This window comes from Chitinolyticbacter albus (assembly GCF_024437655.1).
In the GTDB taxonomy this organism is placed as follows: domain Bacteria; phylum Pseudomonadota; class Gammaproteobacteria; order Burkholderiales; family Chitinibacteraceae; genus Chitinolyticbacter; species Chitinolyticbacter albus.
In genome coordinates, this window is record NZ_JANBVF010000022.1 from 1 (window position 1) to 57,671 (window position 57,671).

At 64.0% G+C, this 57,671-nt stretch carries 45 protein-coding genes (1 of these 45 running past the window's edge); 20 read left to right on the forward strand and 25 right to left on the reverse strand.

The features are described 5' to 3' along the window. Nucleotides 1-1,986, reverse strand: a 1,986-nt coding sequence (locus NLI84_RS13520; protein WP_255991011.1) for a DNA translocase FtsK, incomplete at its 3' end; no start/stop codon positions are given. A 221-nt stretch (nt 1,987-2,207) separates the two neighbouring features. Here NLI84_RS13520 and fumC point away from each other — a divergent pair. Further along, a complete protein-coding gene (fumC, locus tag NLI84_RS13525) occupies nt 2,208-3,605 on the forward strand; it encodes a class II fumarate hydratase (protein WP_255991012.1) in 1,398 nt (465 codons plus the stop codon). 124 nt (nt 3,606-3,729) lie between these two features. Then, on the forward strand, nt 3,730-4,767 hold the full coding sequence (gene mltB, locus NLI84_RS13530; protein WP_255991014.1) for a lytic murein transglycosylase B: 1,038 nt from the start codon (nt 3,730-3,732) through the stop codon (nt 4,765-4,767). A 25-nt stretch (nt 4,768-4,792) separates the two neighbouring features. Here mltB and NLI84_RS13535 read toward each other — a convergent pair whose 3' ends face one another. The 11 genes from NLI84_RS13535 to NLI84_RS13585 form a co-directional block, all read right to left on the reverse strand. Continuing rightward, nucleotides 4,793-7,882: an error-prone DNA polymerase gene (locus NLI84_RS13535; protein WP_255991015.1), complete on the reverse strand. Its 3,090-nt coding sequence runs from the start codon at nt 7,880-7,882 to the stop codon at nt 4,793-4,795. Further along, nucleotides 7,879-9,309, reverse strand: coding sequence for a Y-family DNA polymerase (locus NLI84_RS13540; RefSeq protein ID WP_255991016.1), 1,431 nt, complete (start codon nt 9,307-9,309; stop codon nt 7,879-7,881). Before NLI84_RS13540 ends, NLI84_RS13535 begins: the two co-directional genes overlap by 4 nt. Next, on the reverse strand, nt 9,242-9,934 hold the full coding sequence (gene imuA / locus NLI84_RS13545) for a translesion DNA synthesis-associated protein ImuA (protein ID WP_255991017.1): 693 nt from the start codon (nt 9,932-9,934) through the stop codon (nt 9,242-9,244). The genes NLI84_RS13540 and imuA overlap by 68 nt, the downstream gene beginning before the upstream one ends. 99 nt (nt 9,935-10,033) lie before the next feature. Further along, on the reverse strand, nt 10,034-10,540 hold the full coding sequence (locus tag NLI84_RS13550) for a FixH family protein (protein ID WP_255991018.1): 507 nt from the start codon (nt 10,538-10,540) through the stop codon (nt 10,034-10,036). A 57-nt stretch (nt 10,541-10,597) separates the two neighbouring features. Next, nucleotides 10,598-12,040: a cytochrome c oxidase accessory protein CcoG gene (gene ccoG / locus NLI84_RS13555; protein ID WP_255991019.1), complete on the reverse strand. Its 1,443-nt coding sequence runs from the start codon at nt 12,038-12,040 to the stop codon at nt 10,598-10,600. Nucleotides 12,041-12,197: 157 nt separating this feature from the next. Beyond that, nucleotides 12,198-13,118, reverse strand: a complete 921-nt coding sequence (ccoP, locus tag NLI84_RS13560; protein ID WP_255991020.1) for a cytochrome-c oxidase, cbb3-type subunit III — start codon at nt 13,116-13,118, stop codon at nt 12,198-12,200. Nucleotides 13,119-13,139: 21 nt separating this feature from the next. Next, on the reverse strand, nt 13,140-13,319 hold the full coding sequence (locus NLI84_RS13565; protein WP_255991021.1) for a cbb3-type cytochrome oxidase subunit 3: 180 nt from the start codon (nt 13,317-13,319) through the stop codon (nt 13,140-13,142). A 6-nt stretch (nt 13,320-13,325) separates the two neighbouring features. Further along, nucleotides 13,326-13,940: a cytochrome-c oxidase, cbb3-type subunit II gene (ccoO, locus tag NLI84_RS13570; protein WP_255991022.1), complete on the reverse strand. Its 615-nt coding sequence runs from the start codon at nt 13,938-13,940 to the stop codon at nt 13,326-13,328. Nucleotides 13,941-13,961: 21 nt separating this feature from the next. Further along, complete coding sequence (gene ccoN / locus NLI84_RS13575) at nt 13,962-15,383, reverse strand: cytochrome-c oxidase, cbb3-type subunit I (protein WP_255991023.1); 1,422 nt, start codon at nt 15,381-15,383, stop codon at nt 13,962-13,964. 213 nt (nt 15,384-15,596) lie between these two features. Then, nucleotides 15,597-15,788: a cbb3-type cytochrome oxidase assembly protein CcoS gene (gene ccoS / locus NLI84_RS13580; RefSeq protein ID WP_255991024.1), complete on the reverse strand. Its 192-nt coding sequence runs from the start codon at nt 15,786-15,788 to the stop codon at nt 15,597-15,599. Beyond that, nucleotides 15,788-18,199 carry a heavy metal translocating P-type ATPase gene (locus NLI84_RS13585; RefSeq protein WP_255991025.1) on the reverse strand — a complete coding sequence of 804 codons (2,412 nt, stop codon included), beginning with the start codon at nt 18,197-18,199 and terminating at the stop codon, nt 15,788-15,790. Before NLI84_RS13585 ends, ccoS begins: the two co-directional genes overlap by 1 nt. Before the next feature lie 269 nt (nt 18,200-18,468). Between NLI84_RS13585 and NLI84_RS13590 the strand changes: the two genes are divergently transcribed. Next, nucleotides 18,469-19,743, forward strand: coding sequence for an HD-GYP domain-containing protein (locus NLI84_RS13590; RefSeq protein WP_255991026.1), 1,275 nt, complete (start codon nt 18,469-18,471; stop codon nt 19,741-19,743). Between the two features lie 16 nt (nt 19,744-19,759). Here the strand turns inward: NLI84_RS13590 and NLI84_RS13595 are convergent, their stop codons facing one another. From NLI84_RS13595 to NLI84_RS13615, 5 genes are all read right to left on the reverse strand, one after another. Continuing rightward, complete coding sequence (locus tag NLI84_RS13595; RefSeq protein ID WP_255991027.1) at nt 19,760-19,930, reverse strand: SUMF1/EgtB/PvdO family nonheme iron enzyme; 171 nt, start codon at nt 19,928-19,930, stop codon at nt 19,760-19,762. A gap of 142 nt (nt 19,931-20,072) precedes the next feature. Next, entirely contained in the window at nt 20,073-20,993 is a 921-nt protein-coding gene (ispH, locus tag NLI84_RS13600) for a 4-hydroxy-3-methylbut-2-enyl diphosphate reductase (RefSeq protein ID WP_255991028.1), read from the reverse strand. Nucleotides 20,994-21,001: 8 nt separating this feature from the next. Then, nucleotides 21,002-21,508 carry a signal peptidase II gene (gene lspA / locus NLI84_RS13605; protein WP_255991029.1) on the reverse strand — a complete coding sequence of 169 codons (507 nt, stop codon included), beginning with the start codon at nt 21,506-21,508 and terminating at the stop codon, nt 21,002-21,004. Then, the gene (gene ileS, locus NLI84_RS13610; protein ID WP_255991030.1) at nt 21,501-24,368 is read right to left on the reverse strand and encodes an isoleucine--tRNA ligase; all 2,868 of its coding nucleotides are present in this window, start codon (nt 24,366-24,368) and stop codon (nt 21,501-21,503) included. The genes lspA and ileS overlap by 8 nt, the downstream gene beginning before the upstream one ends. 71 nt (nt 24,369-24,439) lie before the next feature. Beyond that, nucleotides 24,440-25,408: a bifunctional riboflavin kinase/FAD synthetase gene (locus NLI84_RS13615; protein WP_308445827.1), complete on the reverse strand. Its 969-nt coding sequence runs from the start codon at nt 25,406-25,408 to the stop codon at nt 24,440-24,442. Nucleotides 25,409-25,543: 135 nt separating this feature from the next. Here NLI84_RS13615 and NLI84_RS13620 point away from each other — a divergent pair, with 135 nt between their 5' ends. Further along, nucleotides 25,544-26,629, forward strand: a complete 1,086-nt coding sequence (locus NLI84_RS13620; RefSeq protein WP_255991031.1) for a hypothetical protein — start codon at nt 25,544-25,546, stop codon at nt 26,627-26,629. 29 nt (nt 26,630-26,658) lie between these two features. Here NLI84_RS13620 and flgA read toward each other — a convergent pair whose 3' ends face one another. Then, nucleotides 26,659-27,345, reverse strand: a complete 687-nt coding sequence (gene flgA / locus NLI84_RS13625; RefSeq protein WP_255991032.1) for a flagellar basal body P-ring formation chaperone FlgA — start codon at nt 27,343-27,345, stop codon at nt 26,659-26,661. 68 nt (nt 27,346-27,413) lie between these two features. Here flgA and NLI84_RS13630 point away from each other — a divergent pair, with 68 nt between their 5' ends. The 8 genes from NLI84_RS13630 to NLI84_RS13665 all read left to right on the forward strand — a co-directional run bounded on the left by NLI84_RS13630 (nt 27,414) and on the right by NLI84_RS13665 (nt 37,433). Further along, nucleotides 27,414-28,892, forward strand: coding sequence for a DNA recombination protein RmuC (locus tag NLI84_RS13630; protein WP_255991033.1), 1,479 nt, complete (start codon nt 27,414-27,416; stop codon nt 28,890-28,892). Nucleotides 28,893-29,165: 273 nt separating this feature from the next. After that, on the forward strand, nt 29,166-29,375 hold the full coding sequence (locus tag NLI84_RS13635; RefSeq protein WP_255991034.1) for an acyl carrier protein: 210 nt from the start codon (nt 29,166-29,168) through the stop codon (nt 29,373-29,375). Between the two features lie 5 nt (nt 29,376-29,380). Then, nucleotides 29,381-30,652: a beta-ketoacyl-[acyl-carrier-protein] synthase family protein gene (locus tag NLI84_RS13640; RefSeq protein ID WP_255991035.1), complete on the forward strand. Its 1,272-nt coding sequence runs from the start codon at nt 29,381-29,383 to the stop codon at nt 30,650-30,652. Beyond that, entirely contained in the window at nt 30,649-31,806 is a 1,158-nt protein-coding gene (locus tag NLI84_RS13645) for a beta-ketoacyl synthase N-terminal-like domain-containing protein (protein ID WP_255991036.1), read from the forward strand. Before NLI84_RS13640 ends, NLI84_RS13645 begins: the two co-directional genes overlap by 4 nt. After that, nucleotides 31,803-33,074, forward strand: a complete 1,272-nt coding sequence (locus NLI84_RS13650; protein ID WP_255991037.1) for a beta-ketoacyl-[acyl-carrier-protein] synthase family protein — start codon at nt 31,803-31,805, stop codon at nt 33,072-33,074. Before NLI84_RS13645 ends, NLI84_RS13650 begins: the two co-directional genes overlap by 4 nt. Continuing rightward, the gene (locus NLI84_RS13655; RefSeq protein WP_255991038.1) at nt 33,067-34,359 is read left to right on the forward strand and encodes a beta-ketoacyl synthase N-terminal-like domain-containing protein; all 1,293 of its coding nucleotides are present in this window, start codon (nt 33,067-33,069) and stop codon (nt 34,357-34,359) included. Before NLI84_RS13650 ends, NLI84_RS13655 begins: the two co-directional genes overlap by 8 nt. 15 nt (nt 34,360-34,374) lie before the next feature. Further along, nucleotides 34,375-37,248, forward strand: a complete 2,874-nt coding sequence (locus NLI84_RS13660; protein WP_255991039.1) for an aminotransferase class III-fold pyridoxal phosphate-dependent enzyme — start codon at nt 34,375-34,377, stop codon at nt 37,246-37,248. An 11-nt stretch (nt 37,249-37,259) separates the two neighbouring features. Then, on the forward strand, nt 37,260-37,433 hold the full coding sequence (locus NLI84_RS13665; RefSeq protein WP_255991040.1) for a hypothetical protein: 174 nt from the start codon (nt 37,260-37,262) through the stop codon (nt 37,431-37,433). 72 nt (nt 37,434-37,505) lie between these two features. Here NLI84_RS13665 and NLI84_RS13670 read toward each other — a convergent pair whose 3' ends face one another. From NLI84_RS13670 to NLI84_RS13680, 3 genes are all read right to left on the reverse strand, one after another. Continuing rightward, complete coding sequence (locus NLI84_RS13670) at nt 37,506-37,910, reverse strand: ArsR/SmtB family transcription factor (protein WP_255991041.1); 405 nt, start codon at nt 37,908-37,910, stop codon at nt 37,506-37,508. 372 nt (nt 37,911-38,282) lie between these two features. Next, nucleotides 38,283-39,455: an AGE family epimerase/isomerase gene (locus NLI84_RS13675; protein ID WP_255991043.1), complete on the reverse strand. Its 1,173-nt coding sequence runs from the start codon at nt 39,453-39,455 to the stop codon at nt 38,283-38,285. A 19-nt stretch (nt 39,456-39,474) separates the two neighbouring features. Next, a complete protein-coding gene (locus NLI84_RS13680; RefSeq protein ID WP_255991044.1) occupies nt 39,475-42,522 on the reverse strand; it encodes a beta-galactosidase in 3,048 nt (1,015 codons plus the stop codon). A gap of 192 nt (nt 42,523-42,714) precedes the next feature. On the opposite strand from NLI84_RS13680, the gene NLI84_RS13685 reads away from it, so the two are divergent. After that, nucleotides 42,715-43,149, forward strand: coding sequence for a DUF4124 domain-containing protein (locus NLI84_RS13685; protein ID WP_255991045.1), 435 nt, complete (start codon nt 42,715-42,717; stop codon nt 43,147-43,149). Nucleotides 43,150-43,212: 63 nt separating this feature from the next. On the opposite strand, the gene NLI84_RS13690 is transcribed toward NLI84_RS13685, so the two are convergent. The 3 genes from NLI84_RS13690 to NLI84_RS13700 all read right to left on the reverse strand — a co-directional run bounded on the left by NLI84_RS13690 (nt 43,213) and on the right by NLI84_RS13700 (nt 48,210). Further along, a complete protein-coding gene (locus tag NLI84_RS13690) occupies nt 43,213-44,331 on the reverse strand; it encodes a PQQ-dependent sugar dehydrogenase (RefSeq protein ID WP_255991046.1) in 1,119 nt (372 codons plus the stop codon). Nucleotides 44,332-44,390: 59 nt separating this feature from the next. Continuing rightward, complete coding sequence (gene acnA / locus NLI84_RS13695) at nt 44,391-47,204, reverse strand: aconitate hydratase AcnA (RefSeq protein ID WP_255991047.1); 2,814 nt, start codon at nt 47,202-47,204, stop codon at nt 44,391-44,393. A 118-nt stretch (nt 47,205-47,322) separates the two neighbouring features. Then, nucleotides 47,323-48,210 carry a transcriptional regulator GcvA gene (locus NLI84_RS13700; RefSeq protein ID WP_255991048.1) on the reverse strand — a complete coding sequence of 296 codons (888 nt, stop codon included), beginning with the start codon at nt 48,208-48,210 and terminating at the stop codon, nt 47,323-47,325. A 336-nt stretch (nt 48,211-48,546) separates the two neighbouring features. Here NLI84_RS13700 and acnB point away from each other — a divergent pair, with 336 nt between their 5' ends. Then, the gene (gene acnB / locus NLI84_RS13705; RefSeq protein WP_255991049.1) at nt 48,547-51,132 is read left to right on the forward strand and encodes a bifunctional aconitate hydratase 2/2-methylisocitrate dehydratase; all 2,586 of its coding nucleotides are present in this window, start codon (nt 48,547-48,549) and stop codon (nt 51,130-51,132) included. Nucleotides 51,133-51,691: 559 nt separating this feature from the next. Here acnB and NLI84_RS13715 read toward each other — a convergent pair. Next, nucleotides 51,692-52,684 carry a LysR family transcriptional regulator gene (locus tag NLI84_RS13715; RefSeq protein ID WP_308445828.1) on the reverse strand — a complete coding sequence of 331 codons (993 nt, stop codon included), beginning with the start codon at nt 52,682-52,684 and terminating at the stop codon, nt 51,692-51,694. 56 nt (nt 52,685-52,740) lie between these two features. Here NLI84_RS13715 and NLI84_RS13720 point away from each other — a divergent pair, with 56 nt between their 5' ends. The 6 genes from NLI84_RS13720 to NLI84_RS13745 form a co-directional block, all read left to right on the forward strand. Then, nucleotides 52,741-53,613: a pirin family protein gene (locus NLI84_RS13720; RefSeq protein ID WP_255991050.1), complete on the forward strand. Its 873-nt coding sequence runs from the start codon at nt 52,741-52,743 to the stop codon at nt 53,611-53,613. A gap of 53 nt (nt 53,614-53,666) precedes the next feature. Beyond that, nucleotides 53,667-54,320, forward strand: coding sequence for a hydrolase (locus tag NLI84_RS13725; RefSeq protein ID WP_255991052.1), 654 nt, complete (start codon nt 53,667-53,669; stop codon nt 54,318-54,320). A gap of 2 nt (nt 54,321-54,322) precedes the next feature. Continuing rightward, nucleotides 54,323-54,700, forward strand: coding sequence for a nuclear transport factor 2 family protein (locus tag NLI84_RS13730; RefSeq protein WP_255991053.1), 378 nt, complete (start codon nt 54,323-54,325; stop codon nt 54,698-54,700). A 1-nt stretch (nt 54,701) separates the two neighbouring features. Beyond that, nucleotides 54,702-55,877 (forward strand): amino acid ABC transporter substrate-binding protein, encoded by a 1,176-nt coding sequence (locus NLI84_RS13735; protein ID WP_255991054.1) that lies wholly within the window; start codon nt 54,702-54,704, stop codon nt 55,875-55,877. A gap of 911 nt (nt 55,878-56,788) precedes the next feature. Beyond that, the gene (locus tag NLI84_RS13740; protein WP_255991055.1) at nt 56,789-57,373 is read left to right on the forward strand and encodes an ANTAR domain-containing response regulator; all 585 of its coding nucleotides are present in this window, start codon (nt 56,789-56,791) and stop codon (nt 57,371-57,373) included. Between the two features lie 4 nt (nt 57,374-57,377). Continuing rightward, on the forward strand, nt 57,378-57,671 hold the 5' end (the start) of the coding sequence (locus tag NLI84_RS13745; protein WP_255991056.1) for a CmpA/NrtA family ABC transporter substrate-binding protein. The gene runs 813 nt beyond the window's last position; only the first 294 of its 1,107 coding nucleotides appear in the window; the start codon lies at nt 57,378-57,380; its stop codon lies off the right edge, out of view.

Sequence of the window (57,671 nt, forward strand, 5' to 3'; positions counted from 1 at the left end):
CAGCAGCGACAGGATCATCGCGTTGACCCCGACCGACTTGCCCGAACCGGTGGTGCCGGCCACCAGCATGTGCGGCGCCTTGGCCAGATCAGTGACGATGGGCTTGCCGGTGATGTCCTTGCCCAGCGCCATGGTGAGCTTGGAGGCGCTGTGCGCGAACTCCTCGGCGGCGAGGATTTCGGAGAGCCGGATCATCTGGCGGGTGGGATTGGGCAGCTCCATGCCCATGCAGGTCTTGCCGGGGATGGTTTCGACGACGCGGATCGACACGAGGCCCAGCGCGCGCGCCAGGTCCTTCATCAGGTTGACCACCTGGGCGCCACGCACGCCGACGGCGGGCTCGATCTCGTAGCGGGTAATCACCGGGCCGGCGTAGGCATCGAGCACGCGCACCTTGACCTTGAATTCGGCGAGCCGCTCCTCGATCAGGATGCCGCGCTCGATCAGCTCTTCGTCGGACAGTGAAACACCGCCCACGGTGGCCGGTTGCAGCAGGGAAACCGGCGGCAGCATGCTGTCGTCGTAGTGGCGCGGTGCCGGGCGCGGCGCGGCGGGCACGGGTGGCGCAGCGCGGCGTGCGATCAGCTCGGCAGCCCATGGCGCCACGTCGTCGACCGCGGCGTCGGGCAGGGCCGGCGCGATGATTTCTTCATCGAATTCCGTGAGCCATGGGGCAGGCATGACTGGAGCAGGCTGGGCAGGAGCGGGCGTTGTGGCCGTTTCCGCAGTCTCGAGGCCACGCTCCAGGATGCCGGTAAATACGGGCACGTGTTGCAGCTGGCCGGCGTCGAGTTGCGGCCAACTCAGCGAGGGGGGCGCTTGCGGGATCGGCGCGGTGCTGGGGGCATGCTCGGGCAGCTCGATCAGCAAGTCGTCGGCGAGCACGCCGGGGTCCGGTTCGATGCCTAGCGTGATGGGCGCGTGCATGACCACGGCTGCGGCAGCCGGCATCACCGGCAGGGGGGCTACCGGCGGCGTGGAATTTGCAGTGGACGTTTCTGAGGCCGGCGCACTCGCGACGGGCTTGCTGGCGGCGGCTGCAGCCTTGGCAGTATGCCGGATCACGGTTTTCGCAACCGGTTGCGCTGGCTTGGGCTGTGCTGGCGCGATAGGGCGCGGCGCAGGGGCGAGCCGCTCGCCATGGATTTCGCGTAGCCGGGCACGGATCTCGGCCGAGTCGATCACGGGCAGCGCCGTGGACTGCACCTGTGCCGGCGCGGCAGGCCGCGTGCGTGCCACACGTTGCAGGTTCTCCATCAACTGCGGCAGTTCGATCTTGGGCAAGGTGCGGCGCGGCGAAAGCTGCCACGCGTGCTCGGCAGGCGCGACCACGGCGGTATCCGTTTCCACGCTTGCAGGCCGGGCGATTTCCAGCGCCGGTGGGATTGTGGCTGGAAGATCATCGGTGTCTATGTCTCGGAGAGCGAATCCACCATCGATGGCGAAGTCGCTCAGCGTGGGCTGCTGGCGGCTGTCTACGCTGTCGATATCGGCCGCTGCGGGGGCATCGGTTTGGCGCAAGCGCTCACGCCAGCCATGGCGTGCTTCCCAGCCGTGCTCCAGCAATTCGCCCGCGCATTCGAACACGGCACCCCAGCCGCGGCGAGCCCAAAGCGGTAACCCCACGGCTATGCCCACAGCCAGGGCCAGCAGGCCGGCAGCAGCATTTGGCAAGGCGTTGAAGGTGAGCCAGGCCCCGAGCAAGGGGCGGCTGCCTTGCAACAGGTATTCGCCGATGGCCAGGCCAGCGCCGAGCAGCACGATGCCGCCCCATTGACTTGCCGCGATACGTGGCACCCGGCTGGCGCGCCAGGCATGCCAGCCACGCTGCAGCAGCGCGGCGATCAGCAGCCAGGCGGGCAAGCCCAACAGTGCGCGCAATGGTGCATGGCGGCCGGGGGCAGTCATCACGATGGCAATGACGGCCAGCGCCCCCCAGAACAGGGCTCGGTGGAAGGAATTGCGGGGCTGGGCGGGTTGGAGCATGGCAGATGTACGTCGTGGGCTGAGCGGGAAACACGGCCCGATTTGTATTGCATATCAAGCGCTTGACCCTGAATCGGGCTGCGCAGGAACCGGCCCGCAGCTTACCACAGCGCACCTTGTGGTGCGCGTACGCCGGCGGCGGAAAACGTGGTTTCACGGCTTGACTTGATCACCGCGACGCGCATTACTGGGAGTCGGACCCAACCGGATGGGAGCGAGCGATGGCAACGAGGCAGGAAACCGATTCAATGGGGGCGATCGCCGTACCCGCCGACCGTTATTGGGGCGCTCAAACGCAGCGCTCGATCCAGAATTTCCCCATTGGCGTGGCACGCTTTCGCTGGCAGCGACCGATGATACGCGCGCTGGGCATCCTCAAGCGGGCCGCCGCCGAGGCCAATGCCGAAGTGGGCGAGCTGTTACCGGATGTGGCGACCCTGATCGTGCGCGCGGCCGACGAGGTGATCAGCGGGGCGCTCGATGAGCATTTTCCGCTGGTGGTGTTCCAGACCGGATCGGGTACGCAATCCAATATGAATGCCAACGAGGTGATCTCCAACCGTGCCATCGCGCTCGTCGGCGGCATTCCCGGCAGCAAGCAGCCGGTGCACCCGAACGATCATGTGAACCGGGGCCAGAGCTCGAACGATACTTTTCCCACCGCCATGCATATCGCCGTGGTCGAACAGGTGCATGCGCGGCTCCTGCCTGCGGTGACCCAGCTGCGCGATACGCTGGCGGCCAAGGCAGCCCAACATGCCGAAGTGGTGAAGACCGGGCGCACCCATCTGCAGGACGCCACGCCGGTAACGGTAGGCCAGGAGATCGGGGCCTGGGTGGCGCAGATCGATTTCGGCCTCGACGCCGTGCGCCATGCGTTGCGGGGCGTGTTGCAGCTGGCGATCGGCGGCACAGCGGTCGGCACCGGGCTCAATGCGCATCCCGAGTTTGGCGCACGCTGCGCCGCGCGTATCGCTGCGCTGACCGGGCACGATTTTGTCGATGCGCCGGACAAGTTCTTTGCGCTGTCGGCACACGATGCGCTGGTGCAGACGTCGGCGGCACTGCGCACGCTGGCCGGTGGTTTGTTCAAGATGGCCAACGATGTGCGCTGGCTGGCCAGTGGCCCGCGCTGCGGCATCGGCGAGTACACCATCCCCGAGAATGAACCGGGCTCGTCCATCATGCCCGGTAAGGTGAACCCCACGCAGTGCGAGGCAATGACCATGGTTTGCGCCCAGGTGTTCGGCAACGATGCCACAGTGGCTTTTGCTGGCAGCCAGGGCAATTTCCAGCTCAATGTGTACAAGCCGGTGATGGTGCATAACGTGCTCGAAAGCATCGAACTGCTGGCCGATGCCTGCCTCGCGTTCGACGAGCATTGCGCGCAGGGCCTCGCGCCCAACCTGCCGCGCATCGAAGCCAATCTCGCGCAGAACCTGATGCTGGTGACGGCGCTCAACCGGCACATCGGCTACGACAAGGCGGCCAGCATCGCCAAGAAGGCGCACCAGGAAGGGCTGACGCTGAAAGCGGCGGCGCTGGCGCTGGGCTATCTCACCGAGGACGACTACGCACGCTGGATCGTGCCGATCGACATGACGCGGCCCAGCGCGTGAATGCGTTGTGTCGCAGGGTGTCGGCCCCACGCCGGGATAGCGGCCGGCTTTCCCTGTGGCCGTGGCCATCGTTACAATCGACCTACCACCTACTTGCAGCGATTGCTGCTCCCTTGGAAGCCTGATGCCCGCTCTGCGCACCGCTTTGTTGTCGCTTGCCCTGATCTGCCCGTTTTCCCATGCCGACGAAGCGTTGCTGATGCGCCCCGAAGTCGCGCAGTACCTCGACGAAGTCGCCGCCAGCCAAGAGTTCGATCGCACCGAGCTTGACGCATTGTTCCTGCGTGTCGAGCCGCAGCCTAAGATCCTCGAATACTTCGACAGGCCCGGCACCAGCAAGCCGTGGTACCAGTTCCGCGGCAACTTCCTGGTGAAATCGCGCATCGCGGGTGGCGCCCGCTTCATGCGGCGTTATTCGGAGCAACTCGATGCCGTTTACCAGCGCTACGGTGTGCCGCAGGAAATCATGAGTGCCATCGTCGGCATCGAAACCAACTACGGTCGCAGCACCGGCAGCTACCGCGTGCTCGACGTGCTGACGACCATGACCTTCGATTACCCGCGTCGCGCCGAATTTTTCCGCAAGGAACTGACCGAGTTCCTGATCCTGGCGCGCGAGGAAAAAGAAGACCCGCTCAGCTTTACCGGCTCCTACGCCGGTGCCATGGGCTGGCCGCAGTTCATGCCCTCGAGCTACCGCCAGTGGGCCGTCGACTGGAATGGCGATGCGCACCGCGATATCTGGGGCACGGCGGACGACGTGGTGGCCAGCGTGGCGCATTACCTGGCTGAACACGGCTGGCAGCGCCATGGTCCCGGCATCGTGCCGGTGAACGTGGCGGCCGACCACCAGCTGGCCGACATCATGGCCCAGCCGTTCGATCTGACCCGCAGCGCCGGGGATCTGATGGCGCTGGGCGTGCAGCCGATCTCCGAGCTCGATACCCAGGCGCCCTCCGTGGTGTTCACGCTGGAAACCGAGCCGGGCGTGGAGCGGCACTACCTGGGCTTCAGCAATTTCTACGCCGTGACGCGCTACAACCGCAGCAAGCATTACGCCACGGCAGTGTTCGAGCTGGCCGCGGCCATTCGCCAGGCCTACACGGACGAGGTCGATCTCAAGCCGGCGCCGACACCGACCAAGAAGACTGGCAAGCGCTGAAGCCACGTTATGACCGGCACCGGCGCTAGTGGAAATCCCGGCTACGGGTATCGAGCCGGCCCAAGAGATGGCTGAGGTTGACGAGGCGCTTGGCCAAGAGGTGCACCACCTGGCCCTGGCGCTGCACCACGCCATAGACCGCCATCAGCCGTGAGGTCAAAAGCTCGCGGCGCTGCGTGTCGGCCAGATCCCGCCAGACGATCACATTGACGTTGCCGGTTTCATCCTCCAGCGTCACGAAAGTGACCCCACTGGCGGTGTCCGGTCGCTGCCGTCCGACCACGATGCCGCAGGCCCGGGCGATACGGCCGTTTGGGCAGGCGCGGATCTCGGTCGCGGTCAGCAATCGCTGCGCAAGCAGTCGTGGGCGCAACAGGGTGAGCGGATGGGATGCCAGCGTCAGCCCCATGCTGCGGTAGTCGGCGACCAGGTCTTCGCCGGCGCTGGGCGCGGCAAACAGGTCCGGCCCCGCATCGCTGGGTGTGTGCCCCAGGTCATCCTGCGCCACCAGCCCGGCAGCTTGCCAGTGCGCGGCGCGGCGGTGCCCTGCCAGGCTGGCGAGGGCACCGGCATCGGTCAGCGCGTTGAGCGCACGACGCTCCAGCCCGGTCAGCGCCTGCAGCGCATCGAGCGAGGCGTAGCCGCCGGCAGGGCGGCATTCGGCGACGGCTACGCCGGTTGCCGCAGCGAGGCCGCGTACCCGGTTAAAGCCCAGCCGCACCGCCGGTTGAGCGGCCCCGGTTTCTTCCAGGGTGCAATCCCAGGCGCTGTGTTGCACATCGACCGGACGCACTTCGATGCCGTGGCGACGCGCATCCTGGATCAATTGCGAGGCTGAGTAAAAACCCATGGGCAGCGAGTTGAGCAGACCGCACAAAAAGGCTGCGGGTTCGAAGCATTTGAGCCAGGCCGAGATGTAGACCAGGATGGCGAAGCTGGCGGCGTGCGATTCCGGAAAGCCGTATTCCGAGAAGCCTTCGATCTGGCGCAGGATGCGATCGGCGAAATCGCCGTCATAGCCGTTGGCGGTCAGGCCGTCGTAGAGGCGTTGTTTGTGTTGCTTGAGATCACCGGTACGGCGCCACGCTGCCATGGACCGGCGCAGCTGATCGGCCTCACCCGGCGTGAATCCTGCAGCGGTGATGGCCAGCTGCATCACCTGTTCCTGAAAGATCGGCACGCCCAGCGTGCGTTCCAGCACTTTTTCGACCGCGGGACTCGGGTAGCTGACCGCCTCCTCGCCGGTACGCCGTCGCAGATAGGGGTGGACCATGCCGCCCTGGATGGGGCCGGGCCGCACGATGGCGACCTCGATCACCAGATCGTAGAACCGTTCGGGACGTAGCCTCGGCAGCATGGCCATCTGCGCGCGCGATTCCACCTGGAACACGCCGATGGCGTCGGCACGGGACAACATGCGGTAGACGGCGGGGTCTTCGCGCGGCACATCCTGCATGGTGAACGGGATGCCGCGCCGCTGCGACACCAGCGCCAGTGCCCGGCGTATCGCCGACAGCATGCCCAGCGCCAGCACGTCGACCTTCAACAACCCCAGTTCTTCCAGATCATCCTTGTCCCACTGGATGATGGTGCGCTCCTTCATCGCCGCGTTCTCGATCGGCACCAGCCGTGCCAGCGGGCCGGCGCTGATGACGAAACCGCCGACATGCTGCGACAGGTGCCGCGGGAAACGCCGCAGCGCGCGCGTCAACGCCAGCAACAGCTCGACCTGGCGATTGGCCGGATCGAGCCCGGCTTCGGTCATGCGTTGGGCCAGCTGGTCGGGGCTGTCCCACCATGCCAGGTTGCCGCCCAGCCGCTCCAGCTGGTCCTCGGCGAAACCGAGCGCCCGGCCCACGTCGCGCAGCGCGCTGCGGGTGCGATAGGTGATGACGGTGGCGGCGATCGCGGCGCGTTCGCGCCCATATTTGTTGAACACGTACTGGATCACCTCTTCGCGCCGGTCGTGCTCGAAATCGACATCGATATCGGGCGGCTCGCCACGCTCTGCCGAAATGAAGCGCCCGAACAGCAGGTTGCCATCCTCCGGCCGTACTTCGGTGATACCCAGCGCATAGCACACTGCCGAATTCGCCGCCGAGCCCCGCCCCTGACACAGAATGCCCTCGCTGCGGGCGAAACAGACGATGTCGTACACGGTGAGAAAGAACGCCTCGTACTGCAGCTGCGCGATGATGGCGAGCTCTTTGGCGATTTGCTCCCGTACCCGCTGCAGCGGGCCCTGCGGGTAGCGCTTGGCCAGGCCCTCTTCGGTGAGTGCAGCCAGGTGCGTGCTGGCGGTGAGACCGTCCGGCACCAGTTCGCTCGGGTATTCGTAGCGCAGCTCGGTCAGCTGGAAGCTGCAGCGCGCGGCGATCCGTTCGGTTTCGGCAAGCAGCGCCGCCGGGTAGAGTTGCGCCAGTTTCGCGCGCGCTCGCAGGTGACGCTCGCCATTGGGGAACAGCGCCATGCCGCAATGCGCCACCGGCGTGCCGAGCCGGATGGCCGTGAGGACATCCTGCAACGCGCGGCGCGAACGGGCATGCATGTGCACGTCGCCCGCGGCCACCAGCGGCAGGCCACACTGTTGCCCCAGCCACGCGCACTGCGCCAGCCGCTCGGCGTCGCTCGGGCCGTGCAGCAGCGATACCGCCAGCCAGGCACGCTCGCCGAACAACTGGGCCAGCCAGTGGCCATCGGCCGGGTCCGCGTCGTCGGCAGGTAACCACAGCGCCAGCAGGCGCTGGGCGCGAGCGGCGAGATCGTCGCGGGTGAGATGGTAGCTGCCCTTGTCGGCACTGCGCCGGCCGACGGTGATGAGCTCGGCCAGATCGCCGTAGGCGAGACGATCGGGCGCCAGCAGCACCAGTTTCAGCCCGCAGGCCAGCGTGAATTCGCTGCCGACGATCAGCTTGAATGCGAGTTTCCTGGCCGCAGCATGGGCGCGGACGATGCCGGCCAGCGAGCATTCGTCGGTGATGGCCAGTGCGCTATAGCCCAGCGCGCTGGCGCGTGCGATCAGCTCCTCGGCGTGCGAAGCGCCGCGCTGGAACGAGAAGTTGGACAAACAATGCAGCTCGGCGTAGCCGGGCGGCGGCAGGCTGGGCGCTGTCATGCATAGACTCCGTGCAGCCACCAGCTGTGGTCGGCCCGGTTCTGGAAAATCCAGTAGCGCGCGCCCGCAGGCGATTGCGCCTGGTAGTAATCGCGTGCGGCGGGATCGCCATCCCACCAGCCGGCCTCGATCCGCTCGGCAGGCCCCAGCAACTGCAAGGGCCCGTGGTGCCAGGGCTGCTGGTCGCGCAGCGTCAATGCCTGCGGTTGCGACAGCAGCCAGCCGGGGCGCGGGCCTACCGGCAGTGGCGGGCTGGCTGTGCCCGCTGCCACGGTGATGCTGGCATGCTCGGGGCGGTGATCGGGCACGGTGGCGATGCCGGTGACGGCCTCTGGCCCCAGCCGGGCGGCCAGGCGCGCCAGCAACAGATCGATTTCGCCTGCTGTGCCAGGGGCGCCGAACAGGTCGCGGGCCTCGCCATCGAGCCGGTACAGCGTGTCGGCCACCAGGGTGACCGAGGTGGCGGGTGCCGCCAGCCGGTAATGCGTGATCCGCTCCTTGAGCACGCCCAGCCAGTCCGCAGCCGTGCGGCTGGGCCGGCCGATACCCAGGGTCAGCTGGGTCGGCGCCAGGTCTTCGTGCGTAAAGCGAAACTGCAGCTGCTGCACCCCCAGGCCACGCCCGCAGAGAAAGGCACCGAGGCCGTCGAGCAGGCGGGCTGCGAGCTTGAGAAACACGGTGACGGATTCCACCGGCCAGTCCAGATCGATGGTGCGTGCGTACCGGTCCGGCGCCTGGTAGGGCTCGCGGGGATCGGGCACCAGGCCCAGTGCCTGGTCGAAGAGCCGAGTCAGCGCCGGGCCGAAGCGGCGATTGAGGCCGGCACGGGGCAGGGCCAGCAACTCGGCCACGGTATAAAGTCCCAGTTGCTGTGTCAGCGCCCGGGCGGGAGCATCGAGCGGCAATACGGCCAGAGGCAGGACGCCCAGCCGCTGCGGCAAGTCGTCGAGCCGTTCCACGGGCTGTGCGTCGCCACGGCAGGCCAGCCATTGAGCCGCAAGCGGCGTCGGGGCGAGGGCGCTGCGCCAGTTCTGATCGGCAAGGCCCTGAGCCACGCGGGCGCGCAGCGCGGCCAGCCCGCCGAAGTAAGCAAGGCAACCGCCGATCTCCAGCAGCAGTGTGGCGGGTGGGGCGATCACCACGGTGGGCGTGAACTGTAGTGCCCAGGCGGCGCGTTCCTGCAGTAGCTCGGCTTCGCGCTCGGGGCGACGGCGATGGATGATGAGCTCGTTGACGAGCGCCAGTGCGGCGGAAAGCTTCATGTCCGGCCTAAGCCCGAGGCTCGCTGCCAGATCGTCGACTTGCGCCAGCCGCTCGCCCCGGCCGTGGCTGGCCACCACGATGCGTGGGCGTGCCGGTTCAGGCAGCGACTCGGCCGGGAAGACGTCGAGCGCCAGCGTATGCAGATGGAGTGCCAGCCAGAGCATGGCGGATCTCGTGATTGGTCAGCAAAATGGGGGTAGTCAGCGGCAAGCCGCGCCGTTTGAGCACGCGTAGCTGCCAGCCTGCCGGTTGGGCGCTGAGGGCCAGCCGCAAGGGAAAGGGCGAGCTCACATCCACCGTCACGCCATGGCGCAGCAGAAAGCCCGCACCCTGGCCACGGCGTGCGGCAAGTTGCAGGCGCCGAGCGCTGCGATCATCCAGCGCGCCGGCCAACCAGCCCAGCACGGCCGCGCAGCCAGACTCGGCCAGGGCTTGCTCCAGCGCCCACAGCAGATCGGTCCGGTTCTGGGGACGCAGCCAGATCAAGCGCTCCGGCGCAATGCCGGCCTGGGCCCAGGCCGGCGCATACGGGGGCCAGGGAGGCGCTACCAGCACCACGCGCCCGGCCGTGCGGCGCAGCGCGGGCCACAGCAGCCGCAATTCACCCTGACCGGGCGTGTGCAGCAACTCGTTGATCTGACCCAACCCCCAGCCCTCGCCGGGCAGCGCGGCATCGAGCGCGGCATGGCCGCTTGGCAGGATGGCATGCGTGCTGCAGTCATCACCGCGCCAGATGGCGGGATGCCTGAGCACATCGTGCAGGGTCAGGGAGGCAGGACTGGAGGACATGGGGAATCATCACGTGATTCCCCAAGATTATAGAACGATCGTTCCATTGTCGAACTGACTGGATGGAAGGCGATGCAGCGTCAGTGGCGCGAGACCAGGTTACGATGCCTGCGGCGCCAGAACCAGCGGTTCCAGGCTGTCGAGTTTCCATACGCCAGTCAAGCGCCATTGCCCTGCGCCGTCGGCCAGCTCGATGCGCCAGCGCGGCTGGTTCAGGGCATGGGGCAGGGTGGCGGTATAGAGCCGGTTGCTTTCGCGCTTGAGCACGACGGTCTGGTCAAGGCCGGCGCGGGTGGGGTGCAGCAGCTTCAACGTCAGTGCACCTTCGACCGGGTGGACGAAGACCAGGCGCAGCGTGCGGCCGTCCTCGGCCAGCAATACCTGGGCCGATATACCCAGCGTGGCGGCCCTGCGGTCGCGATCGAGCAGCGTGTTGATCGCCTGGCCTTCCTTGTAATAGTCGTCGCTGACGAGCCCGTCGAAGGAGCTGCTGGCGAGGATGATCATGGCGATGCCGCCGACGACAGATAGCGCCGGGATGGCAATCAGGAACCAGGGCCAGAATTGCTTGTACCAGGGCAGGGTGGGGACAGTGGTGGCGTGCATCTTGTTCTATTGCTGTAAGGGGTTCTATCGATGTACAGGGCGTATGGCGGACTGACCTCAGCGATTGAGGAAGGTTGCCTTTTCACGGGTATTGATCTTGGGCGCATCGTCGGCGCTCACGATGATCCGGATCTCGCGGGCGCCCTTGGGGGCGTTTTCCGGTGGCACCTGCAGCTTGACGGTCACGTCGACGATGCCGGTCGATTCGACCAGTACCCGGTTGTCGTTCTCGGCCAGTACGCGCATGCCGGGCAGCCCTTCGGCTTCGATCACGAACACGTGCGCGTTTTCATCGGCGTTTTCGATCTGCACGCGGTAGCTGTTCTCGACCCAGCCTTCGTCGGTTTCGCGCACCAGCGCCACGCGGTCGCGCGAGATATTCACCTTGAGCGGCTGGCGCAGCCAGAGCGAGACGGCGGTGATGGCGAACACGATGCTCAGCAACACGGCATACATCACCACGCGCGGGCGCTTGAGGCGTTGCCAGAAGCTGCCTTCGGGCACCTTGTGCTCCAGCACGTTCTGCGTGGTGTAGCGGATCAGGCCGCGCGGGTACTGCATCTTGTCCATGATCTCGTCACAGGCGTCGATACAGGCGGTACAGCCTATGCATTCGTATTGCAGGCCTTCGCGGATGTCGATGCCGACCGGGCACACCTGCACGCACATCTTGCAGTCGATGCAATCGCCCTTGCCGTCGGCCTTGTAGTCGCTGCCGCGTTTGCGTGGACCGCGCGGCTCGCCGCGTTCGGCGTCGTAGCTGACGATCAGCGTGTCCGCGTCGAACATCACGCTCTGGAAGCGGGCGTAGGGGCACATGTATTTGCACACCTGCTCGCGCAGCCAGCCGGCGTTGCCATAGGTGGCAAAGCCATAGAACAGGACCCAGAACGTCTCCCACGGGCCAAGGCCGAAGCTGATCAGCGATTGCCACAGCTCCTTGATCGGCGTGAAGTAGCCGACGAAGGTGAAACCGGTCCACAGCGAGAACACGATCCAGACCGTGTGCTTGATGGCCTTGAGCCGGATCTTGCGCGCGTCGTTAGGGCCGTTGTCGAGCTTGATCCGCTGCATGCGATCTCCCTCGATCCACTTCTCGGTCCACAAAAACATCTGCGTGTAGACGGTCTGCGGACAGGCGTAACCACACCAGAGCCGCCCGCCTATGGTGGTCCAGGCAAAGAGGCCGAAGGCGCACAGGATCAGGAGCGCAGTGAGGTAGATGAAATCCTGCGGCAGGAAGATCAGGCCGAAGATGTAGAACTTGCGCTCGGCCATGTTGAACAGCAGCGCCTGCCGTTCATTGATGGTGACCCAGGGCACGCCGTAGAAGAAGAGCTGCGTGGCGAAGACGAAGAAGATGCGCCACTTGTTCCAGAAGCCGTTGATCCAGCGCGGATAGAGCTTCTTGTGCTTGGCGTAGAGCTTGACCTCCTCGTACTCGCCATCATCCTTCACCTGGACGACGGTGACCGGAATCTCCTGCAGCTTCTTGCTCATGGGCATTTCCTTCAAAGTGCTGTTGCCAGCGTGCCCGGGGTGGGGACGCGCTGACAGCAGCGTTCTGAAGCATCCTTCCAGTTCGGAAGACGATCCAGAAGCGGCAACGGGCGGGAAGACCCCGCCCGTTGCGCATCACAGCGGGTACTGGCGGGCCTTACTGCTTGGCCGCAGCCTGGTTCTGCGACAGCCCGTAGACATAGGCAGCGAGCAGATGGACCTTGTCGTCGCCGAGGAAGGCCTGCCAGGGCGGCATCACGTTGTCGCGGCCGTTGGTAATGGTTTCGATGATGGTGGCTTCGGAGGCGCCGTACAGCCAGACGTTGTCGGTCAGGTTCGGCGCACCGATTGCCTGGCTGCCCTTGCCATCGGCCTGGTGACAGGCCACGCACACTTGCTTGAAGGTGGCCTCGCCGCGGGCCGCGCGCAATTCGTTGGTCGGACGACCGGACAGCTTGAGCACGTAGTTGGCGACATCCTTGACCTTTTCCTCGCCGAAGGCGGCGCCGAAGGCCGGCATCTGGCCGTGGCGACCCTGGTTCAGCGTCTCGACGATCTTCTCCGGCGTGCCGCCGTGCAGCCAGTCATTGTCGGTCAGGTTCGGAAAGCCCTTGGCACCCTGGGCATCAATGCCGTGGCACTGGATGCAATAGGTGTTGAACAGGCTCTGGCCCAGCCCGCGCGCGTTTGCATCCTTGGCCACCTGCGCCACCGGCATCGCCTTGTACTTGGCGAAGATCTCGCCGTACTTGGTATCGGCCTTCTGGACCTCAGCCTGGTGCTGGCCCTCTTGCGACCAGCCCCAGACGTTGCCGACGACGACGAGGCCTGGATAGAACACCAGATAGGCGAACGAGAACACGATGGTGCCGTAAAAGAGGGCGACCCACCAACCCGGCAGCGGGTTGCTGTATTCCTCGAGATCGCCGTCCCAGACGTGGCCGGTGACGTCGGCTTTTTCGCCTTTCTTCAGCTTCATCGTGCTCTGGCTCTTCACCAGATAGCCCAGCCACAACAGCCCCGCGATGGAGACGATGGCGATGAAGATGCCCCAGAAACCGCTAGTGAAATCCGTCATTTTTTCTCAACTCCGCTGGGGTCAGGACTGCTTGTCGCCTGGATGCGATTCGGGTTCGTCGTCGTCGCCCAGAAACGGCAGCTGGGCCGCTTCATCCATGTCTGCCTTGTTGTGGCGGCTGTAGGCCCAGAAGCACACCCCCACGAAGAAGGCGAAGCACACGACGGTGAACAGGATCCGGATCAGGTTTTGCCAGTCCATGCCCGATTACCTTTTGTTCTTCAGTGCAAGGCCCAGGCCCTGCAGGTAGGCGATGATGGCGTCCATCTCGGTCTTGCCCTCGACCGCAGCCGCGGCACCGGCGATTTCGGCGTCGGTATACGGCACGCCCAGCTTGCGCAACGCGGCCATATGAGCCGGCATGGCCTCGGCATCGACCTTGTTGGCGGCAAGCCAGGGGAACGGCGGCATGATGGATTCGGGAACCACGTCCTGCGGCCGGGTCATGTGGGCGCGGTGCCACTCGTCCGAGTAGCGGCCACCGACACGGGCCAGATCCGGGCCGGTACGCTTGGAGCCCCACTGGAACGGACGGTCATAGACCGATTCGCCGGCCACCGAGTAGTGACCATAGCGCTCGGTCTCGGCGCGGAACGGCCGGATCATCTGCGAGTGGCAGGTGTAACAGCCTTCGCGCACATAGATGTCGCGCCCGGCCAGTTGCAGCGCGGTGTACGGCTTGACGCCCTCGATGGGTTGGGTCACCGATTTCTGGAACATCAGTGGCAGGATTTCGACGAACATGGCCACGCTGACGACGAGCACCGTCAGCACGATCAGCCAGCCCACCTTTTCTTCGATCAGAGTCTGTAACTTGTTCATTTTTCTATGCGTTCCGTGACATCAGGCGTGGGCGTGGACGACCGGGATCTGGGCGTCGACCGGGCGACCGACCGTCGCCGTGCGCAGCACGTTGTAAAGCATCATCACCATGCCCGCCAGGAACATCGCGCCACCGAGGAAACGCACGAAGTAGTACGGGTGGGTGGCCTTAACCGCGTCGATGAAGGCGTAGGTCAGCGTGCCGTCCGGGTTGACCGCGCGCCACATCAGGCCCTGGGTCACGCCGGCGATCCACATCGAGGCGATGTAGAGGACGGTGCCGATGGTGGCGACCCAGAAGTGGGTTTCGATCAGCTTGACCGAATACATCTGCTCGCGACCGAACAGGCGCGGTACCAAGTAGTAGATCGAGCCGATGGTGATCATTGCCACCCAGCCCAGCGCGCCCGAGTGCACGTGGCCGATGGTCCAGTCGGTGTAGTGCGACAGCGCGTTCACCGTCTTGATCGCCATCATCGGGCCTTCGAAGGTCGACATGCCGTAGAACGACAGCGCGGTGACGAGGAACTTCAGGATCGGATCGGTGCGCAGCTTATGCCAGGCGCCCGACAGCGTCATGATGCCGTTGATCATGCCGCCCCATGACGGTGCCAAGAGCACCAGCGAGAACACCATGCCCAGCGACTGGGTCCAGTCCGGCAGCGCGGTGTAGTGCAGATGGTGCGGGCCGGCCCACATATAGGTGAAGATCAGCGCCCAGAAGTGCACCACCGAAAGGCGATACGAATAGACCGGACGGCCAGCCTGCTTGGGCACGAAGTAATACATCATGCCGAGGAAGCCCGCGGTCAGGAAGAAGCCCACGGCGTTGTGACCGTACCACCACTGCACCATGGCATCGACGGTGCCGGCGTAGGCCGAATACGACTTCAGTGCGCCAGCCGGCATCGCCATACTGTTGACGATGTGCAGCAGCGCCACGGCGAGGATGAAGCCGCCATAGAACCAGTTGGCCACGTAGATATGCTTGACGCGGCGCTTGGCGATGGTGCCGAAGAACACCACGGCGTAGGCCACCCACACCAGCGTGATCAGGATGTCGATCGGCCATTCGAGCTCGGCGTATTCCTTGCCGCTGGTGTAGCCCAACGGCAGGGTGACGGCGGCGAGCACGATCACCGCCTGCCAGCCCCAGAACACGAAGGAAGCCAGACCATCGGAGATCAGCCTCACGTTACAGGTGCGTTGCACCACGTACAGCGAGGTGGCCATCAGGCCGCAGCCGCCGAAGGCAAAGATCACCGCATTGGTGTGCAGTGGGCGCAGGCGGCCGAAGTGAAACCAGGGGCCGACGTTCAGCTCTGGCCAGACCATCTGGGCGGCGATCACCACCCCGACCAGCATGCCGACAATGCCCCAGACCACAGTCATGATGGCGAATTGCCGTACCACTTTGTAATTGTATGTGGCTTGGTTTTCCATGTAACGCTCCGAGGAGTCTCCAAAACTAGAATGGGTAAGGCTGGATGCGGGCGGTGAGCTTGAAAAAAACGACCCCTGGCGCGGGGCAGACTTCCGCCATCATGTGCGTATGTAAGGGTGTCGTGCGGACTATAGCCAAGTGGCATGGTCCGCACCCTTGATCGGGATCAAGGCATGCGACGATCGGCGCGCATTTTACGCGTAAGCGAGTTTCTAGTCTCGCGTTTTTTGCTCGGAAGCCTCATTTTCATTGGCTTTGCGCGGCATGTCGTCGTCATGGAAAATGCGGTGTGCCGGGCCTTCCAGATCGTCGAGTTGGCCGCTGCGGATCGTCCACCAGAATGCGGCGCCTATGCCCAGCGCGATCAGCACCGACAGCGGGATCAACAGATAAAGGCTTTCCATCACGACTCCTTACGGGTCAGGCGCAGTGCATTGCCGACCACGATCAGCGAGCTTGCCGCCATGCCCAGGCTGGCGAGCCAAGGGGTCACGATGCCAGCCACGGCCAGCGGCAGTGCTATCACGTTGTAGCCCAGCGCCCAGGCCAGGTTCTGGCGCACGATGGATCGCGTGCGCTGGGCGGTATCGAGCGTGGTGGGCAGTTCGGTCAGGCGGTTGTCGAACAGCACGGCGTCGCCCGCCGCCTGCGCCACGTCGGCCGCGGCCCCCATGGCGATCGAAACGTCGGCCCCGGCGAGGACGGGCGCGTCGTTCACGCCATCACCCACCATCAGCACGCGCCGTCCCTGCGCCTGCAGCGCCTTCAGATAGGCCAGTTTGTCTTCGGGGCTGGCGCCGGCCGCGACATGGGCTATGCCGAGTGCTTGCGCGATCGCCTGTGCTGCAGCAGCGTGGTCGCCGCTCAGCAGATGCAGCACCAGCCCACGTGCGCGCAACGCTGCGACCATGGCCGATGCATCGGGCCGCAGCGTGTCGGCCAGCGTGAACACGGCGAGAATACCCGCGTGGTCGGCCAATACCACGGGTGTGCCATCAACGTTGATATCTAGGGCATGGCCGAATTGCCCGGCCACGAAAGCGGGCGAGCCGATCGCGTATACCGTGCCGGCGACCTGACCGGTGAGCCCGCCGCCGGGATGATTGCGGACATCGAGCGCGCTCAGTGTGGTTTCAGTGTGCAGCGCTCTGGCCAGCGGATGCTCGGAGGCGGACTCCAGGGCGGCGGCGAGTGCGCGCGCTTGGGCTTCGCTGCCTTTACGCACGTCGATGCGCACGAGCTGCGGGCTACCCAGCGTCAGCGTGCCGGTCTTGTCGAATACCACATCGCTGACATCGGAGAGCGCATCGAGCGCATGGCCGCGCGTCACCAGTACACCGCGCCGCGCCAGCATGCCGGTGGCCGCGGTCAGCGCCGCGGGCGTGGCAAGCGACAGCGCGCAAGGGCAGGAAATCACCAGCACTGCCACGGCGATGGGTAGCGCATGGCTGGGGTCGTGGCTGTGCCAGTACCAGTAAGCTGCTGCGGCTACGATCAGCAGCGCAAAGACAAACCAGCCGGCGACCCGGTCTGCCAGCTGCGCGACCTGTGGTTTTTCCGCCAGGGCGCGATCGAGCAGGCGCACGATGCCGGCGAGCCGGGTCGCTTCGCCCACTTCAACCACCTGCACGACCAGGGGAGAACTGCGATTGACGGTGCCGCCGGTGACGGGGTCTGCTGGCGCCTTGGCGACGGGTCGGCTCTCGCCGGTGAGCAACGCTTCGTCAACGTCGGAGGCGCCGTCGAGCACGCGGCCGTCGGCCGGGATCGTCTCGCCCGCTTTCACCAGCAAGACGTCGCCAGGGACGAGGCTTGCCACGGTGGCTTCGTGCGCGCTGCGCTCGGGCCAGTTGACCAACTTGTGGGCAAAGGCCGGGATCAGCTTCACCAAGCCTTCGAGCGCCGCGCCGGCCTTTTGCCGCGCCCGCGTTTCCAGGTAGCGGCCCGCCAGTAGCAGGAACACGAACATCGAGACCGAATCGAAATAGACCTCGCCGTGGTCGGCGACGAGGGCGTAGACGCTGGCGAAGAACGCCGTCAGCACGCCGATGCTGACCGGCAGATCCATGCCGGCGCGGCCACGCTTCAGATCGCGCCAGCTCGATTGATAAAACGGCCAGCTCGAATACAGCACGACAGGCAACGTCAGCAGGCCGCTGGCCCAGTGCATCAGGTTCAGCCACACGCCGTCGATCTCGCCGGGGCGCGAGGTATAGATCGGCACCACGAACATCATCACTTGCATCATCGACAGCCCCGCAACCCACAGCCGGAACAGCGCGGCCTTGCGCTGCTTTTCGGCGGCGGCCTCGCGCCGGGCGGTGTCGTAGGGCTCTGCGCGATAGCCGATGGCGGCGACGGCTTCCAGGATGGCGGAAAGACTGGTGCGCGTCGTATCCCAGCGCACGCGGGCGCGATGCGTGCTGTAGTTGATCGCCACCTCCAGCACGCCGGGCACGCGGGCGATCTGGCGCTCGTTCAGCCAGACACAGGCCGCGCAGACGATGCCTTCGACCAGCAGCGCGGCTTCCCGCGTCTCGCCCTCGCCCTCGCCGTGCACGAAGCTCTGCTGCAGCGCCGGATCGTCATAGAGCCGCAACTGCTCGCGGACTTCCTCGGGCAACGGTGCGGCCCGCTCGGCCGGCTTGTCACGCTGGGTGTAGTAGTCACCCAGGCCCGCATCGATGATGCTCTGGGCGACTGCCTGGCAGCCGGCGCAGCAGGCAGCTTGCTCGGTATCGCGGTAGAGGATGGCAAGGACGGGGCCGGATGGAACCGGTTCGCCGCAATGAAAGCAGACAGGCGCTGAGGGCATGGTGGCGATTTTACCGCGAGCGCGGCCCCATGGTGGGGCCGATGCCGCAACACCCCGGTTTACGCGAATTCCGCAATTGACCGGCTGCCGCCTGTCGGTGGCACTGCGAGTCAGCCCCACTGGCTTGCCGGTGTCGTATGTGGGCTCAGCACAACGTCATTGCTGATTTTCGCAGGCTGGGGCTTGCGATCTAAGCGGTACGTTTTGATAATTAGCGAATTCTTATTAAAACGGCGGCCCTTTGTCCAAAGGATCGCGGGAGGAAGAGGATGGAAGACCCCAGTCTTGCGCGCGTAAACCAGCATTATCTCGATCGTGTCATTGCAGCGTCCCAACAGCGGGATATCGAGGCGAGCGAGGACATCTACAGCGAAAATGGCATCAAGCTGCTCTCCAAGGGCGCGCGCATTTCCGGTGCCTCGCAGGAACGCCTGATCCTGCACAAGCTCAAGAAGCCGCTGGAAAGCTGTCTGAGCGTCAGCGAGGGTATCGATGCCAACCAGCTGGTGGCCATAGGCCAGCAGGTGATCGAGTCGGCGCCGGGGCTCGCCCCACTGTTCAATGACTTCGGCCTGCTGCCGCGCCTGCGTGATATCCCGCTCAATCCAGCCACTATCAGCATGCTTACCGTGGCGCACAGTCACGATCCACGCATGCTGCCGCACTACGTGCTGGTCGCGCTCTTGGCGCTGGGCCTCGGCCGCCGGCTCAAGCTGACCGAAACCGAGCTTGGCGTCGTGGCGGCGGCCGGCTTGTTGCACGATATCGGCGAGCTCTACATCGACCAGCGGCACCTCGACCGCTCGCAGGTATTGACACCGGAAGCATGGCGCCAGATTGCCGTGCACCCGGTGATTGGTCACAAGCTGGCGCGCGAGGTCTGCGGCATGCCCGATGCGGTGGCGCAGGCGATACTGCAACATCATGAGCGCGGCGATGGCGGCGGCTATCCGCGTGGCCTGCCGGCCAAGGAATTAGGTCGGGAAGGGCGGGTCGTGGCGGCAGCAGAAATGATCGCGTCGCTCGCCGAGCATGGCGAGCATCCGCTCGAGCGCGCCGAGGTGGCGCTGCGCATCGTGCCGATCGAATACGATCCGGATCTGGTCTCGGTGGTGTCGCAGGCGATGGGCGAGTGCCGCCCGGCCGAGTACCGGTTCGCACCGGACGCGCAGGATGCCGAGCGCACGCACGCGCTGTTCAGCCGTATCGGCCGCGCGCTGGAACTGATGAACCAGATCCAGCATGAGCTGCCGCAGCGCGAGCCGGCATCGCGCCAACTTTACGATCGCGCGCACCGTCGCTTCGGGATGATACAGCGCGCGTTTTCCAGCACCGGGCTCGACCTGTGCGGCGAGCGCAAGGATTTCGAACAACTGCTTGGCGATACCTCCGGCTGGCTGCAGTTCGAGGTGGGGCTGGTGCTGGGCGAGATACGCTGGCGCCTGCGCGAGCTGGCGCGCGATCTGGCGATGCGGGCCACGCAGGTATCACCGGCGGAGGCGAGCTACTTCCAGCCGCTGGTCGACGTGCTGCACGACGGCTGATCCTGCCATCCGTTTTTCAATCGGCGCGCACCGTGCGGAACCCCACGTGCGAGGTGGGCCGGTCGATCTCCTGCGGATGCCGGGCTGTCGCCCGGTAGCGTACGCAGAAATGGGCTGCACACAGAAAGGAGCCGCCCTTGATCACGCCGTTCGCGTTACGGCGCAGCGGCTTGGCGCGCTCTGCCACGCTGGCGAACGGATCGTATAAATTTTATCGTTAAGCCACGCGCCCGGTATCGAGTACCTTGGTGTATGTTTTTGCCCGGGGCGATGTGGCAGGCATGAAAAAGCCCGTGCAGCGCACGGGCTTGATCGGGGCTGCGCCGGACTCAGGCCAGGCCCTTGGGCAAGGAGAACACCACATTTTCCTCTATGCCATCCATGGGGGTGACGGTCTGCGCGCCGTATTGCTTGATGCGGTCGATCACCCGCTGTACCAGGATGTCCGGCGCCGAGGCGCCGGCGGTGATGCCGACCTTGACATGGTCATCGAACCACTCGGGCTTCAGCTCGGTTTCGTTGTCGACCATGTAGGAGGCGATGCCGAGGTTGGCCCCGACTTCGCGCAGTCGGTTGGAGTTGGAGCTATTGGGTGACCCGACCACGATCAGCAGGTCGACATCGCGTGCCAGTTGTTTCACCGCATCCTGGCGGTTCTGCGTGGCGTAGCAGATATCGTCCTTCTTGGGGCCGACGATATGCGGGAAGCGGGCGCGCAGCGCGTCGATCACCACCTGGGCGTCGTCGACCGATAGCGTGGTCTGCGTGACGTAGGCGAGCTTTTCCACGTCGGCGACGGCGAGTGTGTTCACGTCCTCGACGTCCTCGACGAGGTACATGCCGGCCTGCGACTGACCCATGGTGCCTTCGACCTCGGGGTGGCCCTTGTGGCCGATCATGATGATTTCAAAGCCCTGCTCGCGCAGCCGCTTCACTTCCAGGTGCACCTTGGTCACCAGCGGGCAGGTGGCGTCGTAGACCGCGAGGCCGCGCTCGGCCGCCTCGGCGCGCACCGCTTGCGAGACACCGTGCGCGGAGAAGATCACCGTGTTGCCGGGTGGCACATCGGCCAAGTCCTCGATGAAGATCGCGCCCTTGGCCTTCAGATCCTCGATCACGAACTTGTTGTGGACCACTTCGTGGCGCACGTAGATCGGAGCGCCGAACCGTTCCAGCGCCTTCTCGACGATGGCGATGGCGCGGTCAACGCCGGCGCAGAAGCCGCGCGGCTGGGCGAGGATGATATGCATGTCCGGTTTCATTGCGTCGAAGCCTGTTTCGCGTTGGTTTTGCTGCTGCGGAAACTGTCCCACACCATCAGCACGGCGCCGATGCAGATCGCCGAATCGGCGATATTGAACGCGGGGAAGTACCAGCTGCGATAGTAAACCTGGATGAAGTCGATCACATGGCCAAACAGCACCCGGTCGATCACGTTGCCGATGGCGCCACCCATGACCAGCGACAGCGCCAGCGACTGCAGCGTCTCGGTGTGATGTTTTTTCAGCATCCAGATGATCCAGCCGGACACCGCGAAGGCCAGCACGGTGAAGAAGTGGCGCTGCCAGCCGCCGGCGTCGGCGAGGAAAGAGAACGCCGCACCGGGGTTGTAGGCAAGCGTCAGGTTGAAGAGGCCCGGGATCACCGGGTGCTGCTCGCTGTGAACGAACAGCGCCTCGATCACATGCTTGCTCGCCTGGTCGAGCACGATGACGACCAACGACACCGCGATCCAGCGCCAGAAGCCGAAGACCTGCTTAGGCATGTTGACGATCCTCGCCGGCACCGAACAGGTTGCCGTGGCAGCGCGCGCACAGGCCCGGATGCTCGGCATGGCTACCCACGCTCGGAGTGTAATGCCAGCAGCGCTCGCACTTGGCGGCTTCAGACGGGATGACGGCGACGGTGGTCGTCTCGCCCGACTTGAGCTCGGCTTTCGAGGTGATCAGCACGAACTTGAGCTCATCGCCCAAGGCCTGCAGCGCGGCCAGCGTATCGCCGGCGGCGGTCAGTGCGATCTCGGCCTGCAGGCTGGAGCCCAGCTTGCCATCGGCACGCAGCACCTCGATGTCCTTTTGCACTTGCGTGCGCACTTCACGCACCAGCGCGAACTGGGCCGACAGCGCATCGGCTTCGCTCACGGCGGGAACAGCGTGCCATTGCGACAACTGGACGTTCTCTTCCAGCGTGGCATCGATGCCGCGCAACACGTCCCACACCTCGTGCGCGGTGAACGACAGGATGGGCGCCAACAACCGGGTGAGCGACTGGGTGATATGCCACAGTGCGGTTTGCGCCGAGCGGCGGCCCGCGCTGTTAGCATGCATCGTATAGAGGCGGTCCTTGATGATGTCGAGGTAGAACGAGCCGAGCGCTTCCGAGCAGTAGGCGTGGATTTCCTGCACCGCGACATGGAACTCGTACTTATCGTAGAGCGCGGTCACCTTGGCTTGCACGGCAGCCAGTTCGACCAGCGCGTAGCGATCCAGCGTCAGCAGCTCGCTCACCGGCAGCGCGTCGCCGGCCTGGAAGTCCGACAAATTGGCCAGCAGGAAGCGCAGCGTGTTGCGCACGCGGCGATAGGCGTCGGTGGTGCGCTTGAGGATCTCGTCCGAAATGGTCAGCTCACCCGAGTAATCGGTGCTGGCCACCCACAACCGCAGCATGTCGGCGCCCATCTTGTTGATCACTTCCTGCGGCGCGATCACGTTGCCTTTGGACTTGGACATCTTCATGCCCTTGCCATCGACGACGAAGCCGTGGGTCAAGAGCTGCTTGTACGGCGCGCGGCCTTCGGTGGCGCAGCCGGTGAGCAAGGACGACTGGAACCAGCCACGATGCTGATCGGAGCCTTCCAGGTACAGATCGGCCGGCCAGACGAATTCGTCGCGCTGGCGCAGTACGGCGTAATGGGTCGAGCCCGAATCGAACCAGACATCGAGCGTATCCTTCAACTTGCGGTAGTGCGCGGCATCCGCGCCCAGCAGTTCTTCCGGGTCGAGCTTGAACCAGGCTTCGATGCCCTCGGCCTCGATGCGTTGGGCTACCCGTTCCAGCAGCTCACCCGAGCGCGGGTGTAGCTCGCCCGTTTCCTTGTGCACGAAGAAGGCCATCGGCACGCCCCAGTTGCGCTGGCGTGAGATGCACCAGTCCGGGCGGTTGCCGATCATGGCTTCCAGCCGGGCGCGGCCCCAGGCCGGGAAGAACTCGGTATCTTCGACCGCCTGGTTGGCGATGCTGCGCAGTGTCTTGCCGGCGACCTCTTGCTCCATCGCGATGAACCACTGTGCGGTGGCGCGGAAGATGATGGGCGTCTTGTGGCGCCAGCAGTGCGGGTAGCTGTGCTCCAGCTTCTTGTTGGCCAGGAGCGCACCGCGTTCTTCCAGCGTGGCCAGCACCAGCGGATTGGCTTCCCAGACCGTCTTGCCAGCAAACAGCGGCGTGGTCGAGATAAAGCGGCCATCGTCGGCCACCGGGTTGTCGACCGCTAGCTTGTACTTGAGGCCGACGTTGTAGTCGTCCAGGCCATGTGCCGGCGCGGTGTGGACGAGGCCGGTACCGGCCTCAATCGTGACATGGTCGCCCAGGATGATGGGCACGCTGCGATCTGCGAACGGGTGTTGCAGCAGCAGGCCTTCCAGCGCTGCGCCGCGCGCCTGGGCGATCACCTCGTTGGCGTCGATGTCGTAGCGCTTGAGCGCCGCCTCGGCCAAGTCGCGCGCCAGGATCAGCAGCCCCTTCTCGGTGGCGATCAGGTCGTATGTCAGCTCCGGGTGCACGGTCACGGCCTGGTTGGCCGGCAGCGTCCACGGCGTCGTGGTCCAGATCACGGCGTAGGCCGGCTGATCGCCGATCGCTACACCGCCGAAGGCCTTGGACAGGGCGGCAACGTCGAGCAGGCGGAAACCGACGTCGATGGCTGGCGAAACCTTATCCTCGTACTCGACCTCGGCCTCAGCCAGCGAAGAGCCGCAATCGACGCACCAGTGCACGGGCTTCTGTCCCTTCACCATGTAGCCATTGGCGTGGACCTTGCCGAGTGTGCGCACGATGTCGGCCTCGGTCTTGAAATCCATGGTGCGATACGGCTGTTCCCAGTCACCCAGCACACCCAGGCGGATGAAGTCCATCTTCTGCCGCTCAATTTGCTTGGTCGCATACTCGCGGCACAGCTCGCGGGTGAAGGCGGCCGGCAGCGCCGTTTCCTTGGGATCGAGCCCGTTGGCCTTGCGGTAGTCGACGATGCGGGCGTGGATGTCTGGATTGGCCTTGACCGCATCCTTGTCGCTCTTCACCAGCTTTTCGATCTGGTGCTCGATCGGCAGGCCGTGGCAATCCCAGCCTGGCACGTAGGGCGCGTCAAACCCGGCCAGCGTCTTGGACTTGATGATGATGTCTTTGAGGATCTTGTTGACCGCATGGCCGATATGGATGTCGCCGTTGGCGTAGGGCGGGCCATCGTGCAGCACGAACTTGGGGCGGCTAGCGGCCTTGTCGCGCAGTTTCTTGTAGAGCTGTGCATCCTGCCATTGCTGCAGGAAGCCGGGTTCGCGCTTGGCGAGATCGCCCCGCATCGGGAACGGCGTGTCGAGCAGGTTGACGGGGTACTTGTTTTGTTCAGACATGGTGACTCATCGCAGGAATTCGGTATCGGTTGCCGGCTTGGCCGGCGACGGGAAACACGGCCCCCGTCCGCTCACGGACGGGGGATGCTAATTCGTTTGCCGCGCCGAGCAAACCAGGCACGCGCGTCATCGCAATCGCGCGCGATCTGCGCGATCAGCGCCGGCAGGCCGTCGAACTTGGCCTCGTCGCGCAGCTTGGCGAGAAAGCGCACCTGCAGGTGCTCGCGGTAGATCTGGCGGTTGAAATCGAACAGGTGCACTTCCAGCACCGGCGCGGCGCCCGCGCCCTTCACCGTTGGGCGCACGCCCAGGCTGGCCACGCCCTGGTAAGTGCGCTCCAAGCCAGCGACTTCAACCACGAAGATGCCCAGCATGGGCGGGCGGTTATGGCGCAGCTGGATGTTGGCCGTGGGAAAGCCGAGCTCGCGCCCGAGCTTGTCGCCGCCGACGACACGGCCGGAGATCGAATAGGGACGCCCCAGCAGATCGGCCGCGTGATCCATATCACCCGATACCAGTGCATCGCGTACCGCGGTCGACGAGATGCGCCCGCCGTCGAGCGCGACAGTGGCCAGGTTGTGCGTCTCGAAGGCGGTGGCCGCTTTGAGCAGGTCGAAGTCCCCGGCGCGCTTGGCGCCAAAGCGAAAGTCGTCGCCCACCAGCAGATAGCGCACGCTCAGTTGCCGCGCCAGCACGTCGTCGCGGAAGGTAAGCGCGTCGATGCCGGCAAAGTGGCGGTTAAAGGGTTGGATGATGAGGCTGTCTATGCCTTCGCTGCGCAGCAGCTCGATCTTCTCGCGCAGGCTGGTCAGGCGGGCCGGCGCCTCGCCGGGGCTGAACAGCTCGCGCGGGTGTGGCTCGAACGTGATCAGCGCCGTCGACAAGCCCCGCACCGCGGCCGCGCCGCGCAGTTCGGCCAACATGGCGCGATGACCAAGGTGCAGGCCATCGAAGTTGCCGATGGTCAAAGCACAGGGGGGCAGGGCGGCATGGTGCACGCCGCGATAGATGCGCATGGGCAGGAGGTCGCGCCAAGTCATTGCAGAACAGGGGATTTTAACGGCTTGCGCGCCGCTTGTCAGGCACAGTGGCGACCTAACTCTGCTAGGGTATCCGCACTTGAGTCGAGGCGGGGAATTGCTTCGCTTGCTAATTGGGTTGATCGGAGGAGATTCGTGAAACGGGAAAGCTATGCGCAACCTGTGGAGTTGGGCTGGGCCTCGCTGCCTTGGCATACCGTCCGCAGCGGAGTGTTTGGCATGTGGGCCAACGCATTTCTCGCCGGTGCTTTTGACAACGCAGCGACAATTAACAGCTGGCATCAGCACTACGTGTTTGCCAGGGGGGTACACCGCTTTCGCCTGCAGACGTCCCTGTCGCTCGAGGCCATTTGCCTTGCAGAATGGTTGTGTCTTATCCGTTCCGAAGGCGCAACGGCGATCGTGATCCAGACGATACCGACGCACACCGCGCCAACGGTTCAACAGAGCAGCACGGGGGATGCATTGCTTGCCTTACGACAAACAGGGGATGGGTGGCAGGTAGCGTCGGCCTGGGCGGGCGTTACAGAGCAGTCACGCGCCTCGTTTGAGCATAAGGGTGGTTTACCGTACAGCTACCCCATCGGATACGAAATGCACCATGTCGAATCGTGTTGGATCCGGCTGGTGCAAGCCCCTGCGTTGATTGGCGTTCCTAAACGCGACGAATCGACGTTGCAATGCTGGCTGGATAGCCTGTTCGCATCTGCCTGTCACTATCACTACGCCTTGCCGGAACTGGCCGAGCCGCAGTCGAGAATCCGAAGTTTGTATCGATTTCTAAACGAGTGGGCACGGTCGAGGCACTGTAAAACAGAGCGCTATCCCACGCCATTGTTTCCAGGCGATAGCCAGAGCGCCGCCATGCGGGCCCTCTTTCTGCAAGCAGGGTTGCTACATCATCAATTGTTGCAGCGTCCCAGCATCGCGGCCCGACATCCCTATGACAACGACGCTGGTCCTATCCACCCGCCTCATGACCCTCGGGGTGAAGTGTTCGCAAAGCTCGAAGCTCAGCTGGCGCTATGGCTGCACGCGTGGAATGAGCAATGCTTCACTCCCTGGGTAGGTGTTTTCGATACTCCAGGTAATCGGCGCTGCGTTGCGAGCAGCACGGGAGACCTAACGGTCCAACAGTATGATTTTCCCGGGGGGGAGTCATGTCTCGACGGAGTACTTGACTGGTGGATATCAAACGACGGTGAACCTAACCTGGGGTAGCGCTGACGACAGTTTAGCCGGGGCAGGCGTCAGGGCCCGGCTTCGACCAGCCCGCCTTCGCGGACGATGCCGGTGACGATCTGGTTGTTGCCGACGCGGACCCGAACCACCTCGCCGACGGCGGCGCTATTGAGCGCCACGCCCTCGTTGCTGACTTCCATGCCGTCGACGCGATAGAGCAGGCGGATGCGCTGGTTCTGCCGCACTGCGGTGGCGGCGCGCAGCATCTCGCTGCGCAGCACGCCGCCTTGGGCGACAGCCGAATTGAGCACGCGGCCGATCGCCTGATTGGCGCTGACGATGACGCTGCCCGGCAAGGTGGCCAGATCGCCTTTTTGCGCGATCAGGTCGTCGGCCTGCACTTCGCGCCCGGCGGACAGTGGGCGGGAGGCGACGTAATAGGTGGAAACCAGCGAGATCGTCGCCGGATAGTTGATGGCCCAGCGCGCGCCTTCGACGCAGCGCACCCGCACCATGATTTTTCCGGCCAGACGCTGGCCCTTGGGCAGCTGCAAGTCGAGGCGCTGGCAGGCATCGAGCCGCAGCCGGCTGTCGAGCTCGGCCAACTGGTAGCTGGCGTCGGGCGTGGGGGAGAGCTGCTGCTCCAGCCAGTCGGCGACGGCATCTTGCAACGCGCGCATGTCCTGCTGTGCGGCCTGGGCGACGGCCATCAGGGCGGCAAGGCCGAGGGCGAGAAGAAGACGGGTGAGCGGCATGGGTCGATGATACATGAGGCTCCCCCATCCCCTACAATTCGTCCCTGTAGTTCCACTGGAAAGTATCGATGCTCGAATTGCTGTTTGGCCTGACCACCCTGATCGTGCTGCTTGCCGGCACCATCGTCACCCTGCGATTGCAGCAACTGGCGCGAACCCAGCAGGAGGTGCTGGCCACGTTGGAAGACAGCCTGGAGACGCGACACCGCGAGATGCTGAACGACCTGCATGCGGGGCTTTCCCGCCAGACCGAGCTGACCCAGGGTGGGCTGGCGCAACATGGCACGCTGCTGCAGGAGGTGGTGACACGCTCGGGCGAGCGGCTGCGCGACAGCGTCGGTGAGAGTTTCGAGCGGCTGCGCGGCGCGGTCGGCAACGAGCTGAAGGAGACGCGTGAGGCGCAGAACCGGCTGCAAACCGCGCTGACTGATTCACTGGCGACGCTGCGGCTGTCGCTGACCAGCAGTCTCTCCGAGGCGCGCGAGCAATCACAGAAGCAGCTGGCCGATATCGCCAGCGAATTGCAGAAAAAGCAGGACGGCCTGCGCGAGGACGTGCTGCTCAAGCTCTCGACGATGCTGGCCGAGCAATCGAAGCGCGAGATGGAGCAATTGCAGGCCGCGCTGGCGCAGACCACCGAGAAACTCACACTCACTGTCGGCGAATTGACCAAGACCGCGGACGGGCGCCTTGCCGAAATCTCCGGCAAGGTGACCGAGCGGCTGGACGAGGGCTTCAAGAAAACCAACGAAACCTTCGCCAACGTGATGGCGCGTCTGGCCACCATCGACGAGGCACAGAAGAAGATCGACGGCCTGACCACCAATGTGGTCAGCCTGCAGGAGCTATTGGGCGACAAGCGCTCGCGCGGCGCGTTTGGCGAAGTGCAGCTCGAGCATCTGGTGCGCAACGTGTTGCCGGCACAGACCTACGAGCTGCAGGCCACGCTGTCGAACGGCACCCGCGCCGACTGTCTGCTGCGCCTGCCCGAGCCGACCGGCACCGTGGCGGTCGATGCCAAGTTCCCGCTGGAAAACTACCATCGCCTGTTCGAGCCGGGCGTCGATCGCACCTTCATCGCGCGTCTTTTCAAGGCGGACATCAAGAAGCACATCGACGATATTGCCGGCAAATACATCATCCCGGGCGAGACAGCCGATGGCGCGGTGATGTTCGTGCCGGCCGAGGCGGTGTTCGCCGAGATCCACGCCTATCAGCCGGAAATGGTGCAGTACGCCATGGCCAAGCGGGTGTGGATCGTCTCGCCGACCACGCTGATGGCCGTGCTCAATACCGCGCGCGCGGTGATCAAGGATGTGGAGACGCGCAAGCAGGTCCACATCATCAAGGATGCGCTGGGCCGACTGAGCCAGGAATTCGGCCGCTTCGACGATCGGATGAAGAAGCTGGCCGCCCACATTCGCCAGGCTCACGACGACGTGCAAAGCGTCGCCATCACCAGCGAGAAGATCTCGCGCCGCTTTACCGAGATCGAGCAGGTGAAGCTGGAAGGCGAAACCAGCAATAGCGGCACCATGGTGCAATGACGGCCGGCCCGGGTGTGATTGTCGTCACACCGTGGGCGAGAGTGCATAACCGTCGAGCAGGCGCCCCTCTGCCGTAGCGCACGACTTTTTGCCAGCGTTGCCGCGGCTTTGTCCGGGATGACGGCACGACCCTTCCTTGCCTTAACGAATAAACCATGCTGCTCCGCAGCAAAGTGCCGTTGAGCTGGCACCAGCATTCGTAATAGACTTGTGTGTGCATATATGTGCACTAATGCACTTCAAAATAATAAGCATGAGTCTTTGGGAGCTAACGTGAACAACCCCCATCAAGAAGCTGGTCTGATCAAGGTTGTGCCGAAAACGCTGGTCGGTGTATTGGGCGGCGATGAGTCCAACGTTGGTCCCGACGTGGCACTGGCCAATGATCTGGGCGCCGATTCGCTCGACTTTGTCGAGCTGCGTTATAGCCGGGTCAAGCAAGGCATGCTGCCTGCGTGGCAGCGCCAAACCGCAACTGCCTGATCCGTATGAACCAGGTTGTGGTGACCGGAGTTGGCGCCGTGAGCGCCGGCGCTGTTGGCGCATTGACGCTGTTCGAGCGCTTGGCAGCGGGTGAGTCGCTGGTCAGGGCGCATCCCGATCTGGTGGCGTTGGGATTTGCCAATCCCTATTGCGTCTACATCGACGATGCAACCTGGGCGGATATCGCGCCCTTGCTCGGTGAAGTCGAACCGGAATGGGGGCGACAGAGCCGGCTTGCCATCGCTGCGGCCAGTTTGGCGCTGTCGCAGGCGCAGCTGGGCGAGCGTGTGGGCCGCGGTGCCGTGTTCGTCGCAAATAACAAGCACACCTTCGACGAGCGCGACGTGAAGGCGCTGGCCGCTGTCTACGACGAAGGCACCGACGTGCTGGATCTGGATCTGCTCGCGGCACGGGGCTGGCCTTCGGGCGAGCGGGGCTATTTCCACAAACAGCAGGACGAAGCCGGCCTTGCGCTGGCGCGCCGGCTGGGTTGGTATGCGCACCACGCCGCGCGCGGCGAAGCCTGCGCGGCCGGCACCATGGTGATCGGCTCGGCCATGCAGCAGATTCGCGCGGGGCTGATCGACCTGGCGGTGGTCGGCGCTTGCGAGACCATGTGCAACTTCACGCCGCTCGTAGCATTCAATGGCGTGGGCGCGCTGTCCGATGGCGAGCGCTTCCAGGGCACGGCGATCAGCCGTCCCTTCGACAAGGATCGCAATGGCTTCGTGATGGGTGAGGGGAGCGCCTTTCTGGTGCTCGAATCGGCCGAGCATGCGGCGCGGCGCGGCGCGGTGGTACTGGCCAGGCTGACCGGTTTTGCCGGCCTCTTGGAAGCGCACCACATCACTGCGAGCGACGAAGCCGGCGACGAGTACGCCCGCTGCATGCGTGCGGCGCTGCAAGATGCCGGGCTCGGGGCCGACGACATCGACCATGTGAACGCGCATGGCACGTCCACGCCCGGCAATGACGCGGCCGAGGCGCTGGCGCTCAAGCAGGTGTTTGGCAGTCGGGCGAACACGGTGCCGGTGACATCCAACAAATCCGCACTGGGCCACTCGCTGGCCAACAGTGGCGCGGTCGAGGCCGTACTTGCCGTGCTGTCGCTGCAACAGCAACGCCTGCTGCCCACGCTCAATTTCCATGCACCCGACGACGCCACCAGCGGGCTGGACATTGTCACGTCCACCCGCCGGGCGCCATTGCGGCGGGTGCTCAGCAATTCCTTCGGTTTTGGCGGTGTCAACGCCAGCCTGGTTCTGGAGGCGGCATGACAGAATGCTTGTGGCTCAATGGCATACGCCTCGCCGCGCCGAGCGTATTTTGCGCGCAGGGCGAGGATTGGCAACGCGTGCGCGGCGCGCTCGACACGCCTGTAGCGCCGGCTCCCGCGCCGTGGCCCACTTGCGATTTTCCGGCGATGAACCAGGCGTGGGCCGCGCCGGACCCGGCGCTCGCGTCGCTGGGCGTGGACCGCGAGCTGGCACGGACCATGGAAAAGCAGGCCCGTATGATGCTGACCGCCGCGTGCGCGAGCCTGGCGCAACTCGATCCGGACGATCCGGCGGAGTCCGATGAGGTCGGGCTCTATCTGGGCCTGCCCACCGTCGACGAAGCCGTGCCGACCTGGGCCGCCCTGCAAGGCTGGCACGCCGATGGCGGTCGGGCGCCGTGGGGGGAGTGGCTGATGCGCGAAACGCCGCCGTTTTCCGGCCTCTCCATGCTCAACAGCTCCGCTGCCGCACACATCGCCGCGACGGCAGGTATCAGCGGGCCACTGGCTGTCTATTCGCCACAGGCCGATGCCGGGCTCAACGCGCTGATCGACGGGGTGCTGGCCGTGGCAGAGGGCGAGTGCGCGCATGCCCTGATCGGCGCCGTCTCGCCCAAGCTCGATCCCCTGCTGCCGTTGCAGTACGGCCCCGCTATCGCTCCGTCACTGGCGGTGCCGCCGGGTGAGGTGGCAACCGCGCTGCTCGCCAGCCGTACCGCATCAAGCCCGATTCGTCTTGCTGGCTATGCCCGCGCTCTGGTCGCCTCGGCCGGCCGCGGCACCGAGGCCGTGGCAGAACTCATCGCCCAGGCGTTGTCGATGGCTGGCCGCGCCGCGACCGACATCGGCTGGGTGTTGCACAACCAGCCCTGGCAAGAAGGTCAGGCAACGGCTTTACGACAAGCGCTGGCTCGCTTGAACGACGTGTCCCCGCTGCCGACGCTGAACGTCGAGCGCCATTTTGGCCGCTGTGGTCCGGCGTCGGGCCTGCTTGCTGCGGGCCTGGCCCACGAAGCGCTGTCGCGCGGCGAGCTCTGGCACGAGGGCGAGCATGGCCTGGTGCGCCAGGTGCTGCATGGCAATGCCGCGTTGCTGATCGCTCTGGCGCCGCTTGGCCAGTGCGTGGTCGTCGTGCTCGGGCGGGAGGTGTTATGAGCGAACGTGTATTCGTGACCGGCCTTGGTGCCGTCACGGGTTTAGGGCTCGATGTCGCTGCGCTGTGGCAGGGCCTGTGTCAGGGCCGATCGGCCATCCGCCGCTGGCAGCCTGAAGGGGTGTCGGACTTCCCGGTGCGCTACGCCGCGCCGGTCGATTGGAACGCCTTCCAGTGTGCCTATCGTTCGGCCTTCTGGTGGCAGACGCCGATGGAGCGGCGAAGCCGCTTTGGCCTGGCCGCTGCCGAACAGGCGGTGAACGATGCCGGTTTGACGCTGCTGGCGGGCGACGAGCGCCGCCTCGGCGTGGCCATCGGTTCGGGCGCGCCCGAACGCGATCCCTCCGATCTGTTGCTGGCGCTGGGAAGCGACGGCCCTGATTGGCAGCGCTTGTATCGCCGGTTTGCCGAACTCAACCCGAACAGCGGCCTCGTCAACGGCAATGATCAGCTGGCGACGCTGATTGCGCGCCGCTTCGATCTCGCCGGACCGGTGCTGCATTTCTCGACGCCCTGCGCCGGCGCCGCGCATGCCATCGGCCATGGTTTTCGCATGATACGCCGGGGTGAGGTCGATGCCATGGTGGTCGGCGGCGCCGATTCGGTGCTCAACCTCCCAACCATGATCGGCTTGTTGCTGCTGGGCGCACCGTCGATCGCCGAGAAATACGGTGACACGCTGTGCCGGCCGTTCGATCGCGACCGCAGTGGCCTTGTCGCGGCCGAGGGCGGCGCGGTGCTGGTGCTGGAGAGCGAGCGCTCGGCGCTGGAACGCGGTGCCCGCGTCTACGCGGAAATCGTGGGCTTTGGCAGCGCGATGGATGCGTATTGCATCACGGCACCTCATCCGGAAGGCCGCGGTGCGGCGCTGGCGATGCAGCGCGCGTTGCGCGACGCGCAGCTAACACCGGACGATATCGATCACATCAACGCCCACGGCACGTCGACGCCGCTGAACGATCCGGCCGAGACGCTGGCGATCCGCCAGGTGTTTGGCGATTGCGCGGGTCGCATCGCGATCTCGAGCAACAAATCGATGCTGGGCCATTTGATCGCCGCCGCTGGCGCGCCTGAGTGCATTGCCACGGTGCTGGCGGTACGCGATGGCCGGGTTCCGCCGACGCTGAATCTGTCCCAGCCGGATGAAACCTGCGATCTCGACTACGTGCCGGGCAGCTCGGCGCGTGCGATGCCGGTACGCGCGGCGCTGTGCAATTCCTTTGGCTTTGGCGGGCTCAATGCCTGCATCGCGGTGCAACGTCATGCTTGATGCCGTTGCACTGACAGGAATCGGCGTCGTCGCGCCGACCGGCCTGGGGCTGGATGCGCTGTGGCAGCGCTGGTTGAGCGGCCGCGATGCACTGTCGCCCTTTGCGCAGCCGCAACTGCGCAGCCGCCGCATCGCGCGCTACGGGCAGGTGCCAAACGAGGCCCGCGTCGCCGCGCGCGAGGCGGTGCCGTACAAGCTGCGGCGTTTTGGCACCGAACCCGCATTCTGGGCCGTCCACGCGGTCGGCGAGGCAATCGGCGATGCGGCCATGGACTGGGACGGCGTGCCGGAAGAGCGGCGCGGCCTGTTTTCCGGACAGGGCGATTACACCAGCCCCAACTTCGGCTCGCTGCAACGCGCGGTGAGCCAGGCCAAAGGCCGCGATGGCGCGCTCGATCTGGTGCTTCTGGCGCAGGAAGCGCTCAACCGACGTGGTGCCGATCCCTCTATGTCGATCAAGGGGCTGGCCAACAACGCGCTGGCGCTGGCGAGCCTCACCTGGCGTTGCCGTGGCGTAGGTGTCGCCTTTGTGCAGAACGAGGCAGCCGGCATAGCCGCGTTGCGCCAGGCCTTGTTCGAATTGCAGCAAGGGCGCTGCGACGTGGCCGTGGTGCTGGCCACCGGCAGCTACGCCGAAGCCTTGACGCTGGCCGAGCTGCTGCGTCGCGGCCTGCTCGGCGAGCAGGCGGTCGCGGCATTGCAATCGTTCGACGAGGCCGCCTCCGGCGCGGTACTCGGCGAAGGCGCGGTGGCGCTGCTGCTGGAGCGCCGGCAGGACGCCGTGGCGCGTGGCGCACGCATCCATGGCCTGGTACACGCGCCCGGCAGCTATGCCGGCGTGCGCAGCCAGATCGAACTGGGGTTGGGCGAGCACGAGGACCAGGGCTATCAAGGCGCCTTCAACGAAGCCGTCGGCGCGGCCGAGCAGCCTCCCTGGTATGGCCCGGCCACCGCAGTGCTGGCAGATGGCCGTGGCGTACCCGCGCTTGACGCGCACGAGGCGCAGAGCCTGGCCCGGGTATTCGACACCGAGGTGGCGATCTCTTGCCCGCGCCCGGTGACCGGTGTGATCCCGGCGGCCGGTGCGCTGCTCGATCTCGCGCTGGCGAGCCGGGTGCTCGCCGATGGCTTGTTGCCGGCAGTGCCGGGCCTCATCAGGCCGATCGAACCCCAGTTGGGCTGGGCGCGTGGTGAGGCGGCCCTCCGCCGTTTCGAGCAGGCCTGGTGCCTGCAACAGGGTTTCTCCGGTTTCTATTCCGCGGTGGCGCTGACGCGCGCCGCTTGATGCAAGTGAGTGATGATGAGCGAGCAATACAGCCAGTACGTCAAACCCAAGCTCGCGCAGGTGCTGCGCGCGATCGGGCTCGATGTCTGTTATGAACGGGCCCAGGGCAACTATCTGTACTACCGCGATGGCGCGGGGCAGGAGCGCGAGGTGCTCGATTTTCTTGGTGGCTACGGCGCCTTGATGCTGGGCCACAACCCGCCTGCCATCGTCGATGCCGCGCAGCGCCTGCTTGCCGCGCAGGTGCCGGTGCACGCGCAGTTTTCCTTGCGGGGGCGCTCGGGCACTTTGGCGGCGCGGCTGTCGCAGATCGCCGTGCGGGAGACCGGGAGCGACGACGGCTATATCACCACCTTCGCCAACAGCGGTGCCGAGGCGGTGGAGGCAGCGATCAAGCACGCCGAGCTTGCCCGCATGCTCAAGCTCGAGATCTTGCTCGACGAGATCACGAGCCACATCGAAACGGTGCGCGAGGCGATCCGCCGTGGCGAGGTGGCGATTCCGGTCGATCTGTACGAGCGCACCGACGTGCGCGACTGGGTGTTCGACGTGCGCAACTTCGACGATCTGATCGTCACGCTGATCAACCACAACAGCCAGGAACTGGCCAAGCGCCCGGTCTTCGTCTGCCTGGAAAAATCGGTCCACGGCAAGCTCGCTGCCAGCGTGCAGCTCACCTACAACAAGAATTTCCGCCGCGCCTTCCAGTTCCTCGGCCTCAAGGTGCGCTTCGTGCCCATGGGCGACGCCGAGGCGCTCGTCCGCGTCGCCGAGGAAGAAGCGGTTTCGGTGTTCGATCTGGCGATCGAGGACGGCAAGGTGACGCTGGTACGGCGTGCGCTGCCGCTGTTCACGGCCTTCCTCGCCGAGCCCATCCAGGGCGAAGGCGGCATCCACGCCATCACGCCCGAATATGCCCGCGAGATTCGCCGCTTCTGCAACCAGCAGCAATGTCCGCTGGTGCTCGACGAGATCCAGAGCGGCATGGGCCGCACTGGCCGCTTCTTCGCCGCCAGCCAGGTCGGGCTGCGTGGCGACTACTACACGCTATCCAAGTCACTCGGCGGCGGCATCGCCAAGATTGCCGCGCTCTTGATCCGGCGCGAGCTCTACAAGCCCGATTTCGGCCTGATCCACAGCTCGACCTTCGCTGAAGACGATTTTTCCGCCGGCATCGCCGAGGCGGTGCTCGACGTGCTGGAGGCGGGCGACGGTGCGCTCTATGCCCAGGCCGAATCCCGGGGTGCGCGTTTGCTGCATGGCCTGGCTGACCTGCAGCGGGCTTACCCGGACGTGATCCGCGAGGTGCGTGGCCGGGGACTCTTCATCGGCATCGAATTCTGCCCGCGCACTGATTCGCCGTCGCAGATCCTGCGCTCGACCGATTACGCCGATTCGCTGGGCTGCTTCATCGCCGGCTACATGTTGCGGGTGGAGGGCATACGCCTCGCACCCACCGACAGCGCGCCCAATGTGTTGCGGCTGGAGCCTTCGGTCTACATCGGCGACGGCGAGATCGACCGCCTGTTCGCCGCGCTCGATCGTGTCTGCCGCATCCTGCGCCATGAAGACACGCTGCACTTCGTGCATCTGCTATGCAGCCCGGATCGGCCGGTGCCACGTAGCGAAATCCGCGATTTCCGCCAGCCTCGAATCGAGCTTGCCAAGCCTGCGCCGGTGGCGGGGCAGGTACGCAAGGTCGCCTTCATCAATCATCTGATCGGCCCCGAATGGCTGCGCCAGGTCGATCCGGCGCTGGCCGATCTGTCCGATGCCGAATTGCGCCGCTTCGTGCTCAATATGGCGGTGAACAAGAAGAGCGCGCCGTATGCGCCGGTGCGCATCCGCTCGCCGCTCGGGCCCGCCGTCGATTTCATGCTCTACCCGCTGTGCGTGGTTTCCGAACAGATGAGCGACTGGCTGGGACGCTGCGCCCTGGACGAGATCCGCCACGACGTGGCCGACCGGATCCGCGCGGCGCGCGAGGATGGTTGCGAGCTGGCGGGCCTGGGCATGTATACGTCCATCGTCACCAACAACTGCACCGCGCTCGACATCCCCGAGATCGGCCTGACCTCGGGCCACGCGCTGACGGTGGCCATGGCCGTGCAAGCAGTGGACCGGGCTATCGGTGAGCAGGGCAAGACCTGGGCCGAGTGCACGCTCGCCGTGGTCGGCGCCGCCGGCAATATCGCCTCCACCTACGCCATGATGCTGGCCGAGCGTGCCACCTGCCTGCAGCTGATCGGCAGTGGCAACGAAGGTTCGGCGCAGCGGCTCAACACGACCGCGCAGGCGATCTACGAATCGGTCTGGGACAACCTCGTCGCCGGACAGACCCAGGGCCTTGCCGGTCGTCTGGCCGAGGAGCCGCTGGTACTCGACTGGCTACGTAACGGTGCGCCCGAGCGCCAGCGCGGCCGCCAACTGCAGGAAGCCGTGATCCAGCGCTACGGGCGCGACCCTTTCCTGCCGGTGGCGAGCAGCCTGCGCGGCGTGGCGGAGGCGGACGTGGTGCTGTGCGCCGCCAATGCGCCGCTGCCATTTCTGGACTCCGCGCTGTTCCGGCAAGGCGCGGTGATCTGCGACGTGGCGGTGCCGCACAACGTGTACGCCCACACGCTCGCCACTCGGCCGGACCTCGTCTACTTGCAAGGCAGCGTGGTCGCCACCCCGCATGGCGAAAGCCTGGACCCCGGCGCGCGCGCCTTCCTTGGCGCGGGGCAGCTCTATGCCTGCATGGCCGAGACGGCCGTGCTGGGCCTCTCTGGCCACCGTGGCCATTACTCGCACGGCGCCATCACGCCGCAACAAGTCAAACACATCGCCGCGTTGGCGCAGATGCATGGTTTTGGCCTTGCCGAATTCAAGCGCGGCGGCTCGCTGTAACTGGACTTCCCATGACTCAAGCGCTCGCAGCGGCCGATCTGGCCGCCTCCGCCCGCCAGCTGGCCGGCCAGGTTGCCTTCGTCACCGGCGCTAGTCGTGGCATGGGCCGCGCCATCGCGCTGCGCTTTGTGCTCAAAGGCACCCCGCTAGCCCAGGACACCACGCTGGCGCCCGCCCGGGCCTGACAGACAAAACTCCCTGCGGTCTCCCCCCGGAGATCGACCTTCGTGGGATGGCAGCAATGCCATCCCATTTTTTTAGCACGACTGCCGGGCTTCGAACTCGGCCCAGGCGATGGGGCAACAAGATGCCATCACTACCTGCATCTGCTCCAGGATACGCCGCAGCGTGATGATGATGCCGAATCCGTTGAGCTCGTAGTAGGCGTAACGCCCTTCCTGCATATGGACGACCACGCCGGATTCGCGCAGGAACTTGAGGTGGCGGGAGATCACCGAACGGTCCTGCGGGCAATATTCCTTGATCTGCAGGACATTGAGCCGGCCATGTTGTAGCAGGATGGAGACGATGCGCTGCCGAGTGGGTTCCGACAACGCCTTGAACAACCCCGATTCCAGATCATCGCACAACGTGGCGATTGCACCGGTGACCGCTTCGGTTTGACAGACTATGTCTGTCTTGTCGCCTGCGAGTGCGCTCATCTTTGGTCTCTCTTTATTAGCAACTGCTTAATCATAACGGCAGAAGGCAGTACTGATAAATGGTGGTTTTCCCCTGACAAGTTGCAACTATTGCATTGGCGACCTTTAATCGGCTGCTGCTTGCGAGCAGACCAGTATGTAGAGCATAGACCGGCTGCACTCGCTGGGTAAGCAAGATGCTGACATCAGTGACGAAAATACAAAAAAAAGCGCACGCTCGATGCGTGCGCCAACGAAGAAAAAGCGAATGAAGCTGGCATAGCTACCATGCTCGACGCGCAGTGCGCCGAGCGACGGGAATATTAACTATCTGTATGTTCTATAAGAAAAAACGCAGAATATCTCTGTTTGGCGGACTTCAAGTGTTTTGTCCTAGAGCACGTTCAGCACCTCGTGGCACGCGCCCATCGTGTGATAGTCGGTCTTGCCGGCTGGCGATTTTTCGTCGGTGAGTTTGCTGTTGTCGGGTGCAAGGATGCGATACCAGGCGCCGTATTGATGGTCGACGAAATGGCGCCAGCTGTAGTCCCAGATACGGTCGTACCATTGCCAGTATTTCTCCTCGCCGCTGGCATGCGCCAACAAGGCCGCGGCGGCGAACGACTCGGCCTGGACCCAGAAATACTTGTCTTCATCGTAAGGGTTTCCTTCCAGATCGTAGCCGTAGATCAGCCCGCCGTGACTTGGGTCCCAGCCCGATTCCATTGCCGCATCGAACAGCGCGCGGGCGCGCTCCAGATGCCACGGCGCGGGGTCATGTCGATCGAGGATCAGCAGCAGCTTGGCCCATTCGGTCTGGTGCCCGGTTTGAAAGCCCCAGGGACGGAAGATATTGCTGCGATCGCCGCGGTTGTATTCCAGATCCGGCAGCCAATCGGCCTGGAAGTGTTCCCAGACCTGGTTCTGCGTCAGTGCCGCTTGCCGACGGGTGAAGTTTTCGGCGAGCAAGCGGGCGCGCTCGAGATAGCGTGCCTCGCCGGTGGCTTCGAAGGCGGCGAGCATGGCTTCGCAACCGTGCATATTGTCGTTCTGGCCGCGATAGCTGGTCGGAGTCCAGTCGGGAGCCGCTTCGCTGGCATACACGCCGTGTTCCGGCAGCCAGAAGCGCTGCTCCATCAGGTCGTAGGTTTCACCCAGCCAGGCCCGCGCTTCGGCAATCCCGGCCTTGACGCCGCAGGCGTAGGCGAGCATTACGAAGGCCAGCCCGTAGCAGTGGTTGGTGGCGTCGATCACCTCGCCTTGCCTTAGCAGCCAGGCATAGCCGCCGGTTTCCGGATTGCGGTGCACCTCGCGCAGGTAGGCAAGGCCGTGCCGCACCCGCTGCAGGTACTCGGGTTTGCCGAAGGCCTGGTAGGCCATCGCGTAGTTGAAGACGAAACGGGTCGACGACACGAGATGACGGGTTTGTTCGTCGTAGACGGTGCCATCGTCCTTGTAGAAGTGGTAGAAGCCGCCGGCCGGGTCGAGGGCGCGCGGATCGTAGAACGCCATGGTGTGACGGATGTGATCAAGCAGGAATTCGCGACTACGGAAATTCGGGTTCATAGACTGGCTCATGGTGGTTTCAGCTGACGGCAATCAAATGGTCATTCAGGGCGGCGACAAGCTCGCCCGCTGCATCGGTGGCGAACAGCAAGGCGCGTCCGGCCGGCAAGGTGAGTCGATAACGGCGCTCGCTGGTGTGATCGGTGAAGTCGAGCGCCTCGTCCTCGCCGGCCTCCGAGACCAGCACCCACAGCGCGCCGTTCGCCATCGTCTGCTTTTCGATGTAGATGCCGGACTGTCTGCCGCTGTGCCACAAGAGCGGCGCGGTGATGCCGGCGATATGCAGCGCATGGTCGTAGAGCGCCGCCACCGGCTCGACGCGATCGTTCATTTCGGCGGGTAACGGGCACCACAGCAGCGTGCCGCTGCCCAGCGGCTTGCGCATGAAGCGCGCGGCAGGCTCGGCTTCGACGATTTCCTTGGCAAGCCTGGCAGTCTTGTCGCCGCCGAAGGAGAGCCAGTAGCGCGTACCGGCGATATCGAGCCGCTCTTCGCGGGCGAGATTCGCAGGCAGCGTCGCACCAAAGGGCGCGCGCGCCGCAGGGTGCCAGTATTCGTTGAGCGACAGGGGGCCCGTCACCAAGAGCGTGGCGCCGCTGTGGAATACATAGTCCGACAGCTTGGCCCACGCGAGCTCGGACAGTGCATGTGGGCTAGGCAGGATGATGAGCTGAGGCGTGAGCGCAGCGAGGCCATCGAGCTGGTATTCACCGATGCTGGCGAAGGGCTGCTTGAGTTCATACGCAAGGGCGCGGGTGGCGCGTTGCGTGGCCTCGACAGCGAAGCGGCGATTGCCGTAGTCGTTGCTGTAGGGATAGACCACGGCCACGCTGGGCTGGCGCCGATCGCGCAACAGATGTCCCACCTTGCGGCAGAAGGCGCCAAATGCCCAGGTCACTTCGGCCTCGGGCTTGTGCGTGCCATCGGCGCGCAGCGCGCCGATATGCGATTCATTGAGGTTGTCCATGTGGTAGTTGATCTGCCAGATCCACTGGACCGCGCCCGCGCCGCCGCCGGCAAACGCATAGGCATACTTGCGCTCCAACAGGTGCGCCAGCTCCACCTCGCTGCGCTTGCTGCGCCCGGTGGGGGCTTCCACGTGCATGATGCCGGTTTCCTGCACCAGCATCGGCTTGCCTGGCACCTTGGCGAACAAGGTATCCCACAGCAGCGCGTCGTTCAGCCACCAGCTGTGGTTGTTGGTGTAATCGATCGCCTCGGCGAAAAAGGCATTGGCGGGGCGCTGCAGCCCCAAGGCTTCGTCCTGGCCGACGGTGACCATGGCGCCGGGGGCCAAGTGGCGGATGAAATCGGCCATCTCCGTCGCCCAGCCGGCGAAGGCGGCCTGGCTGAACAAGGTGTAGTCGAGCCAGCTGCCGTGGCCCTTGACGGCGATTTCGGTGGTGTTGAGGCCGATCTGGCTGTGCTCGGGGGGCTGGATATCGGGCCAGTCGGCCAGCTTGGTCGTCGTTTCATCCCACAATGGCGCCAGCAACTCGATATCGCCATGGCGGTGCTGCAGCCAGCTGCGAAACGCCGCCGCTTCGAACGCATCACCATGGCTGCGCGGGCCTTCGAACACACGCTTGGGATCGAACATCGACGGCTCGTTGATCAGGTCCCAATGCACATGGGTACTGGCCGCGTGGCGCCTGACGATGGAGGCGATCAGCCGCTTCTGCGCGGCAATGGCGCGCGGATCGAGGTAGGGGTTGCCACCTTCCCAGCATTCCGGGGTGAAGGCAAAGAAGGTGAAGGTGACTTCCAGGCCATGGCGCGCGGCGGTGAGCAAGAAGGCGTCGATCGCACGCAGTAGCGGCTCGCTCGGCTCGCCGTCGATGAACATCGCCTGGCGCCAGCCGGTCCAGATGCCGGTGCGGATCAGGTTGACGCCGGCGGCGGCGAGCTCGGCGAAATCGGCTTCCCAGTCGGCCACATTGGGCAGCTGCAGAAACTTGCGGTGCACCGTGGGCGCCATATAGGTCATGCCGACGATGGGCATGGGCTGGCCGGCGCGCTCGAAATAGTCGGCGCCGGCGCCAAGGCGCTCACCGCGCGTCAGTAGCGCACCATCCAGCCCCCAGAAACCCTGGCGCAGCTGGCGTACCTCGTCGCCGCAGCGCAAGGTGGCGCGGATTGCGTAAAAGCCGGGCTCAACGCTGAAGTCGAGCGGCAGGCCGATGCGCTGCGGATAGCGGTCCACGGCGAGTTCACGCTGCAGTCGGGTGAGCGGCCTGCCTTCGTGCTCGATCGCAAGATCGAGCTGCCAGGAGCGCGCCGTGCGATCGGCCGATAGCTGCTCGGCCGTCAGCGTCAGCCCGGGGCGCTCTCCGGGCAGCCAGCAGGCGAGATCGGGTTGTAAGCGCAGCTCGGTGACGCCACTTGCCGCGTACGCCGCGCAGGCGCGTAGCAAGGCCGCACCGCCGTTTTCCCAGAACGCGGTATCGGGCCGCTGATTGATGAAAATCCAGCGGCTGCCGGCAAAGTGGCCTCGTAATGTTTCGATCAGCACCACGGGTGCAGCAAGGGGGCGTCCGCTCGTATCGGTGGCGATCACCAAGGGCTCGATCAGGGCATCGATCGGCCCGGCAGATCCCGAATCGGCCGGGTGATCCTTCGTGGTGGTCGGGCGCAGCACGAAGCCGCGCGTGGCACTCATCGGCAGACAAGCCAGATGCGCGCCGAGCCAGGGCAGGCGCTCGGTGACTTGCAAGCTTTGCCAGCCGGTATTGGCCAGAGGAAGCGCTTCGTGGATATGAAGGTCGCGCAGGTAGGCCAGCTGCTCGGGTTGGCTGGATTCGGCCGGCCAGGGGTGCAGCAGCGGCGCATCGCCCAAGACCACCAGGCCGCCTCCGCGCGCAAGGAAGGCGAGTATCTCCGACCATGCCACGCGCGGCACATGATTGCCGTTGACCAGGATCAGCGTTGCGGGCATCGTGCAACCGGGAAGGGCGGCAGTCAGTCCTTCCGCATCGCAAAAGGTGGCAAGGCGTTGCAGCTCGGCGTGCGCCTGTGCGGGCAGGCCTGCTCCAGGCAAGCGAGGGTCGTGCCAGGCGATCAACCGCATGGGAGGCTCCTTTGGGCAGATTGCCGTGTGTATGACCGGCATGCATCCGCTCTGATAATGTAAGGGCTTTGCTACTGCGCCGTCTGTAAGTGCTACTCGGGCTTGCAATACCCGGCAACACGCACTACAGCTTGGCTTAGTATGGACGAGAAAGAACGGCTAGGCCGTTGACCAAATGATCAGGGGAAAACGATGAAAAGAACGATGCTGATCTTGTCGTTATGCTGCGTCGCGGCGACGGCCAGTGCTGAAATCTACAAGTGGAAGGATGCCGATGGCCGCATCCACTATTCCGATACGCCGCCGCCGGACCAGAAGAAAGCCAAGGTCATCGATACCAAGGAGTTGCCGGTGAGCTCGCTTCCGGCCGATCGCAAGACTGCGGCACCGGCCGCCGCTGTTGCTACGGACGGGGCGAAGCCGGCAGACGCCGCCAAGGCGGACCCTGCAGCTGCGCAAAAGGATCCGGCGCAGTGCGACGCGGCGATGAAGCGCAGCGCCTTCTTGCAGAACAACAAGATCTACAAGGCGATCAACGAGAAGGGCGAGGTCGAATTCATGGAAGCCGAGCGCCGCAAGCAGGAAATCGCGAAAAACGAGGAAGACCTGAAGAAGTTCTGTCCCTGAGCGACACCATTGTTGTTGCCATGCCTCACGCCCGCATTCGCGGGCGTGCTGCTTTTCAGTGTTTCAGCGTGGCTTTAGCCGCAAGATTGCGCCGTCGTCCGCATCGGTCAGCAGATAAACCCAGCCATCCGGCCCCTGACGCACGTCGCGGATCCGTTGCTTGGCGTTGCCGAGCAGGCGTTCTTCCGCCACGACCTGGTTGCCCTTGAGCGTAAGCCGGACCAGAGCCTGCCCCTTGAGCGCCCCGACCAGCAGGGTGCCGTTCCAACCGGGGTAACGGTTGCTGGTATAGAACGCCATGCCCGATGGCGCAATCGACGGATCCCAGTAGTACACCGGCTGCTCCATGCCCGCCTTGGCCGTGCCCTCGCCGATGGGCAGTCCGGAATAATCGTGCCCGTAGGTGATCACCGGCCAGCCGTAGTTGCGTCCGGCCAGCGGGATATTGATCTCGTCGCCGCCGCGGGCTCCGTGTTCGATGGTCCACAGCGCGCCCGTGGCCGGATGGATGGCTGCCGATTGCGGGTTGCGGTGGCCATGGCTCCAGATCTCGGGCAGCACGTCCTTGCGCCCGACATAGGGGTTGTCGGGTGGGATGCCGCCGTCAGGCCGGATGCGTAGCACCTTGCCGAAACTGACATCGAGCTCCTGGGCGCGATCACGCTGGTAGCGCTCGCCCATGGTGACAAACAGCGTGCCGTCGCGGGCAAAGGCAAGCCGGCTCCCGAAATGGGCGCCGCCCACGGTCTTCGGTTGCTGGCGCAGGATCACGACCAACTGTTCCAGCCGCGCCGAACTCGCTGTTTCGATCAACCGGGCGCGCGCCACGGCGGTGCCGGCAAGATCATTGTTGCCGGGCTCGGCGTAACTGAGGTAAACGAGGCGATTTTGCGCAAACGCCGGATCAAGCGCGACATCGAGCAAACCGCCCTGGCCGCTGGCGTAGACCTTGGGTACGCCGGCGATGGGCGCCGACAACTTGCCGTCGATGGTAACCAGGCGCAGCCGGCCCGCTCGTTCGGTGACCAGCATGCGGCCATCGGGCAGAAAGGCGAGGCTCCACGGATGCTCCAGCCCGCTGGCTATGGTTTCCGCGGCGTAGTTGTTGGACGTACTCGCCGGCAGCCCCGCCTGCGCAACGACATTCAGGCCAAGACTAGCTAGCGCAAGCCAGTACCGCATGCCCGTTCGGCGAACCGGGCTGCGCCCGTCAGCTGGCGATGTGAGGTGGACACGCATGTTCATGCCAGCAACTCCCGCAGCACGTAGGGCAGGATGCCGCCGTGCCGGTAGTACTCGACCTCGATCGGCGTATCGATGCGCGAGCGCACCGTTACATCCTGCGTGCTGCCGTCGGGGCGGTGGATGCGCAGCGTCAGATCCTGCTGCGGCCGCAAACCGGCCTCGATGCCGACGATGTCGAAGGTCTCCTCGCCCGTCAGCTTCAGGCTCTCGTGGCTATCCTTGCCCAGGAACTGCAGCGGCAGCACGCCCATGCCGACGAGGTTGGAGCGGTGGATACGCTCGAAGCTTCGGGCAATCACCGCCTTCACGCCCAGCAGCATGGTGCCCTTGGCTGCCCAGTCGCGGCTGGAACCCGTGCCGTATTCCTCGCCGGCGAACACCACGGTGGGCACACCGCGCGTCTGCCAGGTCTGGGCCGCCTCGAACACCGTGCTCTGCACGCCGTCGAGCAGCGTGTACCCGCCCTCGATGCGGCTGCCGTCCGCCTTGGGCGGCAGCATCAGGTTTTTCACCCGCACATTGGCGAAGGTGCCGCGGATCATGATGTCGTGGTTGCCACGCCGGCTGCCGTAACTGTTGAAGTCCTGCCGCGCCACGCCATGGGCGATCAGGTATTGCCCGGCTGGCGTTTTTTCACCGAAGGCCCCGGCCGGGCTGATGTGATCGGTGGTGACCGAATCGCCCAGGATCAGCAGCGCACGGGCGCCGGTGATCTGTGGCAAGGCGCCTGGGGCGTGGGCAAAGTCGTCGAAGAACGGTGGTTGGGCGATATAGGTGGAGGCTGGCCAGGAATACACGTCACCGGTCGGCGCCGGGATGGCGTTCCACAGATCGAGATCGCGGGTGAAATCGCGATAGCGCTCCCGGTAGGTGGCAGGATCGAGCGCAAATGGCAGCAGCGCGGCGATCTCGTCGGAGCTGGGCCAGATGTCGCGCAGATAGACCGGCGCGCCGTCCTTTCCGGTACCCAGCGGCTCCGTGGTCAAGTCGATATTGGCGCGGCCGGCAATGGCAAATGCGACCACCAGCGGCGGGCTCGCCAGGTAGTTGGCGCGGATGTTGGGATGGATGCGCGCCTCGAAGTTGCGATTGCCGGATAGCACGGCCGCCGCGATCACATCATGGGTGGTGATCGCTTCGTTGAGCTCTGGCGTCAGGTCGCCGGCGTTGCCGATACAGGTGGTACAGCCGTAACCGGCGAGTGCAAAGCCGAGCTCGGCGAGCGGCTGCAACAGGCCGGTCTTTTCCAGGTAATCGGTGACGACACGCGAGCCCGGCGCAAGGCTGGTCTTGATATGCGGCTTCACCGCAAGGCCGCGCGCCACGGCTTTTTTCGCCAACAGGCCCGCCGCCAGCAGTACGCCCGGGTTGGAGGTGTTGGTGCAGCTGGTGATGGCAGCGATCAGGATGTCGCCATGGCCCAGATCCACGCCCGCGTCGTGGCTGGTGGTGGCCTGGGCCGGCGTGGGGCGATTGTCCACCATCTCGCGCTCGTGCCTGGGCGCGCCGGTCGGCGTGGTTTGCTGCGTATCTTGCCGGGGCTGCTCTGCGGTGTAGCCCACCGTCACGCGCTCGCCCAGCGTTGCGGCGTTCTTGCCGAAGCCGTTTTTCGCTGGCGACGCAGAAAACAGCGCTTCGAAGTTCTTTCTCATATCCGAGAGCATGATGCGATCCTGCGGCCGCTTGGGGCCAGCGAGGCTGGGCACGATGCCATCGAGATCGAGCTTGAGCGTGCGGCTGTAGTCGATCTCGCCGGCGCGCGGTACGCCGAACAACTGCTGTGCCTTGAAGTAGGCCTCGAACAGCGTGATTTCCTCATCGGTGCGCCCGGTGCCGCGCAGGTAGGCGAGGGTCTGCTCATCGACCGGGAAAAAGCCCATGGTCGCGCCGTATTCCGGGGCCATATTGGCGATGGTGGCTCGGTCGGTGACGGTGAGGCTGGCCGTGCCCTTGCCGAAGAACTCGACGAACTGGCCGACCACATTCTCGCGGCGCAGCAGCTCGGTCACCGTCAGCACCAGGTCGGTGGCGGTCACGCCTTCGCGCAGTTTGCCAGTGAGCTCGACGCCGACTACGTCCGGCGTGAGGAAATACACCGGCTGCCCCAGCATGGCGGCCTCGGCCTCGATACCGCCGACGCCCCAGCCAACGACGCCCACACCGTTGATCATCGTGGTATGGCTGTCGGTGCCGACCAGCGTATCCGGGTAGACCACGCCATCCTTCACCTGCACGCCGCGGAACAGATATTCCAGGTTCACCTGGTGGACGATGCCGATGCCGGGCGGCACCACCTTGAAGGTATCGAACGCCTGCATACCCCATTTCATGAACTGGTAGCGCTCGCCATTGCGGGCGAATTCCAGCTCCATATTGCGGCGCAGTGCATCGGGCGTGCCGAATACATCCACCTGCACCGAATGGTCGACGACAAGATCGACCGGCACCAGCGGCTCGATCAGCGTGGGGTCGCGCCCGAGAGAGGCGGCGGTGCTGCGCATGGCGGCCAGATCCGCCAGCAGCGGCACACCGGTGAAATCCTGCAGCACCACTCGTGCCACGGTGAATGGAATCTCGTCGACCCGCGCCGCTTTGGGTTTCCAGTTGGCGAGCTGGCGCACGTGTTCTTCGGTGACCCTGATGCCATCGCAATGGCGCAATACCGATTCGAGCACCAGTCGGATCGACACTGGCAGTCGCGACACCGGTCCGACACCGGCTTTTTCCAGCGCGGGCAGGCTGTAATAGGTCAGCGGGGCTCCCGCGGGTCGGGGCAGGGTGCGTTGCACGTCTTGGGGCGACAAGGGCATACAGAAGCTCCGCGGCGGTTGCTCTGCACGGTGCGACCACGCTGTGGCGCCGAGGTTCGCATCGCCGGGCAGGTTGCGACGGATCCCGTTACCCTGGCGCCGATACGGCGCCAGTCGCTCAAGTCGCCTCGGACGCGTCTTCCAGCCACTGGCAGAAGGCGGTGATGGCCGCGTCGTTCATCGCGCTGCGTGGCGTGATCCAGCAGTAGCCGCGCACCGGTGCCACGGGCCCCGCCAATGGCGCCACCAGCCTGCCGCTATCGATCTCGGCCTGGATCATCGGTAGTGGCCCCAGCACCACACCGAGGCCATCCATCGCCGCCTGCAAGGCCAGGTAAAAATGATCGAAATGCTGGGTGGCGGCGGGTTTGAGCTCGGGCACGCCGGCCAGCGTCAGCCAGCGCTGCCACGCGGTCGGGCGGGTATCGGCATAGAGCAGCGTATGGCGGGCGAGATCGGCAGGCTCGGCAATGGGGAAGCGATCGAGCAGGGCGGGGCTGATCAGCGGCAGTTCACGCTCTTCCAAAAAGGGCTTGGTGGCGTAGCCCGGCCAATCGCCCGGCCCGCGCCGGATCGCGACATCGAACGGCGTATCGAGCCGGCTGATATCGCGGTCCGAGGTCATCAGCTTGAGTTCGATATCGGGGAAGCGCTGCTGGAATTGCGTCAACCGCGGCAGCAGCCAGTACATGGCGAGCGTCGGCGTCGAGTTGATGGTGAGCCGCCGTTGCCGGTTGGGCTGCATCAGCTGGTGGGTGGCGTTGGCGATCAGATCGAACCCATCCTGCACCTGCACCAGGTACCGCCAACCGACGTCGGTCAGCTTCACCCGCCCGCCGCTGCGCTCGAACAACTGCACGCCCAGCCATGCCTCCAGCTGCTTGATCTGCTTGCTGATCGCGCCGTGGGTGACGAACAGCTCGGCCGCGGCGGCGGAAAAGCTTTCCAGCCGCGCGGCGGCCTCGAAGGCGCGCAAGGCATTGAGCGGGGGCAGGGACTGGCTCATGGTGAATCCAGGTCAAGGCGGGGTGGAAATGGTGGAGCAGGGGGCGTTGGCGGTTCCGGCATGAGAAGGTTTATTGAGAGCCGTTCTCAGCTGCCGCCGGTCTCGCTTTCACTGAGTATGGTTGTGATTTTAACTCACACCCGCTGTGGCGTTTACTCGTTTGTGCTCGCCCTGCCATGCGCGTAACCTTCCGCTCCGAAGCAAGCCTCGCCGTTTGTGCCGCGCGCATGAGCGTTGCGTTGGCTCCGCGTAAAATCATGTCCGGCCAGGCCGGACGCATACGGCACCTTGCCGTTTAACCAGTTCCACGCAAACCTCCACGCAAAAGGTTGACCCATGCTTGAAGCCTATCGCCAGCACGTAGCCGAACGTGCCGCCCTCGGAATCCCGCCGCTGCCGCTGACCGCGCAACAAGTGGCCGACCTGGTCACCCTGCTGCAGAACCCGCCTGCTGGCGAGGAAGCGTTCCTGGTCGATCTGATCACCCACCGCGTACCGCCGGGCGTGGACGATGCCGCCAAGGTGAAGGCTGCATTCCTCGCTGCCGTGGCTGCTGGCAAGGATTCCTGTGCACTGATCAGCCGCACCAAGGCGGTGGAACTCTTGGGCACCATGCTCGGCGGCTTCAACATCAAGCCGATGATTGATCTGTTGGGTGATGCCGAAGTTGGCGCCGTGGCTGCCGAAGGCCTGAAGAAAACCCTGCTGATGTTCGACTACTTCCATGACGTGAAGGAACTGGCGGACGCCGGCAACGCCAACGCCCGCGGCGTGATCCAGAGCTGGGCCGATGCCGAGTGGTTCACCAGCCGCCCGGAAGTGCCGCAATCGGTCACGCTGACCGTGTTCAAGGTCACCGGCGAAACCAATACCGATGACCTGTCGCCGGCGCCGGATGCCTGGTCGCGCCCGGATATCCCGCTGCACGCGCTGGCCATGCTGAAGAACGCCCGTCCCGGCATCACGCCGGAAGAAGACGGCAAGCGCGGCCCGATCCAGTTCATCCAGGATCTGGCGAAGAAGGGCAACCTGATCGCCTACGTCGGTGACGTGGTCGGTACCGGTTCCTCGCGCAAGTCGGCGACCAACTCGGTGCTGTGGTGGACAGGTGACGACATCCCGTTCGTGCCGAACAAGCGCTTTGGCGGCTATTGCCTCGGCGGCAAGATCGCTCCGATCTTCTTCAACACCCAGGAAGACTCCGGCGCGCTGCCGATCGAAGTCGATGTCTCCAAGCTGGACATGGGTGATGTGATCGAACTGCGCCCGTACGAAGGCAAGGTCATCAAGAACGGCGAAACCGTCGCCGAGTTCAAGGTCAAGTCCGACGTGCTGTTCGACGAAGTGCGCGCCGGTGGCCGTATCAACCTGATCATCGGCCGTGGCCTCACCGCCAAGGCGCGTGAATCGCTGGGCCTGCCGGCCTCGACGCTGTTCCGCCTACCGCAGGCACCAGCTGTTTCGACCAAGGGCTTCACGCAAGCCCAAAAGATGGTCGGCCGCGCCGTCGGCCTACCGGAAGGCCAGGGCGTGCGTCCGGGCACCTATTGCGAGCCCCGCATGACCTCGGTGGGCTCGCAAGACACCACCGGCCCGATGACCCGCGACGAGCTGAAGGATCTGGCTTGCCTGGGCTTCTCGGCCGATCTTGTGATGCAATCGTTCTGCCACACTGCTGCATATCCTAAGCCGGTGGACGTGAAGACTCACCACGAACTGCCGGAGTTCATCCGCAACCGTGGCGGCGTGTCGCTGCGTCCGGGTGATGGCGTGATCCACAGCTGGCTCAACCGCATGCTGCTGCCCGATACCGTCGGCACCGGCGGCGACAGCCACACCCGTTTCCCAATCGGTATCTCGTTCCCGGCCGGTTCCGGCCTGGTGGCCTTCGGCGCCGCCACCGGCGTGATGCCGCTCGATATGCCCGAATCGGTGCTGGTGCGTTTCAAGGGCGAACTGCAGCCGGGCATCACCTTGCGTGACCTCGTGAACGCCATTCCGCTTTACGCCATCAAGGCAGGTCTGTTGACCGTGGCCAAGGCTGGCAAGAAGAACATCTTCTCGGGCCGTATCCTGGAAATCGAAGGCCTGCCGAAGCTGAAGGTCGAGCAAGCGTTCGAACTGACCGATGCGTCTGCAGAGCGTTCGGCCGCCGGTTGCTCGGTGCGCCTGGATAAGGAGCCGATCATCGAGTACCTGAACTCGAACATCGTGCTGCTCAAGTCCATGATCACCAATGGCTACGGCGATGCCAAGACCCTGGCTCGCCGTATCAAGGCCATGGAAGCCTGGCTCGCCAACCCGAACCTGCTCGAGCCGGATGCCGACGCCGAATACGCGGCCGTGATCGAAATCGATCTGGCCGACGTGAAGGAGCCCATCCTGGCCTGCCCGAACGATCCGGACGATGTGAAGGTGCTGTCCGAAGTGGCCGGCACCCACATCGACGAGGTGTTCATCGGTTCGTGCATGACCAACATCGGGCACTTCCGTGCGGCCGGCAAGCTGCTGGAAGGCAAGCGCGACATCCCGGTCAAGCTGTGGATCGCTCCGCCGACCAAGATGGATGCGCAGCAACTGACCGAAGAAGGCTACTACGGCACCTTCGGCACGGCAGGCGCGCGCACCGAAATGCCGGGCTGCTCGCTGTGCATGGGCAACCAGGCGCAGGTGCGTGAAGGCGCGACCGTGGTCTCGACCTCGACCCGCAACTTCCCGAACCGCCTGGGCAAGAACACCAATGTGTTCCTGTCCTCGGCCGAGCTCGCCGCGATTGCCTCGCGCCTGGGCCGTATCCCGACCGTAGCCGAATACATGTCCGACATCGGTGTGATCAACGAGAAGGGCGCGGAAGTGTATCGCTACCTCAACTTCAACCAGATCGAGAGCTACCAGGCCGAAGCCGAGAAGGCTACGGTCTGATTAGATCGAACTGCGCATGACAAAAAACCCGCCTGATGGCGGGTTTTTTGTTTCACGATGACTCCATTCCGGTACTTTTCTGGACTACGCCAATGCTAGATACATAAGGTTTATCAATGACTTAGGTGAGTTAAAGATATGCCGGTGTTTTCCGAAGCTTGACCCGCTTGCCTCCGCTCGACTCCTATGCGGCTCTTGGAAACCGGGGCTTCCGAGGAGTCATCATGGCAAAGATCAAGCTCACCAAGTCCGCAGTCGATGCGGCGCAACCGCAGGCCAAGGATGTCGAGCTACGGGATACCGTAGTTCCCGGATTCCTGTGCAAGATCACCCCGACGGGCCGCAAGGTGTTCACTTTTGTACCGCGCGAACGCCGGACCGCCTCGCTAGCCCGCCTTGGGGTTGTTCGGGGAACTGACCGTCGAACAAGCCTGCGCCATGGCGCAGGACTGGCTGGCCGAGGTGCGCCGGGGCGGCGAATATCGCCACGCCGTGTTTCCAGGTGCTGTTCTATTGGTGATTGCGATTGCGGCGCTCGTTTCACGGCCATGAGCCGGAATCAGATTCGACGAATACCTTCCTGAGCATGCTCATCCAAGAAGTCGAGGAAGCATCTCACGGACGACATCATTCCTCGCCGTGATGGGAAAACCGCATGAAGTATGTCCGGCAGCGGAGCCCAATCAGGCAGAACTATTACTAACTGACCGTTATCCAGTTCTTGCCGGCACAAATACTCAGGCAGGACGCCCATCCCAACACCGGAAAGGATCGCGTGCTTTAAAGTAAGAAAGTCGTCTGCAGCAAAACAGGGCCGATGTAGTACCTCAGTTGTTCGATTATCTGGCCTTACCAGACGCCAGACTGCACGTCCATCCGTAGCAGACATCGCGACGCTCGGAATACCCTTCAGATTTTCCGGTGAGTGTGGTCGGCCTACGCGGGTTAAAAGCTCCGGGCTAGCCATTAGTTGAGTGCGTACCACTCCAAATTGCTTAACGACTAAGCCTCCGCTGTCCTCAAGCGAGGGCCGGACCCTAAGCGCTAGGTCGAGCCCGTCTTGAATAGGGTCAAATACCCTGTTGCTCACGAACATCTCTATATTGACCTTTGGATAGCGTCGCATGAAGTCTGGCAAGATGGGCCGGAGCGTGATTTGCGAAAGACTAACCGGGCACGACATTCTGATTGTCCCGCACGGCTCGGTGCGTGCGATGGCTATAGCATCCTCCGCAGACTGCGCTTGCGTTCTTAGAGCGGCACAATATTGGTAATAGATCTCACCGATCTGCGTGAGCGATAACCTGCGTGTGGTGCGGTGTAAAAGGCGGACACCCAGAGCAGATTCCAAGTCAGCTACTCTCCTTGAGAGCGTGGACGTGGGAATCCCCAAGTCACGAGCCGTAGCGGAGAAGCTGCCGTGATCCACCACTTGAGCGAAGTAGAGCATGTCATTCAGATCTTGCATGACTTTATTATTCCATATTTGGGACGATGACGACCATTTTTTGCGGCTAATCAACTGATTGAGCTGATGCAAGAATTGAGTCATGAGGCTGCGCGTGCCTAGCGCCGTTTCGTCACATTCAATCTAGCTAGGGGCAGGCCATGCGACTCCGCATCATCGAAGGTATTCCAAAGACAGATCGCGTCGATGAACGTCGGGTGTCGCTGTGCGCCGCAGGTACTCGCCATGACGCCATCACGCGACTGATGAGCCCAGGCGACGTGGGGCAAGTTGTCAAACCCTTCGTGTTTCTTGATGACTTCGCCATTCCTGCGGGTACAAGTTCTGTGTTCAGTATGTACCCCCACACTGGCATCGCTAGGTTGACCTATATATTGACCGGCAGTGTTTGGATCAATGACACAGTCGGCACTACGGCAGTAGTAAATGCTGGCGATATTGAATGGATGCGAGCTTCTGGCGGTGCTTTGCATGAGTCGGCCATGAGAGGCGACTCACCGCTTACGGGATTAAAACTATGGCTGGCTATGCCACCTAATTTGGAAAGCGCTGCACCGGAAACCTGCCATATCGCTGCGCAAGCTGTGCCGCGCGTCGGCCCTGCTAGCGTCCTGCTAGGCAAGTACCAAGGAGCCAGAGGGCCGATTTCCCACGATGAGGGTATCAATTACCTAAGCGTCGAACTGGAGGCGCAATCCTCTTGGGAATATGTTCCGCCCGTGGGCCATTCGGTTTCCTGGGACTATGTGTACCGCGGGCGACTGAAAACGGCGGGTGACTTGATTGAGCGGAAATTGGCGGTTTTCAAGAGTGGCGAAGCACCGATTCTATTTACCGCAGACGAATACGCGGGATTCGTACTCGGATCAGCGGTGGCCCACGATCATGAATTTATGATGGGGCCATACTCTGTTCATACATCTCAAGCCGCCATTTCCAACGAATTTCAAGAAATCAACCGTATTGGCTCGACTTTGAAATTGCGCCAAGCCGGGGCTTCGCCCCAAGTTTGATGCTGAATCAAACGAACAACTTAATCCACCAACCCCAAAAAAAGGAGAAACACATGAGCAAGACCGGACTTCAAGGACTTCTTCGCCCCGAAGACAGTATCCTCGTGCTGATCGATCATCAGCCGTACCAGTTCACTAATCTGAACAGTCACGAGCCATCGATGATCGTCAACAACGTCATCGGCCTAGCCAAGACCGCGAAGGTCTTCAACGTGCCAACGATCCTGACGACAGTGATCGAAGGGCGCGGCGGCTACATCATCAAGGGTTTGCAGGACGTCTTTCCGGACCAGAAGCCGATCGACCGTACCTTCATCAACACCTGGGAAGACCCGAAGGTCACCGACATCGTGAAGAAAAGCGGACGCAAGCAGCTCGTACTGGCCGCGCTCTACACCGAGATCTGCTTGGCCATGCCAGCGATCCAGGCCCTTGGCGAGGGGTACGACGTCTTCATCGTCACCGACGCTTCGGGCGGCGTCTCGCTGGAGGCTCACGACATGGCCGTACGTCGCATGGTCCAGGCCGGTGCCGTGCCGATCACCTGGATGGCAGTGTTGGGCGAATGGCAGCGTGACTGGGCGCGCGAGGAGACCGCCGGCGGCGTTGCGAGTGTCGTCCTCGAACATGGCGGTGCGAGTGGCGTCGCCTTGGCTTGGGAACTGCAACTTCTCGCTGGTCGTGCCGGCGCAGGCGCGGGAGTGTAACGATGCTCGCCGACCTCATCGACTATGACGGCCTAATGCAGGCCAACCTTCAGCGTGTGTTCGGCGAACACGATGCGGCTCGGCGTATCGAAGCAATACATGAACTGTACGCGGAAGATGCCGTGCTTAACGAGCCGCATGCCTCCTTCAAAGGTCATGTGGCAATTAATGAGGCCGTTACTGCGTTACTCGCGAGTCTGCCACCTAGCTTTGTTTTTGGCGCATTGGGTCCAGCGATAGGCCACCACGGTATTGGTCGCTTGAAGTGGAGTTCTGGTCCACCTGATGGTCCCGTAGCCGTGACAGGAATGGATATCGCGCATTTTGAGAACGAGCGTATCCATTCCTTGTTTGTTTTTCTTGATCCTGCTGGAGCCTGATATGGCCACGGTGCAAGCTCCAGTTCGCATCGGCTATTGCCTGTCATTAACAGGCCCTGTTGCGGGCAATACGCAGTCAGCTCGACTTGCCCACGACATTTGGCGGGAAGACATCAATCGCCGAGGCGGGTTGCTCGGGCGGCCGGTTGAACTCATTTGCTACGACGATAGGGCGGATGCGTCACTCGTTCCTGGCATCTATAAGCGGCTAATGGATGAAGACAAGGTCGACTTGGTCATCGGCGGCTATGGGACCAACACCTTGTTGCCTGCGATGCCATTGATCATGGAGCGGCAGCGCTTCTTCGTTGGTCTGATGGGCCTGGGCGTCAACAACGCATTCGCCTATCCGAACTACTTCGCCATGATCCCAACCGGACCGGACCCGAATGCCGCGCTCACTGAGGGATTCTTTGAACTTGCGGTTGCACAGACGCCTCGTCCTTTGACTGTGGCGCTGGTCTCGGCGGACGCAGAATTTTCGCGGAACCCCATACGTGGCGCCAAGGCTAATGCTGAAAAGTACGGCTTTCAGATCGTTCATGAGAGCACTTATCCGTTAACGACTGAAAACTTCAGGCCGGTCATTGATGCCGCCGCAAACAGTGGGTGCGAGCTGCTTTTTCTATGCTCCTATCTCAATGACTCGATTGGCATCGTGCGTGCGCTTGATGCGCACACTTTCCGACCAAAGATGGTTGGCGGCGCCATGATTGGGCCTCAAAACACGGCCGTTAAAACTGCACTTGGTCCGCTGCTCAACGGATTCGTGAACTACGAATATTGGCAGCCGGTCCCGAAGATGATGTTTCCTGGGGTTCAGCGGTTCTTGAGCGTTTATCAGGATCGAGCGGAGAAATTTGGCGTTGATGCTTTGGGCCACTACGTGGCACCTCTCGCATATGCCCAGCTGCAGGTGATTGAGCACGCAGTCAATGCGACCGGCGGATTCGACGATGCCCGTCTTTCGGAACATGCGCGAAGCGCGACCTTCGATACGGTTATGGGACTGGTCAGATTCGGTGTGAAGGGCGAATGGGCAGAGCAACGGGTTTTGCAAGTCCAGTTCCAAGGAATAGTTGGTCATGAAGCCAGTCAATTCCAGAATGGTTCCAGGCAAGTAGTGGTGTCGCCGCCAAACTTCGCCTCTGGAGCACTTGGATTTCCCTATAAGTAGGCAGGTGTTTTTGTCAACGGGGCGACGTCACCCCGTCTTGAATAGCATTTCGCTTTAGAGTCTGGGCCCCGATATTACCGGGGCGGTCTCAAGAACCAAGTGCAACACCCTGATAAGGTGTCGCCATGGTCACGCACTACCATCATCTCTGCCCCGAAGAACGCGCCTGCATCATGCAGATGAGCGCCCAGGGACATAGCTGTCCAGTCCCGGGCGATTGACTATGCGTTTAACAAATAAATCCGGGCGCCGGGTTTGCCAATCTTTCATCGCCTGCAGCGGCGTACGTTGTTGCAACGCCAGCTGGGAAAATGCTGGTTGTACAGCCAGACGTAGGGACTGGACAGGGAGCCGGTCCCGCACGTTAGCGTTGGGCGTCACGCCCGTTGTCTTCTTGACCCGAACAGTTGCTGGGGCCCGCGAGCCGGATTGGCAAGGTGGGGTGACTGACATGATAGATGATGCATGCGTGGGAATCGATGCCGCCAAGGCCTGGCTGGATGTCGGCGTGCTGCCTGACGGCACGGCGCAACGGCTGGCCCACGACGCTGCGGGAATCGCCGGCCTGTGCACGCGGTTGCAGGCACGGCCGCAACAACGCCAGTCTGCGGTGCTTGCAATACATGCAGCCATACCAGGCCAGCTGCCCGATTCCGCTTGGCACACGCTGTGCTTGCCAAATAGGGATCCAGGCCGGAGCTGATTGCTGCGCGCTGGCGTGAGGGAGGTGCTTGATCCACTCCGACGGTGGAGCCGCACGATGCCGGGGAGGGGCCGGTGCCGATTGGCCTGAAAACTCGCCAGAATTGTCTGCGGTTGTGCGAGGCAGGGCTGTGGCATCGAAGCCATAGGGTGTCTGCGTTATTGCTGCGGATGTTGCGCTGCGGGATAAAGCCTGAAACAGTCGTTTGATGTCCACCATGTTGCGCATCCTGCTCGTTACCGATACCGCCAAGCCGATAGGGCAGCTCAGTGCTGCGCTGACGGCGGCCGGCTTCGCGGTGATCGCCGAGGCACCCGGCGCGCGGGCACTCGCGCAGCTGGTGGAGCGGCGGCGGCCCGACGTGGTCATCGTCGATACCGAATCGCCATCGCGCGACACGCTGGAACAGCTGGCCGTGATGAATATCGCCGCGCCGCGCCCGGTGGTGATGTTCTCCGACAGTGCCGACCCTGCCACCGTGCGCGCCGCGGTTGCGGCCGGAGTGACCGCCTATGTAGTTGAAGGCGTGGCGCCGGAGAAGCTTGCCGCGGTGATCGCCGTGGCGCAGGCACGCTTCGACGAGGATCACCGCTTGCGCGAGAAGCTCGCCGACGCCGAGCAAAAACTGGCCGAGCGCAAGCTGATCGACAAGGCCAAGGGCCTGCTGATGGACAAGCGCGGCCTCACCGAGGCCGAGGCTTTTGAAACGCTGCGCCGCCAGGCGATGAACCGGGGCATGAAGCTGGCCGAGGTGGCGCGCCAGCTGATCGCGATGGCGGACTTGCTGGGATGAGACGATGACCCTGGAAAAATCTGCACTGACGCTAGGCTATATGCCGCTCACCGATTGCGCTCCGCTGGTGGTGGCCCAGCGCATGGGTATGGCCGAGGCGCGTGGACTCACGCTACGCCTGGCTTGCCAGCCTTCGTGGGCCACGCTGCGCGATCGCTTGCTTGCGGGCGAGCTCGATGCAGCGCATGCGCTCTATGGTTTGCCGTATGGCGTGCAGCTGGGCCTGGGCGGCCCGCGCCACGAGATGGCAGTGCTGATGACGCTGAACCAGAACGGGCAGGGCATCGCGCTGGCACAG

What these genes read in the sequence shown, in the direction of transcription:
- NLI84_RS13690 (WP_255991046.1), bottom strand. Translation starts at nt 44,331, where the DNA reads ATGCGGTACTGGCTTGCGCTAGCTAGTCTTGGCCTGAATGTCGTTGCG.
- NLI84_RS13670 (WP_255991041.1), bottom strand. Translation starts at nt 37,910, where the DNA reads ATGAGCGCACTCGCAGGCGACAAGACAGACATAGTCTGTCAAACCGAA.
- NLI84_RS13720 (WP_255991050.1), top strand. Translation starts at nt 52,741, where the DNA reads ATGCGACTCCGCATCATCGAAGGTATTCCAAAGACAGATCGCGTCGAT.
- ccoS (WP_255991024.1), bottom strand. Translation starts at nt 15,788, where the DNA reads ATGGAAAGCCTTTATCTGTTGATCCCGCTGTCGGTGCTGATCGCGCTG.
- NLI84_RS13735 (WP_255991054.1), top strand. Translation starts at nt 54,702, where the DNA reads ATGGCCACGGTGCAAGCTCCAGTTCGCATCGGCTATTGCCTGTCATTA.
- acnB (WP_255991049.1), top strand. Translation starts at nt 48,547, where the DNA reads ATGCTTGAAGCCTATCGCCAGCACGTAGCCGAACGTGCCGCCCTCGGA.
- NLI84_RS13615 (WP_308445827.1), bottom strand. Translation starts at nt 25,408, where the DNA reads ATGACTTGGCGCGACCTCCTGCCCATGCGCATCTATCGCGGCGTGCAC.
- NLI84_RS13535 (WP_255991015.1), bottom strand. Translation starts at nt 7,882, where the DNA reads ATGACAGCGCCCAGCCTGCCGCCGCCCGGCTACGCCGAGCTGCATTGT.
- acnA (WP_255991047.1), bottom strand. Translation starts at nt 47,204, where the DNA reads ATGCCCTTGTCGCCCCAAGACGTGCAACGCACCCTGCCCCGACCCGCG.
- NLI84_RS13725 (WP_255991052.1), top strand. Translation starts at nt 53,667, where the DNA reads ATGAGCAAGACCGGACTTCAAGGACTTCTTCGCCCCGAAGACAGTATC.
- ispH (WP_255991028.1), bottom strand. Translation starts at nt 20,993, where the DNA reads ATGCATATCATCCTCGCCCAGCCGCGCGGCTTCTGCGCCGGCGTTGAC.
- NLI84_RS13660 (WP_255991039.1), top strand. Translation starts at nt 34,375, where the DNA reads ATGAGCGAGCAATACAGCCAGTACGTCAAACCCAAGCTCGCGCAGGTG.
- NLI84_RS13585 (WP_255991025.1), bottom strand. Translation starts at nt 18,199, where the DNA reads ATGCCCTCAGCGCCTGTCTGCTTTCATTGCGGCGAACCGGTTCCATCC.
- NLI84_RS13730 (WP_255991053.1), top strand. Translation starts at nt 54,323, where the DNA reads ATGCTCGCCGACCTCATCGACTATGACGGCCTAATGCAGGCCAACCTT.
- NLI84_RS13640 (WP_255991035.1), top strand. Translation starts at nt 29,381, where the DNA reads ATGAACCAGGTTGTGGTGACCGGAGTTGGCGCCGTGAGCGCCGGCGCT.
- NLI84_RS13590 (WP_255991026.1), top strand. Translation starts at nt 18,469, where the DNA reads ATGGAAGACCCCAGTCTTGCGCGCGTAAACCAGCATTATCTCGATCGT.
- NLI84_RS13630 (WP_255991033.1), top strand. Translation starts at nt 27,414, where the DNA reads ATGCTCGAATTGCTGTTTGGCCTGACCACCCTGATCGTGCTGCTTGCC.
- NLI84_RS13700 (WP_255991048.1), bottom strand. Translation starts at nt 48,210, where the DNA reads ATGAGCCAGTCCCTGCCCCCGCTCAATGCCTTGCGCGCCTTCGAGGCC.
- mltB (WP_255991014.1), top strand. Translation starts at nt 3,730, where the DNA reads ATGCCCGCTCTGCGCACCGCTTTGTTGTCGCTTGCCCTGATCTGCCCG.
- imuA (WP_255991017.1), bottom strand. Translation starts at nt 9,934, where the DNA reads ATGTCCTCCAGTCCTGCCTCCCTGACCCTGCACGATGTGCTCAGGCAT.
- NLI84_RS13540 (WP_255991016.1), bottom strand. Translation starts at nt 9,309, where the DNA reads ATGCTCTGGCTGGCACTCCATCTGCATACGCTGGCGCTCGACGTCTTC.
- ccoO (WP_255991022.1), bottom strand. Translation starts at nt 13,940, where the DNA reads ATGAACAAGTTACAGACTCTGATCGAAGAAAAGGTGGGCTGGCTGATC.
- NLI84_RS13675 (WP_255991043.1), bottom strand. Translation starts at nt 39,455, where the DNA reads ATGAACCCGAATTTCCGTAGTCGCGAATTCCTGCTTGATCACATCCGT.
- ccoP (WP_255991020.1), bottom strand. Translation starts at nt 13,118, where the DNA reads ATGACGGATTTCACTAGCGGTTTCTGGGGCATCTTCATCGCCATCGTC.
- NLI84_RS13715 (WP_308445828.1), bottom strand. Translation starts at nt 52,684, where the DNA reads ATGACTCAATTCTTGCATCAGCTCAATCAGTTGATTAGCCGCAAAAAA.
- NLI84_RS13740 (WP_255991055.1), top strand. Translation starts at nt 56,789, where the DNA reads ATGTCCACCATGTTGCGCATCCTGCTCGTTACCGATACCGCCAAGCCG.
- lspA (WP_255991029.1), bottom strand. Translation starts at nt 21,508, where the DNA reads ATGCCTAAGCAGGTCTTCGGCTTCTGGCGCTGGATCGCGGTGTCGTTG.
- fumC (WP_255991012.1), top strand. Translation starts at nt 2,208, where the DNA reads ATGGCAACGAGGCAGGAAACCGATTCAATGGGGGCGATCGCCGTACCC.
- NLI84_RS13645 (WP_255991036.1), top strand. Translation starts at nt 30,649, where the DNA reads ATGACAGAATGCTTGTGGCTCAATGGCATACGCCTCGCCGCGCCGAGC.
- ccoG (WP_255991019.1), bottom strand. Translation starts at nt 12,040, where the DNA reads ATGAGCAAGAAGCTGCAGGAGATTCCGGTCACCGTCGTCCAGGTGAAG.
- ccoN (WP_255991023.1), bottom strand. Translation starts at nt 15,383, where the DNA reads ATGGAAAACCAAGCCACATACAATTACAAAGTGGTACGGCAATTCGCC.
- ileS (WP_255991030.1), bottom strand. Translation starts at nt 24,368, where the DNA reads ATGTCTGAACAAAACAAGTACCCCGTCAACCTGCTCGACACGCCGTTC.
- NLI84_RS13565 (WP_255991021.1), bottom strand. Translation starts at nt 13,319, where the DNA reads ATGGACTGGCAAAACCTGATCCGGATCCTGTTCACCGTCGTGTGCTTC.
- NLI84_RS13655 (WP_255991038.1), top strand. Translation starts at nt 33,067, where the DNA reads ATGCTTGATGCCGTTGCACTGACAGGAATCGGCGTCGTCGCGCCGACC.
- flgA (WP_255991032.1), bottom strand. Translation starts at nt 27,345, where the DNA reads ATGCCGCTCACCCGTCTTCTTCTCGCCCTCGGCCTTGCCGCCCTGATG.
- NLI84_RS13685 (WP_255991045.1), top strand. Translation starts at nt 42,715, where the DNA reads ATGAAAAGAACGATGCTGATCTTGTCGTTATGCTGCGTCGCGGCGACG.
- NLI84_RS13665 (WP_255991040.1), top strand. Translation starts at nt 37,260, where the DNA reads ATGACTCAAGCGCTCGCAGCGGCCGATCTGGCCGCCTCCGCCCGCCAG.
- NLI84_RS13550 (WP_255991018.1), bottom strand. Translation starts at nt 10,540, where the DNA reads ATGCACGCCACCACTGTCCCCACCCTGCCCTGGTACAAGCAATTCTGG.
- NLI84_RS13650 (WP_255991037.1), top strand. Translation starts at nt 31,803, where the DNA reads ATGAGCGAACGTGTATTCGTGACCGGCCTTGGTGCCGTCACGGGTTTA.
- NLI84_RS13680 (WP_255991044.1), bottom strand. Translation starts at nt 42,522, where the DNA reads ATGCGGTTGATCGCCTGGCACGACCCTCGCTTGCCTGGAGCAGGCCTG.